Raw genomic sequence first — 57671 nt, 5'->3', positions numbered from 1 at the left:
ATCATGTCATTCATATAGGTTTGGTCTTGTTTCAATGCGAGTCTCTCACCATCATTTGGGTGTACCTCATAATAAATAGCATGATTTCTGGCAGACAAAATTACTTTTTGCACAAGATCTGTTGGTAAATAATGCTCTAATATTTTTTGATTATCGACATAGGTAATCATACCATTGGAACTAACAAATCCATCTAAATCTAAATCTTTTGGTGCGGTATCAAATATTTCATTATAAGAACGACCAGTGACAATAAATGCCCGAATGCCCATTTTTCTTATCTCTTGTATTTTATCCACTGTTTGTTCCGTTAATCGATTTTGATTGTTTAATAGGGTACCGTCCATATCTAAACAAATTGCTTTAGGTAAAAAAATCATTATAATTTCCCCCCCTCTCCATACTAACCGAACCTAGTATAGCACAGATAATTATCCGGTCACCATTAATTAGTATGCTTGCAGGGGGGATTGCTATTTATCTGTCTGAAGAGGCACTAAATTCAATTCGATTTCTTCTCTTCTGTTTTCTAAAAATGGAGGCAATGCGACCTTCTCACCAAGATGATCTGCATCTTCATCTGTAATAAACCCTGGTCCATCTGTTGCTAGTTCAAATAAAATTCCATTTGGTTCACGAAAATAAAGAGATTGAAAGTAATAACGGTCTACTAACCCTGAGTTAGCTAGCCTTTCCTTGTTAATTTTATCACGCCACTTTGCAAGTTCCTCAGTATCAGCAACACGAAAAGCTACATGGTGCACACTTCCTCGTCCTGGACGTTCCTTTGCCAAATCGTCGCGTTCTTCAATGTGAACCTCAGCACCCGTTCCACCTTCACCCGTTTGATATACTTGAATGTCTGGTTGTCCTTGTTGATTAGCAGGGTAGCTGCCAATTGAACGAAAACCCAACACATCAACTAAAATGCGTTCTGTTGGTGCTAACTCGGGCACGGTTAATCTTACTGGTCCTAAACCAGTTATGCCATATTCCTGTGGTACTGGGCTTTCGCTCCATGGAAGACCTGCCGCAACTCCTTCATTTGATTGATCCGATACCAGCATGATACGCTGACCCTCATGATCTTGAAAAGGCAATACTTTACGATGGAACGTTTCGGTTATGCCATGATGAACAACTTCATATTCATCCAATCGTTTTTCCCAATATTTTAGAGCATGATCACTTGTGACGCGTAAAGAAGTGAAGGAAATGCTGTTATTACCCTGATACGTGTTTCCCGCTCTTACTATTTCAAAAAAAGTGAAGTCTGTTCCAGGTCGTCCCTGTTCATCAGCGTAAAATAAATGATACATACTTGGATCATCCTGGTTCACCGTTTTTTTAACTAAGCGCATTCCTAATGTATTTGTATAAAAATCATAGTTATTTTTGGCATTTGCTGTGATTGCAGAAACATGATGAATTCCTTTTAGAATCATGCATATCCTCCTCCATTATAAAAAGCTGTTAAAACTATTATAGACGATATATTATCTTGAATTCAAAATAAATATCTTCTTGACTTTTTCTTTCCTTTTGTTAAAATTTTCTGTAAGTTCATAGGTGTAATCACTACTAGGGGGTGCCTATCAGTATAGGCTGAGAGAAAAGCGCGATAAAGCTTTTTAACTCTTAAGGACCTGATCTGGCTGATACCAGCGGAGGGAAGTAGCTAAACTAATTTAGATGGTATAGCCAGGTCCTTTTTTTGGAGGATCTGGCTTTTATTTTTCCTTCAGGTCATGATTACACTAACTAATAAGGAGGGAAAAAGTTGAATCGCACACTATTATTAACCACTATGGCTGTTTTTATTGCAATTGGAACACTTGGTTCACAATTTTTATGGTTCCCAACTGGTATCGCGAAAGCTATCCAGTCCAACATGCCGTAAATGTAATGGCCGCTGTCACATTGGTCCTATTCCTGCAGTTATCATTGCATTTATAATTGGCTTATTACGTAATTTATTGGGGTTAGGTACATTGCTAGCTTTTCCAGGCGGATGATTGGTGCACTTCTAGCAGGATATTTATATCGGTGGACAAAGAAGATGGTGTTTGCTGGTGTTGGGGGAAATAATTGGCACGGGGGGGATTATTGGTGCACTATTATCGGTTCCATATGCCAAACTGTTAATGGGCACTTCTGTTGGTGCACTTGCATTCTTGCCTGGTTTTCTTATCAGCAGTGTGGCAGGAGCTATAATCGGATTATTAATCTTATCGAGAGTAAAGAACACTTCTATCATGCGACAGCCTGCTTCACAACGATCATAATAAAGCAAAAGAAATTGGACCTTCCTATCTTGATTTATAGGTATCATCCTTTTAAAAAGTTCAAAATAATACTGATTATAACAAATGTAGAGCAAATAAACAGCGAAGGTGCCCGCTTTCACTCCTGCGGGATGTTTTTACTCGAAGATCCACTTTGGCTTGCCAAAGTTAGCTGAGAGGAAAACCCGCGGAAAGGGAAGTGGGCAGCCGGAGCGGCTGCTTAGCAGGTAAAACCATTTCAAAATTGTCACAAGAGTTATGTCGCATTATATTCTTGCTATGCAATCAAAAAAGCCGAACGATTACAAATTCTAATCGGAGAATTCGCATCATCGTTCAGCTACTACTTAAATCAAATCACTTTTATCTCAGTCTCTCTATTAATTATTGCCGAAGAATGCTTCTGCTTTTTCTAAATATACTTCCTGATCTGGTGTTAGATCATATTCTTCTTCGATCGCATCGACTGGGCAAACTGCTTTACACGCACCACAGTCAATACATATATCTGGATCTATATAAAATTGGTCTGGACCTTCTTCAATACAATCAACTGGACAAACGGTTGTACATTCGCCCGACTTCTCAGACTGACATGGTTCAAGAATTACAAAAGCCATCTCGAAATCCCCCTAGAAATTTTCTATCTCTACTATACGATAAAGCATTTCTGAGGGAGAATGCAAGTGTTTCAGCCTGATTTTTCACAGGCAAATCCTTCTGTAATTACTTTATCCATCTTGTATTATTCTGATAATGCGATTTTTATATGAGCCAGATGATGCTCTTCATGCCAAGCTAATTTTGCAACTTTCTTGGCAACTGTTATTTCACCTTCATTCTGGTGAATAAAAGCTCGACTTAATTGCTCTTCCGTTAAACTATTCCCTAAAGAAACGATCCGCTCATTTATACCTTCTAGCATTTTAATAGAACTTTCTACAGGAAGCTTTGTATCTGGTTGAATAGCCCACTTTTCTTGATCAAAACCTGGTACAGTTGGTTTCTCAGCTGTTAAAGCCAGCTTCAAACGTTGATACATGTTCAACTGAGAATCTGCGATGTGATGAACAAGTTGGCGAACTGTCCAGCTACCATCACGATATGTTCTGCTTAATTCCGCATCACTTAATGAGTCAACAGTATCTCTCAATCGAATGGTGTAAGTTTCGATTTCTTTTAGCCATTCTTGAATATTTTCTAATGTAACTTTTTCTGGAACTTGTAATTTTCCAATAGGATATCTTACGTCCATATTCCATCACCTTTTCCTTATCGTTTATTAAAAGCATCTGGATCTGGTCCGATTCGTTCTTCCTTGTTCATATTTGCAATTAACTTCATTTCTTCTTCTGTTAATTCAAAATCAAACACATCTGCATTATCTTGAATACGTTGCTTTTTAACTGACTTTGGAATCGTTATGATACCTTGTTGTAAGTCCCAACGTAAAATCACCTGGCTGTCGATTTTTCATGACGTTTTGCAATATCTGCTAACGTTTGATCTGTTAAAACTTGTCCCTGTTTTAGTGGAGACCATGCTTCAAGCTGAATATTATGCTGTTTGCAGAATTCATGTAAGTCTATTTGCTGAAGATGTGGATGATATTCAACTTGGTTAACTGTAGGAATTACTTCAGCATCTTTCATTAAATCTTCTAAGTGATGTTCTTTAAAGTTACTGACGCCAATCGCACGAATTTTACCATCTTTATATAACTTCTCCATTGCTTTCCATGCTTCTTTATATTTATTTTGCTCTGGCACTGGCCAGTGAATGAGATAGAGATCCAAGTAATCTAATCCCAATTTATCTAAGCTTGTCTCAAATGCTTGGATAGCATCCTCATAAGCTTGGTCTGCATTCCATAATTTAGATGTTATAAACAGTTCTTCTCGAGGAATTATTGAATCTTTAATAGCTTTTCCTACACCTTCTTCATTTTGATAAATAGCAGCAGTGTCAATACTTTTATAGCCATGTTCAAGAGCCCATTTCACTGAGTTATAAACTTCTTCGCCATCTTCTACTTGAAACACACCCAGGCCAAACCAAGGCATTTTCACCCCCCCATTATTTAACGTTGTAGTTGATTGTAGATTTTTCACCAAAGTAATTCCTCCTTTTTTTCTTTCACTGGGACAAAGAACTTGTCCTCTCGTCTCATTCCCTGAAAATTGCTTTTTTAATCATTGTTTACTAGTATTTGATGTATTTTGTAGTGTGTGTATTGTTTTTTTGGTATGGTTTGTATGAATCGACTTGGTTTGCCAATTGAAAATAAGGAAAGCTCATGCATGGCACGAGTACAGGCCGTATAGAATAAGTTGCGCTCTAAAGTATCCTGAAAGTTCTGATCAGAAGCATCGGCGATGATCACAGCATCAAATTCTATTCCTTTAGCAAGATAGGCAGGAATCACGACAATTCCTTTACCAAAAGTATGTGCTTCCTGTGTCATTAATTCTAGTTTCAGTCGGGATTGGAGTCGACGATAGATCGACCGGCATTCTTCCATTGTTTTTCCTATTAAAGCAATTGTTTCGTGTCCATTCTCTTGATATTGTTCTATTTGTTCTATAATTGTTCCGTCTGCCATTTCTTGCTGCTCCACTTCTAATAAGACAGGTAAGTTGCCTGCTCTTTCAAAAGGTTCTATTAAATCGCCATTAGTCATAAACGATTTCGTAAAATTTACAATTGGCTCTGTCGAACGATAGCTTCTGGTTAAGACAATTCTTTCATGTTTCTCTTGCCATTTCTCAGACAATAACGTTTCTTCCCGTAATGCATGGGCATAAATTGCCTGATTAATATCGCCCAATAGTGTCATTCTGCTTACCGGGAACATCTTCTTCATAAAGGCAAACTGAAATGGGGGGGTATAATCCTGTGCTTCATCGACAAAAAGATGCTGGATCGTTCTTTGGGCATCAAATCCTAAAATGTTTTTTTCATAATAAATATAGGCTGGAGCATCCTCCCATGTTAAATATTTGTTCTTTAAGTTTTCATCAGTAATCCGACAAATATCCTGCCATTGTGGTGGCAATTTATCCTCTTGATCATCGACCCATTCCATATCTGAAAATAATAAACGAAATGTTTTTAAAGGATCTACAAACGAAAGCTGTTGCACCTTTTTGCGGAGAGGACGCAGTTTCCATGCTACGATTCGCTTACGAAGCAACTCTTCCTCCCGATCATAGTCATCAAAGGTATCCTCCGAAAAACGATTCTCTTCCTGTAAGGTATCATGAACATCTACATAATCTGCTTTATCTAATAATTCACTTTCCTCTAAGACCCAGTCTTTTTCTCGTTCCATATGTTCTAATTTCTTAAATTGATATAGAATCCAGTTCGAAACCTTTTCTAAACGCTCAGGTATTGGTAAAGCCTGCTCTGTTTTATAAAAGTATTTTTCTAGTGTTTCTTTCGGAATGATTGTTTCTCCTCTAAATGTTATGTTCCGAAACACCAATCTATTATTAGCTAGCTTTGTTAAGAAATGATCGATTACTTCCTTATAAGCGAGACTAGCTTTATAGTGCATCGCTTCTACCCTTGCTTGATAGTTTTCATCTTTCTTTTGTAAAAAAAACTCCATTTGTTCAAATGGGGTTTCCAATCGAAAACTATCATCTAGCTGACGATGTAAATATTGATAAAATGTCATTTGTTGCATATTATCTTCACCAAGTTCAGGTAAAACGGTCGCCACATAGCTATTAAATAACGGATTAGGTGAAAAAAGTACAATCTGCTCTGACGTTAACGTTTCACGGTAACGGTACAATAAATAGGCGACACGCTGCAATGCTGCTGATGTCTTACCACTCCCAGCAACGCCTTGAACAATTAATACGTTTGACTTCTCATTACGAATAATTTGATTTTGCTCTCTCTGTATGGTCGAAACGATACTTTTCATTTTTGTATTTGCTTGATTACCTAATACGGATTGTAATAAATGATCTCCTATTGTTAAGCCTGTATCAAACATTCCCTTTAATTCACCATTTTGGATCATATATTGACGTTTTAATGTTATTTCCCCCGGAAATATTCCCTTCAATTGTGTCATAATTTGCAGGACCGGGCGGAAAATCATAATACATGCTCGAAATTGGAGCGCGCCAGTCATACACAAGGAAATTGTCATCATTTTCATCCATTACTGAAGCTAATCCAATATAAATCGGTTCTGTTGTGTCTTCGTTGTTTTCTTTAAAATCGATTCTTCCGAAATACGGTTTCTCCCTTAATCGATTCAATATGTCCAAACGCTCACTTACTTGGCCATGACTTCGCTCACGTTCTGAGAGAAATTCTGCCTGCTGTTTGATGCTGGCTTCCGTTTCTAATTTATCATCCATTTCTTCTATGTTAACTGTGACATCTTCCCAAAAATCACGTCTAATATCAATGACATCATCTTTTAAATGCTTCACTCGGGACTTTAAGCTTGATATTTTGTTCGTTATTTCTTTTACTACACGAAAGACACGCTGTTTCTCTTGTGGCCAATCTTTTTCTTTTTTTCCCTCTGTCACTAATTCCACCTCCATGCCGTATATCTGATTCTGTATGATAGTATATTCAAAACGTATAAAAACTATATGATCGATCACTTATTCCCTGCTTGTGTTGCCACAAGATTAGCATAAAAACCTTTTTCTTTCATCAATGACGAGTGATTACCTTTTTCAATTATTTTTCCTTCATCTAGAACAAGTATGATATCAGCCTTCTTTATCGTATTCAAGCGATGTGCAATCACAAAACTTGTCTTCCCCCCCTTCATAAGCGTTTCTAGTGCTTCGGTAATTTTAATTTCCGTTATGGTATCAATACTGCTGGTTGCTTCATCTAATATCAATATGGCTGGATTAGTAAGCATGGCTCTTGCTATTGCAATTAATTGGCGTTGTCCTTGACTAATGCTTGGCCATTCCCTTTTATCAATGTATCATATTGTTCAGGTAAATCTTCAATAAAAGAATGAGCATTCGCAAGTTTTGCGATTTCTTCCACTTCCTGATCGGTAGCATCTAATTTACCATATCGAATATTTTCCCTAATCGTCGTTTCAAACAAATAAGAATCCTGCAAGACCATTCCTAAGTGACTGCGAATACTGCTGCTGGATAATAAGTTCATCGACTGGCCATCTAATAAAATATCACCATCATCTTCCTTGAAAAAACGTGCAAGTAATGAAATAATGGTAGTCTTCCCTGCACCAGTTGGTCCAACGAGCGCAACAGATTGACCTGGTTTTACATGGAAAGATATATGATGTAAGACGTGCTCCTCTTCATTATATGAAAAAGAAACATTATTAAAAACAATATCTCCTTTCACTTGCTTGACGTTTCTTTTGCTTTTATCGACTTCCTCTTCTTCTTGATCCATAACTTCAAATGCCCGCTCTGCCCCAGCTACTGCTGACAGAATTGTATTAAATTGATTAGCCAAATCATTTAATGGTCTTGTGAATTGTCGTGAATAAGTAGTAAAAGCGACCAAAACACCTATAGTAATGGAAGTAGCATTCGTGGATAAGACGATCCATCCACCTACCCCCCCAACAATAATCGCAAAGCTAAAATTATTTAAACTGTTCATTAATTTAGGAATAAAACCCGAATAAACCTGAGCCCAATAGCCAACCTTCTTTAGTTGTTCATTATGTGTACGGTATTGTTCTATAACGCGGTGCTCCTGGTGAAAAAGCTTCACCATGGAATGGCTGATAGTGTTTCTTCCAGAATCCAGTCATTTTACCAAGCTCTCGCTGTTGCTCTTTAAAATAATGACCTGTTCTTTTGGTAATCCACTTCATACCAAAATACATTAAAGGTACGATCGTTACCGTCAGCAATGTCAGTACAGGACTTAACCAAATCATCACTACTACCGTTCCGATTAATGTTAATATACTTGTAGACAATTGAATGACAGCAGTATTAAGAGTACGACTAACATTTTCGATATCATTTGTGAGACGACTCATTAAATCCCCGCTTTGTGATTGTTGAAATCGAAGGACTGGCAGTTGTAAAACATGCTCAAATAAATCCTTTCTCATGGCATAAACCGTATGTTGCGAAACATTAATCATCCAATAATTTTGTAAGGCAAGCGTTATGGAGTGAAGAATAAATACCACACTTATCATAATTAAAATCGTCGTAAAAGAAAGGAAAAATTGTCTGCCTGTCATGACATCTACTGCTGCACCAATAAGATACGGTCCTAATAAAGATAACGCTGAACTAATGATCACCATTCCTAACACAATCCACAGCATTACCTTATCAGCCTGCAAATAACCCCATATTCGCAAAAGTGTTCCACGAAGATTTTTCACTTTTGGTTTTTTACCCACTGGTGAATGGTGTCTTGATGGTGGCTGAGGCACTTTTACTTCTGTTATGTTATCACGCATCAAGTATCACCTCTTCCTTTTGCTGCGATTGCCACATTTTTTGATAAAGTAGATTTGATCGCACCAATTGATCATGTTTGCCTATACCGACTATACGACCCTTTTCCAATACAATGATCTGATCCGCATCCAATACGGTACTTATTTTTTGGGACACAATAAAGGTGGTGCATTCCCTCCTGTTAATTGCTTCTAGCACACGCATTTCTGTTGTGGCATCAAGTGCACTGGTACTATCATCTAATAATAGGATTTTCGGATCATCCGCTAACGCTCTTGCAATCGATAATCGCTGTTTTTGTCCACCGGATAAATTGACTCCTCTTTGGCCAATTATGGTTTGATATTTATTCGGTAATGTCATAATAAATTCATGCAGTTGGGCCTCTTTCGCCACTTGCTCCGCTTGTTCGATTGATAGATGTTCATTCCCCCCCCATGTGATATTATCTTTGATCGTGCCAGAAAACAGGAATCCCTCTTGAGGAACCAGTGTTACATCACGTCGAATTTTATTACCTACTTCCTCTATTTTAGAGCCATCTATATAGATATTCCCTGCACTAGGATGATATAAATAGGGTATGAGATGTAACAGTGTCGTCTTTCCAGATCCTGTTTCACCTAAAATACCTATCTTTTCACCTGATTTCACTTGAAAATTTATATTCTCTAATACTTTGTGTTTTGTCTGAGGATAATGGAAAGAGACTTGTTTAAATTGGACATCACCTTTTACCATTCCCCCCCTATCTTGCTGGATGTCCACCTCGTCATCTACAGACTGTTCTAACACATCCTGAATTCGTTTCGCTGAAGCTCTGCCTCGCGAAAGACTCATTAATAAGAAGGAAAAAACGCCTAAAGAGGCTAACATTCTTGTCGCATAATTAATAATGGCAACAACTTCACCCGCTTGAGCGGTACCCGTTTCTAATTCAATAAAACCAAACCATAGTAACCCAATCAATGCTATATTCATGATCAGCATAACAACCGGCATTACCAACTCCATCACCCATAAAGCCTGTTTATTTTTATCCTTAAGACTAGTGTTAACGCGGGAGAATCGTTTGTTTTCAAATCGGATACGGTCAAAGGCTTTTACAAGTTTAATAGCTAATAGGTTTTCTCTAATCACTTTGTTGATCCGATCAATTCGTTCCTGAACTTGTCGAAATAACTTCATGCCTCTTATTAATAGCCAAAACATCACCACCATCAACACAGGAATGGTAGCTAACAGAATCATAGCTAACGAAACGTTTAAAGTAAACGACATAATAACGCCAAAGATAATAAATAGCGGAGCGCGCAACATAATCCGCATAAAGGCAAATAACAGATTTTGAACCTGAGTAACATCATTTGTCATCCTGGTCAGCAATGTCGAGGTTGCAAATTGTTGAATCTTCATTGCCGAAAACATTTGAATATTACGAAACATATCCTGACGCAAATCATGTCCAACTCCCTGGCTTACTTCTGCTGCAAAGAACGAGCTTACAATACCCGCCGCAAAGGCTAATATAGTAATACCTAAGAGAATCGCACCATACAAATAAATGATCGACATATCTTCTGCAATAATGCCGTCATCTATTAATTTAGCCATGATAACAGGCTGAATTATCTCCACTATTAGTTCCACGATCATTAACAATAAAGCAATCATCACTGATTTTCGATAGGTATCTGCATAGTTAATAATAATTCGCATTGTTTGCCTCCATCTTATCTTCATAGTTTCTATTATATCTAACTAAAAACGGTTACTCCATTTATCCGTATTAAGCTTATGTAAATTTTGTAAATGTAGTTATAAAATTGTATTATCTTGGTAAATTGTATGGATTTTTCTATCTATTCGATATATATTGACGTTGCAAGAGACAATCTATAGAACGATGAAAAGAGCCTGTTAGTATTGTTATCATTCTCATAGATTTTATTAATTGTTCGATAGATAATGAACTTGTATCACACAAAAATTTCCAAGGGGGAAAGATCGATGAAAAAACTAGTACTTTTAATGGTAACACTATTAAGCATGTTTGTTATTGCAGCTTGTGGTTCAAGCGAAGATACAAACGGAAGCGGCGAGGATACTGAAACAGATACAACAGAGAATACAAACGAGGAAGCAGAAAATACGAATGATGCAGAGGCGAATGAAGCAACTGACATGCCTGAGGAAATCATCATGGGGTTCGTTCCTTCCCAGGATTCTGACAAGATTGCAGATACAGTGAAACCTTTAGCTGATAAATTGTCAGAAGAATTAGGTGTTCCTGTCGAAGGTAAAGTAATGACAAACTATACTGCTTTAGTAGAAGCAATGGGAACAAATGAAGTACAAATTGGTTTTATTCCTGCCTTTGCATATGTATTGGCAAATGATAAGCATAATGTAGAAGTTCTTTTGAAATCTGAGCGCTTTGGAAGTGGTACATATGTAGCGCAATATATTGTTAGTGCCGATTCTGACTATCAGGAATTAGCAGATCTTGAAGGTGCTGTATGGGCATATGGTGATCCAACCTCAACAAGTGGTTATTTATTCCCTGCTGCACAAATCATGGATGAATTTGACGTAGAAAATCCAGAAACGGAATTCTTCTCAGAAGCATATCAAACTGGTGGTCACGATAACTCAGCGATTGAAGTATACGAAGGCAATGCAGATGTGGCAACAACCTTTGATGATGTACGTACTAGCTTAGAAGAAGATTATCCAGACATTATGGAGAAAACAAGAATCCTTGGCCACACCGAAGAAATTCCTAACGATACCATTTCTGTCACAGAAGAGTTAAGTGATGAACTTGTCCAAAGCATTAAGGACGCCTTCTTAAGCTTTAACGATGATGACGGAATGATCAAAATTATGAATGAGGTTTACAACTGGGATGCGATCATCGAAGCAGAAGATAGTGAATACGAAATTGTAAGAGAAACTTACAATAAATTTGGTGACAGCATCAGTCTAGACTAATTATTAAATAATGGTTAAACAGGAGAGAGCATGCTCTCTCCTATTTCCATATGACAGAAAGGGGGGGCCAGGAGTATTGATAGAATTTAGAGAGCTCTCACTTATATACCCAAACGGAACAGAAGGACTTAGAAATATAAATATAAAAATAAATGAAGGGGGGGAATTTGTTGTCATTGTCGGCTTATCCGGCGCTGGTAAATCCACCTTTATTCGAAGTATAAATCGTTTGGTTACACCTACCAATGGAGCATTATTAGTGGAAAATGAAGATATTCTTAAGTTAAAAGGAAAAGATTTAAGAAGACTACGAACTAAAATAGGAATGATCTTTCAAAGCTATAACTTAGTAAAACGTTCTACTGTTATAAAAAATGTCATCTCTGGAAGATTAGGTTACACGGGTACCTTTAAAAGCATTTTAAACATTTTTTCTAAAGAGGACAAACTGTTAGCATATGAGAATTTAAAACGTGTCAATATTGAAGAAAAGCTTTATAATCGTGCAGACGAATTAAGTGGTGGTCAACAGCAACGAGTCAGTATCGCACGTGTCTTGACCCAAAAACCAAAGTTAATATTAGCCGATGAACCTGTAGCAAGTTTAGATCCTCCAACCTCACATCAAGTCATGAAGTATTTAAAACAAATCAATCAGGAAGATAACATTACAACGATTGTTAACTTACACTTTATTGATATGGCGATGGAGTAGCGGACCGGATTATCGGTATGCGTGATGGAGAAGTTGTCTTTGATGGACCGGCAAGTGAAGTAACGGAGCAAACATTTGAAGAAATTTATGGCCGTTCTATCCGAGATGAGGATCGTCGAGGAGGCGAAGAAGTTGAATAAATCGTCTTCCTATGTACCAAAAGGCCTCTATCCTTTTAAAACGAAGCTGATCATCAGCCTGGCTCTCATTGTAGTTATTAGTTTTTATTTACTAAGTTCGATCAAAACCGAATCATTTATCATTGATTTTTTCATGAAGGTTCCTAATGTATTTGGGCTTGTTGGTGACTTCTTTCCACCTGATTGGAGCTATGTGAATCAAGTCTGGCCAAAGCTTTTCGAAACCATACATATGGCGATTATCGCCACTACTATTGCTGTTATTATTAGTATTCCTTTCTCATTACTGACAGCTAATAATGTAACAACCAATACATGGATTTATCAATTGATGCGTTTCCTGTTAAATATTGTGAGAACCGTTCCCGATATTATCTTAGCGGTTGTTTTTGTTGGACTATTTGGTATTGGTGCTTTTTCAGGGATTATGGCGCTTATTATATTTGCAGTAGGCATTCTAGTGAAATTAATGAGTGAAGTAATTGAGACAATTGATATGAATCCTACCGAGGCGATTCGGGCCTCAGGAGGGAATGGTCTGCAAACGATTAGTTTTGCAATTATCCCGCAAGTTCTGCCACAGTTTATTTCATTTAGTTTATATGTTTTTGAAATCAATATCCGTGCATCTTTGGTTCTTGGACTTGTTGGCGCAGGTGGTATTGGACAATTGTTAAATAAGGAAATTAATTTCATGAATTATCCCGCTGTCAGTACCATCATCATTATTGTTTTCATTGTTGTTGTCATTATTGATTATATAAGCGGAAAGTTAAGGGGGGGACTTATATAATGAGGAATCAACCTTTAACCCTTCCAGAGAAACCAAAAAGTAAAATGAAGTTAACAAAACGAATGATTGCCTTAGTCGCTATTTTACTCATCTATATTTGGACTTTTTCTAGCATCAGTATCAGATGGGAATCTGTTTTTAGTGTTCGTACTTTAGAAAATATCGACCGCATCATTCCTAAGTTCTTCCAACCTGCATTTGAAGAAACTGATACCATAGTCGAAATGATGATAGAAACTATCTTCATTGCTTACACTGGTTCTCTTGCAGCAGCGATTATTGCAGTGCCATTAGCATTCTTATGCGCCTCCAATATGGTGAAAAATAAATGGTTAAACAACGCGGGAATGTGGATTTTAGGTGCTGTACGTGCTTTTCCAGAGATTGTGCTGGCGATTATATTCGTGGCAGCTGTGGGGCCGAATCCTTTTGCTGGTGTATTGGCAATTGCTATTGGTTCGACTGGAATGCTTGGTAAGCTTTTTTCGGAAGTACTTGAATCGATCGATATGAATGTAGTGGAAGCCCTGGAATCCAGTGGTGCAAATAAATTGCAAATACTTTTTTTGGCATTATGCCACAGGTCTTGCCTGAATTTTTATCCTATGCGATCTATCGATTTGAAATTGATGTCCGTGCTTCTTCTGTACTCGGAATTGTAGGTGCAGGCGGGATTGGTACACTGATTACCTTTGCCTATATGAATCGAAATTGGGAAGAGGTTGGCATGATCTTACTTGTCATAATCATTGCCGTAACAATTATTGATCAAATTTCTGGATTTATCAGAAAACGTTTAGTATAACAAAAACCGTCGTCGTATTTACACGATGACGGTTTTTTGTGACATAAAATCTTTGCGGTTCTCAAAAAAACTAAACAGAGTAGACCCAAACTGCGAATTAGTGACAATTTTGAAAGTATGATGAATGTAAGCAAAAGCTCCGTCCATTTACTTCGCTTTAATAGGGTTCTACAACGTTAGTGACAGCTAGCACATGGATATCATTGCTTATTTCATCTTATTTGAACAGAGATCTATCCAAAGCGGAGGAAAAATGCGAGACTCCTGAGGGATCAGTGCGAGCTGAAGATCCACTTTGGAAAGTGACCTTCTTTCCGAAGTTAGCTGAAGCCGCACCCCTAGGAAAGGGAGTGTTTTTCCGCAGCGTTGGATTTACAGTTATCTAAATACTGTTGTCAAAGAAGTGCTTCGCAGTTTAGTTATATAGTGAATTGCTTTCTTGTATTTTTTAATTGAACAGCCCTTTTAGACTATTTGCGAGGTTTTGGAAGAAGTCTTTTACTCCTTGCCAGAAGCCTTCTGCATCTCCACCAGTTACTTCATCTATTTTTCCTTGAATATCCGATACAATAGTTTCTAATTGATCTGTTACCTGACCGAAGTCAATATTTAGATCCCGCATTCTTTCAAACAGATTAGTAAGCATTTCTCGATCCTCTGGGCTCAACTCAATGTTCAATTTTTCAAGTTGTTCACTTACGATACGTTCGACATCTTCTTTTGTTGCAGGATTTTGTTCAGCTATTTCTCGTTTAATCTCACTTAATAATTCACTTACTTTTTCTTGATCAATCCCGGCATCTTCTGCTAAATCTGTCGCAACATCTAATTCTTCATTAGCCACTTCCATGCGATCCTGGTCCAGTGATTCTCCATCGACATTAAAAGCTTTGTAAATACCTGTTAATGCTGAATGTCCCGTAACCTTTACAGGTGATGCTACTTCGATCAATGCGTTTTCCACACCTGCTGTTAATAAAGCATTTGCATACATTTCATTCGTTACTTGAGTAATATTCTCTGGATTAACAACTTGAACAACTACTCCATGTCCTTCATCTTTACGAGTAATCTTTGCAGAAGAATACATGCTAGAACTTGGATCTCCTCCAATATAATTAACCAGATCCTCTGCAGTTACAGTATATTCATCCACTTGTTCAGGATTTGTTGCGCTTAATAAGTCTCTTACTTTATCTTTATCAGAATCAGATAATGCTTCTCCGAGTACCAATTTCGGTTTGCCATTTTTTTCGTCAATTACATCTTCCTCACCATTACTTGCTAGAGCAACGGGAGTAATAGCTAGTCCAAGTAGTAAAACTGCGACAAGCATCCATGCTATTTTTTTCATAGGTTAACTCCTTTTTAAGATTATTCTTACTCTTATAGTATGATTGATTTTTTAAATTATGGGAAGAAATTTCTACACTTTTCTATACTTTTTCCTAATTTAATAATCAGTAAACCCTCCATAGACAACAAAAAACTCCCAGCCTCTCACAAGACTAGAAGTTTACTTACTTTATTTTTTTGCGATAACATCCATTTCTACCTTAACACCTTTAGGCAATTTACTAACTTCTACTGTTGCTCTTGCAGGATATGGTTCTTGCAAGAATGTTGCATAGACTTCATTGATGATGGAAAAATCATCCATATTAGTAATGTAAATCGTGAATTTTGCTACATTTGCAAACGTTAATCCTGCTTCACTAAGAATTGCTTCAAGATTTTTCATTACTTGCTTTGTTTGAGCCGCAATATCTCCTTCTACTACTTCCATTGTTTCAGGATTCAATGGGATTTGTCCTGAAACAAATATTAAATCTCCAACATCAATTGCTTGGGAATACGGGCCAATTGCTTGTGGTGCTTTATCTGTATGTATTACTTTTACCATTTTATCGCTCCCTTTCATTCATTATATCTACAGAAGATTTTAACATAGAAACGTTTTTTAGTAGAATATTTATAACAAATCTTTTTAAAAAGGATGATAAAAATGGAAAAGACATTTAACTTAAAAACCACACACCATGACCAGATGATTGATATTACTGCAGAGGTGACCAACTATTTACGTGAGGAAAATGTCAAAGATGGAATAGTAATTGTATCCTCCCTTCACACCACTGCAGGGATTACAGTGAATGAAAATGCCGATCTTGATGTAAAAACAGACTTCCTTCGCCGTCTGCAGGAAGTTTATCCGTGGGATCACTCCAAAGATTTACACATGGAAGGTAATACTGCCGCACACCTCAAAGTCAGCACGGTTGGTCATAACCAAACATTAGTAGTCTCAAATGGAAGTTTGGTGCTTGGAACATGGCAAGGTATCTATTTCTGTGAATTTGATGGGCCACGGCAGCGGAAATTCCATATCAAAGTAATTGGATGAAGAACAAAAAGAAGGTTGCTGGTATGAATAAGCAACCTTCTTTTTCTATATCCTTCTCCACTTAAAAATGCAGTTACTAAAAATCAAAATATTCTTTTGCATTATAATAAGAAATATCTTTCACAATCTTACCAAGTGTTTCTTCATCGTTAGGATATTCGCCATTTTCCACCCATTCACCAATTAAATTACACATGATACGGCGGAAATACTCGTGACGGGTGTAGGATAAGAAGCTTCGTGAATCAGTAAGCATTCCAATAAAACGACTAAATACACCGATATCTGCTAACGTCTCCATTTGATTGATCATACCCAGTTTTGTATCATTATACCACCATGCGGTACCTAATTGCATTTTACCTGGTACACCACCGCCTTGAAAACTTCCGATAATGGTTGCAATAGTGACATTATCTCGTGGATTTAAGGAATAAAGAATCGTTTTTGGTAATGCATCTGCTTTATCCAGAGAATCTAGTAATTTCACCAATGGTTGTGCTAACAAGGTATCATTCATCGAATCAAAGCCAGTGTCTGGCCCTAACTGATTAAACATTCGTGTATTATTATTTCGGTGGGCATTAATATGATATTGCATGGCCCATCCTTTTTCATGATATTTTTCCCCCCTAAAAAGGTAAGAGTAAATGACTTATATTTCTTTTCTTCTTCTAAAGAAACTTTTTCCCCATTCAATGCCTTGATGAAAATTTCCGCTACTTCTGCTTCAGTTGCTTCTTCATACATCATGTTGTCGAGTGCATGGTCTGAAACACGCCCGCCAATCTCATGGAAGAAATCAATACGATTAGCTAATGCTTCCAGAAGTGCATGATAAGAATCGATTTTTATACCAGAAGCTTCTGCTAGCTTAGTCACCCAATCCATGAATCCTTCACGATTGATTTCAAGCCCTTTATCAGGTCGGTAGCTTGGTAGAACTTTCACATTAAAATCAGTATCTGCTTTTATTTTTCCATGATATTCCAGTGAATCAACCGGATCATCTGTCGTACAGATTACTTCTACACCTGATTTGACAATGAAGTCACGAACATTCCATTCTCCACTGTTTAATCGTTTATTAACCTTTTCCCAAATAGCTGGTGCTGTATTCTCATTAAGGGGTTCTTCCACCCCCCCAAAATAACGTTTTAATTCCAAATGGGTCCAGTGGTAAAGCGGATTTCCAATTAATTGCGGTACTGTTTTTGCCCATGCGAAGAATTTATCATAATCACTGGCGTCACCGGTAACATATTTTTCTTCTACCCCCCATTTGCTCTCATTGCTCTCCACTTGTAATGATCACCATATAGCCATACTTTTGTAATATTCTCAAATTGTGTATTTTCATAAATTTCTTGCGGGCTTAAGTGACAATGGTAATCGATAATCGGTAAGTCTTTTGCATACTCGTGATACAGCTTTTCTGCCGTTTTATTATTCAGTACAAAGTTATCATCCATAAATGCCTTCATCTTATCCCCACTTTCTTGATATTTAAATAGTTTCACTGGAATTCCAGTGAAGCCAATCATATTTGCTTATACCTTTCATATCTGCCTCATGCTTTCAAGCAATTTAGGTACTCTATACTTATAATCCTAATAAATCCAGATGGCGACCGATGTGTTTAACCAGGGCGGATCTGTAGGCATTTTCGTTATTCATCAATGTCGTGAAGAATTCGGTACGGAATAAATCTGCACCTGATTCACTGCTTTTCGCCGTTAGTAAAATACCATAGGTAACATGGAACAGTTGACGAGATGCATCATGATCCATATATGTTGGCAAATCTGCATCAGATGTTTCATCAAGTGGTACCACACTATCCAAGTCAGGTGTCACATGGTAATATTTCAACGTTTCCTCAAAATGTTCTTGCGCGTATACATGCATGCGGCGATAAAGGTCTGGGTTTACTTGGGCAATTACCCGAATAGCTTCTAACCAGTTGGTACCAGCTGTTTTAATGTGGAGCAGACCTTCGGTGTATTTTCCGATAATAGGAAAAACACTGAATTTATCACTTCCAGAGTGAATACTTAGTTTATAACCAAAGTACTTAGCTATTTCTGCATGCTCATGCAATTCTTTTTCAAATTGGATGATATCGCCAATATAGTCAATCCCTTTTTGGAATTCACCACAGAATCTTGGTGCCAAGCTTTGCACTGTAACTCCTCTGCGTCGTAACTCTTCTGCAACAAAAAAGTGTGCTTCAGGAGCCGTAACCGTTTCTGTTTCATCAATTGAAATCTCAAAGTCAATTGCTTTATCTGCTTTCGCCAGATATTCGTTATATACATGCTCCATAAAATCAATTGCTTCCCCCATATACTAAAACATTTTTATGGAGACTTGCTTCATCGAATTTTACTGTTAACCCTTCAATTTCAAATGGTTTATTTAAGTAATGGTTTTCAAAATATTCTTTTCTATCTACTGGTAAATCTGCAAATTCCTTATGAATTTCATCCGTGGTTGCACCTTCGATATCATTACGAATTTGCTCTGAACAGTCTAATGTAAGAAAAGAAAAACCAAGATCTAATGCATACTCGATATCTTTTTCCAGCTTAATATGATCGGCATCTGCACCATATCCGTCTTTATAGCCTTCCTGAAAAACTGCGAAAGTTGCAGCATCCAAAACATCCGTCATTGTTCTATTCAATAATGTCAATTCACGAATACTTTGTTGTGCTAAAATCGGCTTAACCTTTCTGTTCTTTACCGTTTCAATGTGTCCTGGTGATGCTACCCCAAGACGATCCCCCCCAAGTCCCATCGTTGCTATTTCCGTACCAAATGCTTGTGGATTTGTGTAATCAAAGTATTTATTTAACACCTTACTGTTGTGATGGGTTAGCCCGCAAATTTTTCCTTGTCCAATGTTTTCTCCTTCTAACTCATTGAAAAGAGCACCTTCTCCTGCTGCGACAAGATACTTTTCAGTGCCTGATTTCACCATTACGATATGCGTACTGTCCACCTTCTCCAATGAACTCTCATAAACAGTGACACTGTCGGTTGTTTTAGGTATTTTTCCAGCTGCTAAATTGACTACTACTTCTTGAAACTGTTCCATTATTACTTCACTCCTTATTAAAATAGTTCGTTATTATTGTTAACGGTTACAGTCTTTACTCAAATTAATAACAACGTTGTTATTTTTATGATATACTATTTGAAAATAGAACACAACCATTATATAATTTTTTATGAAAGTATTAGGTGATGAATGATGAATGTAACGATTAAAGATATAGCAAAAGAAGCAAATGTTAGCTATTCCACTGTATCTAAGGCTTTAAATAATAGTCCTTTAGTAAAAGAAATAACAAAGCAAAAAATATTAAGAGTTGCGAAACAGATGGGCTATGAACCTAATTTGGCTGCAAAGCAATTAGTTCGCAAAAAAACAGAAGTAATTGGTTTACTTTGGCCGACGATTGAAAGACTTGTATTAGCAACTCTGGTGACCAATATTAGTAAGCTTTTGAAACCACGCCATATTCAATGATTCTGTCAGTAGATGAAGAAAATACTGCTATGGATACGTTTAAAAAATTTCAAGTAGATGGCATGATTGTTTTTGCTGAGTCCAGTCATACCATTTCCCAAGGTAACATTCCACTTGTCGCCTATGGTGTCTCGAGGAAAACGAATGTGAATTATCCAATTATTGATGCAAATCATGAGAAGTCGATGGAGATTGCTGTTACGCATCTCTATGATTTCGGACACCGGGATATTGCTTATGTGGGGTTATTAGACACTGAAGATGCCTTACAGATTGAAAAAGTAGAAGGTTACCAAAAAGCGATGAAGAAACTGAAGTTAAAGACAAGAACTTTTGATACGGGTGGGTTGAACTGGTTTGATGGTTATCGTGCAGTAGATAATTTGCTAAGTGATAATAAGCGGCCCACTGCGATTATTGGTGGAAGCTATGATATTAGTGGAGGGATCCTTCGTGCTTTGCAAGAGAAGAATATAGAGATTCCGAAAGATATTTCTTTAGTAAGTTATGATAATATCCCGCAAATGGAAACAATGGAAGTTCCGATGACTTGTATCGGAGTACCTGTCGACGAATTGGCGGAAGAGATTGTCGATGCTATTATTGAACGTATAGAAGTAGATGAAGAGATCGAATTAGTGAAAAAATTAACCCCATCTTTAACAGTGAGACAAAGTGCAGGGCCTTCGCCTAAGTAAAAAAATCGATATAGTTATTTAAAATAAAAACAAGGCAATAAAACATGCCTTGTTTTTATTTTAATATTCGCCAAACAGCTGCATAAACATCCTTCAAAGGAACCTGATGTGTTTCCGCTAATTGCTTACAATCTTCGTATTCCGGTGATGCTTTGATCACTATATCATTTTGCAAACCTTCTTTTACCGTAACATTACCGTACTCTGTCGTTACTACTCGTGTCCTTCTTTCCATTCGAAAAACAGTAATTGGATAATAACGAATGCCTAGTGTTGTCGTTTCGGTTAAAATAATGTGCTTTACATCCTCCAACCGCTGTTGACTGCATAATAATTGTAATTGTACCGCTGGTCTATTTTTTTTCATATAGATCGGCGTATAATAAACATCATTCGCCCCTGCTTCAAATAATTTTTCCATGACATAGCCTAGCCATTCACCAGGTGTATCATCTAAATTAACCTCTACTTTTAGCATGTTGTCATCGGTATGTTCCTGATCTGGTGGATGTGATCTCATAGCAATTACCTCTTTCTAGTCGTCGATTTCTTTTACTCTGCCTACTATACCATTTTCCAATTTCACTTTAATTCCATGTGGATGTGTGGCAGAATTTGTGAGTAATCGTGCAACAATGCCTTCTGTTAATTTTCCAGTGCGTTGATCCTGTTTTTGAACCACTCGCACTTTTGCACCTATTTTAATATTCTTTCTTTCTGTTCCTGTCATGATGGGACTCCTTCGCGTTTTTTACCATTATAACAGATTTTACACTCTCATTCCTCTATGCCATAATATTCAAACCAGTCAAAATCAGCATAATTATCACTTTCTTTTCCATTTCCGGAACAATACATACCTATGTATGTGCCAACAAACCCACCTGCCAGATCTGTACTTAAAATTCTCCCATCCACATTTAGCGCTAATATTCTCCAGTTAAATGGCTCCGTTGTATAGAAAAATGAATAATCTTGGCCAATTGCTTCTACTTTAAAATAGATTCGTTTATCACCATCTATTGTTTTTTCAGCAACGATCTGATCTCTTCCAGCTTCCCTTCTTACTAATCGTATCAGCGTCTGTTGATTATCTAATAAAATTTCAACACGAAACTGATAGTTATGATTTTGTAATAGAACTAATCCAGCTGTTTCATACGCTGTTTTAGGCTGAAATTCCATAACGGTTTGCGCAAAAAAGTTTATATGTTGCTGTCTTCTTCCGATAAAAGCTGGATTTTCTTCTTCCATTATAGTTTCTTTCTTGGCTTTTAAACGCAAATAGCCTTGTCTGTCTGATAACGACCAGAAATCCCCCCCTCTAGGTGTACGCAAAAAATTCCAGCTGTCGTCTAGCTTTTCCGATTCAAAGGAATCTGTATGTGGTAATGCTGGCCACTTATGCTCATCAAGATTAGGGAATTCCACTTCAGACTCGACCATGCCTTTTCCTTTATTCACAATCGGCCATCCATCTTCCCAAACAAATGGTACGAGAAATGTCTCTCGACCAAGATTACGATAATACCCTCCATAAGGACGAGATGCGAGACAGACCATCCACCAATCACCATTTTGTGTTTCAACAATATCGGCATGTCCGACGTTTACTATCGGGAAATCTTTGCCTAAATGCCGATGCGTTAGAATCGGATTTATCTCTGTCATTTCGTAAGGACCTGTTATCGTTTTACTTCGTGCGATCGTGACAGCATGCGTATGACCTGTTCCACCTTCAGCAATCATCAAATAATACCAGCCATTTATTTTATATAAGTGCGGCGCTTCCTGAGCATGGGCATACTTCAAAGCGCCATCCCATAAGCTATACGTTGGTCCAACTAATTGTTTTTTCTGCAGATCTAGTTCCTGCAGCCAAATTTCATTGTGTTTCAGATACTGCTGACCAGAAGGGGGGGGTTTGCGGTTACCGGTATAATAGACCTTACCATCGTCATCAAAAAAAAGAGAAGGATCAATTCCAGGCGCTCCCTCCAGCCAAATGAGATTAGACCATGGACCCGCAGGATCTTCTGCAGTAACATAAAAATTTTTTCTGGCGCCTTGTTTACTGACAACAAAAGTGGTAATCATATAAAATATTCCATTATGATAACGGATGGTCGGTGCGTATATACCACGTGAATTTGGTGTTTGATCTAAATTCAGTTGCTCAGGACGATCTAAGACATGACCTATTTGCCGCCAATGAACAAGGTCCTTGCTATGAAATATAGGCACACCAGGAAAGTACTCAAAGCTTGACGTTACCAAGTAATAATCTTCCCCCCCACTCTACATACGGAGGGATCCGGATAAAAACCTGGTATAATCGGATTTTTATACGTTTTCATCTTATTCACCTACTTCCATAAAATATAGGTTAGTTGACATCTAACAAATCTTCTCTTAAGGGCGTAAATATATCCAGTATCTGGCTATCCTCCAAGGCTGTCACACCATGAACAGCATTTGAAGGAATATGTAACGAATCTCCTTTCTTCATGACTACTTCCTTTCCACCTACATGAAAAGCTAATTTACCCGCTATACAGTAGGTGATTTGCTCATGTGGATGATTGTGAGCAGATCCCTTCGCACCTTTTTCAAAGGCTACTTCCATTACCATCATTTGCTTGCCAGGATCATGGATTTTTCTTTTTACTCCTGGTTCTGCTTGTTCCCATTGATTAATGGCCATCATACTTCCTCCTTCAATTTTGTAATAATAGGTAAGATAAATTGAATTAACATTGCTAACACAATCACGTATGCAACAGTGTTCGTATCTATCCCATTCGAAAAAAGCATAAATACTATAATCCCTAACCCCCCCCTGCCGATATTAATAATAGTTTCGCGCAATACAACGGACTCCACTCTGAATTCAGCTCCCAGAGGAATCCGATCTATCCATTGGAAATAGTAAGCCGCAAATGCATTTGCCTGTAATGGTTTAAATATATTAAGCGTCGCCATAAATAGAATGAAAGTGCCTATCGTTGCTATAAAGAACATCAAAAAGGCAATCGAAAAAACGAATGAATATCCTGCCAGTCCATTATACAGTGCAATAATATACCCTGCTAATGCTGGTGCGATTAAGTTAGCAGAACTCATCACCATTTGATTCCATCCTAAGTAGCGATGCCTGTTTTCATCCGAGGAAAATTCATGGACAATGGTGAAGTACACAACCCAATACAATCCTTGAGCAATGCCGCGAAGTAGAGCAAACAAATAAAAATAAGTGACAATTTCTTCTTGAACAATCACAATGAATAGATAAAATATAGCTGTCATAAAAATGCCATATCGATAGATCGTGGTTCTGCCCTTTTTCTTAGACATTTTGCCAATAGAAATGGTGGTAGCCGCTTGTGCTAAAATCGCAATTAAATTATACAAGCCATTAACCCACAAACTGTTTGTTAAACGCCATAAATATAAATTCACAAAAATTATCGACAACGAGCCGCCAAATTGGAAAATAGCATGGTTGATTAGAATATTCACGGCATGTGAAGAGAGTTGTTTTTCTTTTTTAAGTTTCATTTGTCGAATTAAACGAGACACTTCTTTCTATAAATCTCTATTATGTTTGCCAAGTCTGCCAAAATTGTTCGCTGCTTATTAATGGTTCGGGCTTTTCACTCCATAATTGGTGTAATTGTTTGCGGATTAGTGTCGCTTGAGTAGTAGCATTCATATCGCCTTCCACTAAACCTAAACCTAGTTCAACAGGATCTGGCATATCTGGATAATAGTCATCTTCTTTTATTTGGGCAACATTCGGCGCTGATGGTGAGCCATTTATTTCTCGCGAAAAGGCGCCATCCTTTCGTTTTAATTGTTTCAAATTTTGAATAGTTATAAAAGTAATCTCGTCTAATTCCTGTTCAGAAATTTCTATTTCCAAATAAGCCAATAAATCAATTGGGTTACGAATATAGCACATATCGACAGCTTCTTCTGTTCGTAAACTAAGTAAAATACTTTGATAGATTTTTTCCTGATTTGGCATAGGTATTTGATTCCTTCGATAAAAAGTATGCAATTTAAATGCTCCAGAAATTCTTACATATAATGATCCACTGCCCCCCCACAAGCCTGTTTCCTCGTCTTGTATACTTGCCAGAAATTCCTCCAACGCTTTCACGTATATACGTTGTTTCTCGAGCTCCATCTGATTAACATATACGAGCGAGGAAGCAAGCAAATCACAACCACGCCAACTATTTCTCAAATCAATACCTTTCCATTTTGCTTGATAGGCTGATAATGAATCCGTGTAGGCAGGTGCCTTTCTTTTTTCTAATGGCAACTTATATAGTGGTTCACCTCCAAGTCTTTTTAGAGAGCTTATTGCATAATGAAAGGCTCGATGAACCATCACTTCATCCTTTGGCATATTGGGATGATCATCAAAAAAGTAACCAGTATTCGGATCTTGTTTCGATTGAAAAAAATAAATCAGTTTATCTTTTAGTGCGGAAGGCATCCCTTCGAGCAATTGTTGTCTTAATAAAATATTTATTGCTTGTGCAGTTGACTCGATATCTGAATAGAAACGGTCATCTCTAACAGAGCTTTTGGCGTAGTAAAAGCCACCCATAATGGGATCAAATTGTTGCTGGAGCCAATAAAAAACACCATCATAAAGATTCTCAAGCTCATGTTTATGCCTGATCAATAGCTTTTCTTCCTCTCCTAATAGACTATTAACCTTTCACAGATCCTAACAGTGCACCTTTGGCAAAGTACTTTTGCAAAAATGGATATACAAGTAACACAGGTACTGTTGCTACTACAATCGTCGCCATTTTTACTGTTACCTCTGGAGGTGGAACATCGGTATATGCTTCAGCATCATAATTCATTCCACTTGCCAATACTACAATTTGTCTCAGCAAAACCTGCACAGGCCATTTATCAGCATCAGCTAAATAGAGAATGGCATGCATATAGGTATTCCAATAAGTCACCGCATAAAATAACGAAATGGTTGCAATTGCAGGTAACGAAATAGGAATCACGATGCGGAACAAGATACTGAAATCGTTGGCTCCGTCTATTTTTGCTGATTCCTCTAAGCCTGCAGGTATGTTCATAAAGAAACTGCGCAAGATAATCATATTAAACGCATTAATCGTAACTGGTATCACTAATGCCCATAAGGAATTTAACATTCCAGTTTGCTGAACCACTAAGAATGTCGGGATCATACCACCATTAAACAATAATGTGAAAACAATCATAAAGTTAATTACCCGTCGCCCGACGAGGTCTCTTCTCGATAATCCATACGCTGTTAAAGTCGAGAAAAACATGCTCCAAAGCGTTCCACCAATCGTTACAATCGCTGATACACCCAGAGCTCTAAAGATCGTATCTGTTGAGAAAATATATTCATATGCCTTTAATGAAAATTCAGTCGGAAACAGTAAAAATTTTGTTCTTGCTACTTCTGCACTTGTAGCAAACGAACTACCGAGGACATGGATAAACGGTAATATCGTAATTAAGGCTAACAGTGCCAGTAAAAAGTAATTAAAGAAATCAAACACTCTACTACCAGAAGAGATGCTTCGTTGTTTTGTCATCATTTTCACCTCGCCTATTGTTGTCGTTACTAGTAAATGCCTTCTTCATCAAATCGCTTAGCTAACCAGTTCGCAAATACTACCATTATTAATCCAACTATGCCTTTAAAGAAACCAACTGCCGTACTGTAACTAAACTGTCCCTGTTGCAAACCTGCAACATATACATATGTGTCAAAAATTTCTGCTACATTCCGGTTAGATGAATTGAGTAGTAAATAAACATGTTCAAACCCGAGTTCCAAAACATCCCCCAATTTTTAAGATTAATAACACAATGATAACGTTACGAATAGTAGGTATTGTGATGTGCCACATCTGACGGAATCGATTTGCGCCATCCATTCGTGCTGCTTCATACAATTGAGGGTCTACTGCTGTTATCGCTGCCAGGAATATAATAGTACCCCCCCAGCCAGCCTCACGCCAAATAACTTGTAAGACATACATGGGCCGGAACCAATCTTCATTTAGTAAAAAGTTTATTTTCTCAAATCCCAATGATTCTAATACAGCGTTTACAATTCCTCCATCAAGCGTTAACATCACATAGGAGATCGAAACAATGACAACCCAGGACATGAAGTGGGGGGGAATATAAATCAGCGTCTGAACGCCCTTTTTAAAAAAGCTGTGACGCACTTCATTCAACATTAATGAAATAATGATTGGTATTGGGAAAAATACGAATACTTGTAAGCCAAATAACACCAGTGTATTTTTAAATATCGACCAAAATTCACTACTTGTAAATAATCGTATGAAATGATCTAATCCTACCCATTCACTTCCTGAAATACCTTTATAGGGCTTATAATCCTGAAAGGAAATGATCAACCCATACATAGGTAAGTATTTGTAAATCAAAAAATAAATTAAACCAGGCAGAATCATCAGATAAATCAGTTTGTTGCGTTTTATTTTCCTCCATGTTTCCGATCGCTTTACCTTTTTGAATTGTTTTTCTTCTTCTTTTGCAGTAAGTGTCGCGGTTTCCATAAGCAGTATCCTTCCTAATTTTTTCTTTTTTTGTTGTGTTTACTTATGAAGATCTTACGCTTAAAGGGTATATAACGTAAATAATCATTATCTTACGAGTTACTTGGATTATTGATGTGGTGCGATTTAAGTAACTGACATAACATAGTGATCATCTCCTGCTTACAATTTTTTAGTTATGAGAAGGGCTCTGAAAATTCCCATTTTAAGAGCCCTAAACTTTAGTTGCTATTATTTTGACGCATTAAACTCTTCAATAATAGCGGCTCCGCCTTCTTTTTTCCATTTTTCAACCGCCTTATCAAAACCAGCTTCATCAATCTGGCCTAGAATATATTGATAGGTTGCATCTATCATACCTTCTTGTAAGATCGCACCATCATTCACATATGTTTCAGAATATAACGGCACAGTTGGATCTTCGATTAAATAATTTTCATTATCTTTAATCAACTCTTCTGCTTTTGCCTTGGCATCATATTCAAAAAAGCCTTCATATCTGCCATTCGTTTCTGGATCTCCAATTTCAAGTGCTTGGTATGGCTTAACTTCACGATCAAATAAAGCCTGATCATCTGTAGGAAGCGCACTGCCTTCTTTTACTTCATAATGTTCTCCTTCGATTCCCCAGAAAGCATAATTCGCGACTTCTGGTGTCATCATCTTATCGAGGAATCCTAAAATTTTTAACAAATCATCTTCAGATTCAACTGCACTTTTCGGAAACATGATTAAACTACCGTAACCTGGAATTGACCAAATTCCAAACTCACCATCAGGTCCTTCGATTTTATTTTGAACATCAAATTTGACATCATGATTAATAGCAACAGCATCACCATTTATGCTCACTACATCAGCCATTGAGCCAACATACATACCAGCTGTACCGTTTTTAAAGAATTCTTGTTGATCTGGTTTACTTGTTACAGGGAAATCTTGATTTATATATCCGTTCTCATGCATTTCTCTAAAGAAATCCATCGTTTGTTTATACTCATCAAACATAAATTCCGGTTGTAATTGGCCATCCTTTTCACCCCAATTATTTGGTGTGCCAAACCAGGATGAAACTGTTTTAAATGCACCATATACTAAATCACTTCGGTCAGTAACGCCGAACGTATCATCCTTACCATTTCCATCTGGATCATCTTCTGTAAAGCTCTTGCCATTTCCATAAACTCATCCGTATTTGTTGGTGCTTCTAAGCCAAGATTATCAGCCCAATCCTTACGATAAATCAAGCCTTGTCTTGATAAGGGGCGTCCTTGATATAAAGTATATAAATTTCCGTTTACTCTCGTATTATCAAGTACATTTTCTTTCAGCTTTGATAAATTCTCGAATTGATCCAAGTATTGCCCTACCTCCCAGAATTGTTCATCTTCCAACGCATCACGGAATTGAATAAACGTGGTCTGGTTTTTTAAGAAAACTGCTTCTGGTAAAGAGTTTGTTGCGAAGGCAGTATTTAGACGATCTTCATAGTTGTTATCAGGCACCCATTGAATCTCGATATCTGTATTCGTTTCTTCTTCAATCTTTTCTAAAACTTTCTCATTTGGAACTTCTGGTGTGTGTAAATTTGCCATCATAGTAAATGAATATGGCTCTCCAGCAGAACCACCTTCATCCCCCCCTGTCTCATCATTTGCACCACTATTATCACCTTCTGTAGCACTATCATTATTACACGCCACTAATGTTAGTAATAATAGTAACAACATGATTCCCATAGACTTTTTCCAATTACTCAAATGAACCACCCTCCGATATTTTTATTTGTACTATGACTTGCCGAGTACACTTTAAATACTAAAGATCTAATGATTAAATGTATATAATCACTTTTTCACAGGTGTTGAAACGCTTACTAACAAAGACAAAATTTTTAAAAAATAAATATGAAATAATCATTATTATACTTTAAAGATAATTATATTAAGAAATGATTATTTTGGGTCTGAATCAACTAAAATCTCTTTATAAATAAGGGTTTTTCGCCCCTTCAATCATGATTATTATTGAAAGCGCTTCATTAAATCTATTTACGGAAGGACTATAAAACGTTATTCTATATATAGATTAACATTTAATTTACAGAAATAGGTGGGGGGGTTAACATGGAGCTAACAGGTTTATGGGGGGGGAATTTTACCGAGTAAGTATTTGGATTACTCGTTTTGCTTGGCTAAATATACTATGGCTTATCTTCACATTATTAGGGTTAGTTCTATTCGGTATCATGCCAGCCAGTATAGCGATGTTTTCTATCGTGCGTAAGTGGGTCTTAAAAGATTTCAATGTACCGATATTTCAATCATTTCTTTTAGAATATAAACGTAATTTTTTTCGTGCAAATTTATTAGGAATTGTCCTTTACGTTATTGGTTATTTTCTATCTGTTTTCCTCAAGTATACAGGCATGATGAGTGAAAGTAATCTATACCCGGTATTACTGGGAACTTTTATATTAGCAGCCTTCTTTTACGTCTTGCTAATTCTTTATATTGCTCCCGTATTTGTTCATTATGAACTAAGCTTTTGGCAATACATTCGATATGCGATTTCTATAGGTGCCGTGAATCTACCTTATTCTGTATCAGCGCTAACCGTTTTGGCAGGAATTTATTATGTCTCCCTAAAATTTCCTGGTATTACGCTGTTTTTTAGTTTTAGTATTAGCGCCTACGTAACGATGTTTATCGTTCAAATTGGTTTTACTCAATTATTAAAAAAGCAACGGGAACAGTTAGAAGAAGCAACTATTTCAACTTCTTAACGTTATAGATATTACCTAAAATATTTCATTAAGAGGAAGTATGCTCATGAAAAAATTTTCAACCAAACATTATTTTCAACTTATTGCTTTTTTAATTATCCTAAGCACAGTTCCTGTAATTATTACTGGTGGTCTTTCATATTGGCAATCTTCTAAAGCAATTGTCGAGTATTCTAATCATGAAAAAAGGCAAAATATTTATCAAATTCAGACTAATGTTGAGCAGGTACTTCGTTACATTGATTTATCTACAACTTATTTTATACGATCTGCTCAAACTACGGAATTTATTAAAAAAGATATGAATGCAAGTTCCTTTAGCGATTTCCATAAACTGCGTAAGGATCTTATTCACTTACAAACAATAGAGACTGGTATTGAAGATATTGTATTGGTGAGTTTTGAAAAAAAATGGCTAATCAATAACAATGGACTTGTTCATCTTGATAAAAATGCATACGAGCAAATAAATACAGGATATTTGCAGTTGCCCGAAAAATCCAAATGGCTTTTGGAAGAGTCAGAGCAAATTAATTTACCTAACGCTACAAAAAATAGCTGCTCACAATATATTAACCTAGTGAAAAAACTACCGATTTTATCTTCCAGTCCTGATGGATTGATTTCTGTGCTTGTCCCTACTTGTGAATTGAATGATATTATGGCACAAAGTAATCAGAGTGAATCCTTTATTATTTTAGATGAACATAATAAAACGATTGCTCACAGCAATACCGAATATACAAGTGATGACGGATATATTCCAAATGCACTGTTTAATGAAATTGATCATGATGAATTAGAAGGTCAATTTCAATATCAGCTGAATGGTACTGATTTCCAGGTATCTTATCAAACCTCTAATTATAATAACTGGACATACCTGTCTTTAGTTAAAATAAGTGACTTGCATATGAAATCTAGTTCAATAGGTTGGCTGACATTAGCCATTGTATCTATTTTATTAATTATTTCATTGAGTATAGCATTCATAGGCAGTAAGATATTGTATAGCCCAATTAAGAAGTTAAAAAATATAATCTATTCTACCGAGGAAAAGCAGCGTTTACCATTAGAGACTATCAACGAATTTGACCTAATTGAAACACATATTGAAAACCTTCTGGATCAAAATCAATTATTAGAAAAACGCGTACAAAGCCAGGTAACACAATTAAAGCAATTATTTATGATTCGTTTACTACAAGGTAAAATTACAAAAAGCGAAATACCACTTAAGATGAAATCCTTTCATTTCAATCAAAGTTGGACTTGGATAACTGTTTTCTCTTTGAAAATAGATGATTTTGACCAAGGGAAGTTTAATAATAATGATCAGGATCTAATTTTATTTGCTATTAATAACTTAATAGAAGATTTAATACCACTTAATGAGAGATTTACCCCCGTCGTCATAAATGATACGCAGTCTACCATGATTATGACAGAATGCGACAAGGATACAAAATATACACATAATATCAATCAAAAGGTTAAGTTAATTCAATCTAAAGTAAAGGAGCTTTTTCATTTATCCGTCAGCATAGGAATCAGCAAGCGCTTTAATGCGTTGGAGGATGCAAATATTGCGTTCAAGGAAAGTAAGGAAGCATTGAAATACCGCCTGAAAATGGGTGAGGCTTCGATTATTTTTTATGAGAATTTAAATAGAAGTTATTCAAGTGTCGCACCATACCCTTCTGCGATTAAAAATAAAATTTTCGATGCGATTAAGTTAAGTGATAAGGGAAGTGCTTCAAAAGAGCTCTCCAAGTTTTTTGATTACCTGGATCGACATGACATTCATCATCAACAACTGGAAATTATTTTATCAAGATTTTTATATGAATTATATGAATTGAAGGAACTTCTTGGAGTACGTATTGAAGGTTTTCAATCAACTGAGATGATTACATATTATCAAAACTTGAGATCTATAGAAGCGATACATGATTGGGTAAATCATGATATTATTATCCCACTTATTGATAGTGTGGATGCCAGGGATGACTCCAAGAACAAAAAAATTTCTGATAAAATGATGCGATTTATTCACGAAAATTATAATAAAGATATTTCTTTAGATATACTTGCTGCTGAACTTCATTACAATCCCAATTACCTTAGTAGCATTTTCCAGAAGGAAACAGGTTTTTCATTCAGTGAGTATTTGCTGAGGTATCGTCTAAACATAGCCAAAGAGTGGTTAACAACTACTAGCATGTCTGTAAAGGAAATCGCTGAAAAATTAAAATATAATAATTCACAAAACTTCATTCGTTCTTTTAGAAAAATGGAAGGAATAACGCCAGGAAAATACAGAACACAACATAAATCAAAAGAAGCATAGCAAATCAAAACCACTCTTTCTTTAGTGAAAGAGTGGTGTTTTATAGAAATTATAGATTAAAGCATTCCCAAAGATTAGAAATACTTTACACTTATTTTATTAATATGAAATCGTTTGTATCATGCTCGAATTTTTTTAATTTCCTTCTCCCAGCATAATCCGAAGTACGTTCGGGTGAGTAGGAAATGTTTTTGTACCTGCTCCATAACCGATTTTATTTACTTTCATATTTGGAATTTCACCATATCTAGAAACTAACGTTTTAATAATAGCTGCACCTGTTGGTGTTGTCATTTCCCCCAACAACTTTAGTATTTTTTATGGGAATATCTTTTAGTATTTCCAATGTTGCTGGTGCTGGTACCGGATAGATACCATGATCAATATGGATATGTCCTGAGCCTACTGGTACTGGTGATGAAATAATTTGGTCGATTCCCAGGTGATCAATTAGAATCGCTACGCCTACAATATCGATAATAGAGTCAATGGCACCTACTTCATGAAAATGCACGTGATCTAAATCGATTCCATGTATTTTCGCTTCAGCCTCACCAATTACACGAAACATATCCAGTGCCATCGTTTTTACCGACTCATTTAATTCACTATTTTCAATCATTTGTACAATATCTTTATATGTACGATGGTGATGTGTATGATGATCCGTTTCATGCTTATGATCATGGTGATCTGATGCTTCCTCAAATATTACATCAAAATGATTACTGTTTATCCCGTTTTTAATTACTTTATTTAATTTTAATTCATACTTTTGTTCTACGTGAAGCTTGAGTAACTGGGATTCTAACCATTCTAGTGAGATGCCAGTATCTAATAACGCGGCTATTGTCATATCACCACTAATGCCCGAAAAACAATCAAAATATAATACTTTTCTCATAAGCCACCTCCAATAATCTCCTATAGCTTTATTTTAACTAAAAAATTCATTTATAAATAGAAAAAACCCTTCCTTAATTTATAAAGGAAGGGTTTTTTCACTTTTTTATTATTCACCAGTAGATGATTGAACAGTTTCCTGTGCTTCTTTTAATGCTTCTTCTGCTGTCTGTGCACCATCTCTTAATACACTATTTAATGTAGTTGTGTTAAGTTGAGTAATAACATCTGGTGTTTTCTTTGTAACATTTAATGGTGCGATATCTTCTTTAAGTGTTGATAATACTTCAAATATATTATCGCCAAAAAATTCAGTATACTTGTTTGGCTCACTCAATTCTGGAGCATCCCATACATCATGACGAGGTGGATCAAACCCAAGAATTGTCCATAGTTTAATATTTGATTCTTTCGTCAGCTTAGCGAAAGCTAAGAATTCTTTTGCCAGCTCAGGGTGTTCTGTTTGATTTGTTACTACCGTACCTGTACCACCCATACCCGCAGATCTATTGTCATCTTCATCAAATACAGGTAAAGGTCGAATGGTCATTTTACCTGTCAAATCTGGCATACTATCTGTAAAGCGTCCCATATACCAGATTGGCATAGCAACTGCTGCAGCGCCTGCATCATTCATGTAAGAATAGAACTCTTCGGCGTGTGGTGCAGCACCTGGTGCAACTTCAGCTATGCCAGCATCTTGCAAGTCCTTCATATACTGAAGTGCTTTTGCATTTTCTGGTGTATTAATGGTTAACTCTCCATTATCGTTTATGAAATCGGATTTTTGCTGTGAAACACGGATCCAATATGGAAGTAAATCACCAGGAAAAGAGTTGATCATTATTGCATCTGTATTATCGACTACTTTCTGACCTGCTGCTGTGAAATCATCCCATGTTTTAATAGCGTCAATGTCTACACCTGCTTGTTCCATTATTTCTGTATTATAATACATTACAGAAGCACCCACGTGTGTTGGCATTCCATAATATTGTCCATCTTTTGCATAGATTTCAAAACGAGCTTTAATGAAATTTTCTATTTCAGGTTCTACATATTCATTCATAGCTAAAAGTTGTGGTTCACCTTGTAGGTAGTTTGGAAATCTACCAATTTCAATATCAGCCAAATCTGGTGCACCTTTACCTGACTGCAATGCTAAGAGTAAGTTATTGTGTAGCTGATCATAAGGATATGTTTCTACAGTCAACGCAATGGGTCGATCTGAGTTCTCTTCATTCCAACGATTAGCTGCATCTTCATAGAAATCAGCATGCTGTCCGGCAAAGATCCACAACTTCAGATCTTCTGCATTTTCTAAATCAGCTCCAACAGTTTTTACTTCTTCTGCTTCTCCAGAACTTTCATCGCCACCCCCGCCACATGCTACAAGTAACATTGCAACAATACCAAACAAAATGGCTAATAAACTTTTTCTTTTCATCTTACTAACCCCCTGAATAATTTTATAAGAACTAAACCAGTAACCGCTTTCAACTATTTGAAAGGAATAAACGAAGAACATGCTTCAATACCTGATCTATTATGCAAAAATCAATAAACTTAGTCCTTCGTTTAAGTTACTATGTTATTAATTAAAAGATATCATTTTATATTTAATTTGTCAATAAGTTTTCTAAATAATGTATATAAGTTATTGATTAACTAATTTATTAAATATAGTATATCGTTTGATAGTACGTATATGTTTTATTAAGTGTCTGCATTATCTATTTTTTCAAACACACGCATGGTTAAGAATGCAACTGTTACAGCAATTAAACTAACTGTTCCAAACAACAATAGAGTTGGCAGCTCCAATGAGAAATAAATTATAACAAATATTGCAAAACCTATTGCAATAGTTATCGGCATTTTGGAAATACCAATAATAAAAGCATTCTTAAAATATTGCATAATTGTTGTTTGATAGTGACTTAATAAAGGAAAAATCCAGATGAGAATAATTCCATATAAAAAAATGACAAAGTAATAGGCAAAAACGACAATTATAGGTGTTTGATCTCCAAGTTGTAATAACGCATGATAATTTATGAACAAAATTACTGCTGTAAATAACAAAATGGCACCAATAATATTTGATTTGATAAATTCACCTTTATAAGTCTGCTTAAATAATTGGTAAATAGATTTTACTTCTTTTTTCTGGACCCATTTCCTTGCGACATTTATAGCTGCTGTAGTAGCAGGAAAAACCCCCCCCACTACTACGACACCTAATAAGCTAAATATTATCCAAAGAAAGTTTAACCATGCAACTTGTAATATTATTTTTAATAAACGATCTAGTGAACCTATAAATTGTTCTCCAAACATCTTTGGTCACATCCTATCAAAACACTATTAACCTTTTACTCCCCCCCCTGTTGTCAAACCAGCAACAAAATAACGCTGGAAGAAAATAAACAAGATAATGATCGGTACGATGGTCATTACCGACCCAGCAATTAACACATCATAGTTATTACCATAAGGAGTTAATAGCGTAGCCAAGCCAATTGGTAAAGTAAACATATCGTTGGAACGTAATACTATTAATGGCCAAAGGAAGTTATTCCAGCTGCCAAGACCTTGTAGGATTGCCATTGCACCAAGCGATGGCCCCCCCATTAATGGAAGCATTATTTTAAAATAGATTCCATATTCTGTTGCACCATCAATTCGTGCGGCATCCATTAATTGAACTGGTAATCCTAATGCATATTGTCTAAAGAAGAATACTGCAATTGGCGCTACCACCATCGGTAAAATGACACCAAGATAGGAATCCACCAGTGAAGCTGTGATCATCATTTGGAATAGTGGCAGCATTAGAATTTCAAATGGCACCATCAAAATAAATACTACAAAGGTGAAAAATAAATTTCTACCTTTAAAATCATATACTGCTAAGGCATATCCTACCATTGCTGAGAAAAATAAAGATAGGACAATAGTAACCGCGGAAATGACTAAACTGTTTGTATACCATGTCCAATAGCCGGCAGCCTGTGTAAAAATATAATTATAGTTGTCTATATTTAACGTGCTCCAATCAAATGCTAAACTTATACCTGTACGCATCAATTCTGAAGATGGTCTTAAAGATGAAATTAATAGCATAATCACCGGGAATAATGCTATCAAACATACGATTGCCATGCCTATATTAGCTACCCATGATAATGTCTTTCTTTTTTGTTTGTTTTTCATTACTCATCACCTCGCTTGAATGCACCTGTTAATATTAATTGGATAAAACTAATAACAAAAATTATAAGCATGAGAATGACACCAATTGCGGCACCAAACCCCCCCATATTGTTTTGCTGTATACCTTGCTGATAAATATATCCAACTACTGTTAACCCAATATTTCCTGGTGAGCCCGCTTCCCAGAAGACGAAACTTTCTTCAAACATTCTAAAACCATTAATTATAGATATAGTTACAACGAAAATGGTTACTGGTTTTAGAAATGGTAATGTTACATACCTGAACTTCTGCAACATCGACGCTCCATCAATGTCAGCTGCTTCATATAATTCATCTGGAACATTTTGCAGTGCTGCTAAGAAATAGAGAATATTAACTCCTAACCAGCGCCAAACACAAAGCATTACCATTAGAAACATTCCTGACCATGCATTAAATCGCCAGTCAACTGAATTCATCCCCCAGCCAGTTCAAAAATTGATTGGCTGCTGCAGTATCGGTCTCTCCAAACATCAAACGGAATATCATACCCGCTACAATTGTTGATGCTAAGGTTGGCATAAATAATGAAGCTCTAAACAGGGTTTTCAGTTTTACCAACTTTGAGTCCAATATTACCGCGAATAATATCGGTAATATTGTTAGTATTGTCACTGTTAATATTACATATATTGTTGTATTCATTAATGCCTTGTAAAAAACCGGATTAAAAACTCTCTCATAGTTTTGCAGTCCGATAAATTCAACTTGACCTGGCAAGACGCTTTGAAAACTCATAATTATACCACGAATTGCTGGGTATACTGTTAAAATTAAAAAAGAAATAATAAATGGCGATACAAAAACATAAGGTACAACTCTTTTTGAATTCATAAATTTCATAAATGGGCTTGGACCTTTATACGTATCGGCTTTTTGATTTGTTGCCACTGTTTGATTTGTTGCCAAGGTAATCCCTCCTTAAAAGTTTGAACAAACTGAATACGCTTTCAATTAATCTAAACTTCTTTACTTTAGTTTTGATCTCTTGTAGTTTGGTAACATATATCGTATCCATATTACCAAACGTACGTATAAGTATTAGTTGTTTCTATTATATATAACTGTATAAGTTTTTTCAATCATTTTCTCAAAAAAACCATTATTTTATTATCCTACAAGTTTACTAAACAATTTTTCAATAATAAACATCGCATTTTTGTTAAGTAAATATTCGCTACACTTGTATTTTTTAATTATATGCAACAAATCACTTTAATTATTCCCTTTTTCTAAACCTTTTCATAATGAAAGTCGATAAGAATATCTTATCGACTTTTATTTCTTGCCTTCTATTTTACCGAAAGTGCTACAACAGATTTTGAGGGTAATTTTATAGATAAAATAGTTTCATTTATTTGAAAATCTGTAAATTCGACTGGATGGACATTATCAGGGTTGTCGAACGTATTATGGGCATCGATTTCGTTTGCCGTTAGTACCCGACCTGTTACGTGATTTACTTCTATCCCTCGCAAATCCACATTAAAATCAGATGAATTTTCTCTGTCGACATTACACAATGTGATATTCAATGTTCCATCATTTGATTTTGATGCTGATCCTGTTACCTGTGGCATCTCTTTTTCTCCTGTTTTAAATTTATCGGATGATATATCCAGAGATACCTTTGTTGCGTCTTGATGAACCTTGTACATCTCGAATACATGATACGTTGGGGTTACTATCATTTTTTCCTTATCCGTTAAAATCATAGACTGTAAAACATTAATGGTTTGAGCAATATTAGTCATTTGAACTCGGTCATTATGTTCGTTAAAGATATTTAACGAAACCCCAGCAACCAATGCATCTCGAATCGTATTTTGCTGATATAAGAAACCTGGATTGGTGCCTTCTTCTACATCATACCATGTTCCCCCCCACTCATCAATAATTAATCCCACGCGTTTCTTCGGATCATATTTGTCCATAATTGCACTATGCTTTTCAATTAGCTCTTTAATGTAATAAGCCTTTTGCATTGTCACATCCCATTCCTCTTCCGGGAAATTCGTTGCGGAACCTTTTCCGGTCCAAAATTCCCCCCCCGGTACGGTGTAATAATGTAAGCTTAAGCCATCCATGAGTTTGCCTGCTTCTCTCATTAATACATCTGTCCAGTTATAATCGGCAACATTGGGACCACCAGCAATACGGTAAATTTTATTTTCTCCATAATTTCTTACGTAAGTTTGGAAACGTCGATAAAGATCTGCATAATATTGAGGCCGCATATTACCGCCACAACCCCCCCAGTTCTCGTTTCCGACGCCAAAGTACTTTAATGCCCATGGCTCTTGTTTACCATTTTCCTGACGCCAGTTAGCCATTGGTGATTCTCCATCAAATGTCATATATTCTACCCATTCGGACATTTCTTGTATAGACCCACTACCTACATTCCCACAGACATATGGTTCTGTTTCTAACAAATCACAAAGCATAAAAAACTCATGTGTTCCAAAATGATTATTTTCAATGACACCGCCCCAATGTGTATTGACCATACGCTTTCTATTTTCTCTCGGTCCAATGCCATCTTTCCAATGGTATTCATCTGCAAAACATCCACCTGGCCAGCGAAGTACAGGAATTTTAATATTTTTTAGAGCTTCCACAACATCATTTCTTATCCCATTTGTATTAGGAATATCAGAGTCTTCCCCAACCCAAAAACCTTCGTAAATACAACGGCCTAAGTGCTCAGCAAAGTGCCCATAAATATTTTTATTGATTACACCCTTTGTTACATCTGCATTAACAATTGCATTATTTGTCATACTTTCACCTCATTATAAATTTAAATTAGTACCTTTGTTACAATACTGAGTTTGAACATTCGATAATTTCAATAACTTGGATTGATGTGGTTTTAATTTGTAGGTAATTTCTTCAAATTGTGGTTCCAGATCTTTCTGTTTCCATAAGTCACGAACTTTTACCTGTGTATCTGTCAAACCTAAACTTTCGAGTGTTACTGCTACTTGTTCTTCATCATCAGCCAAATTAAACATTGCTACGTAAAGTGTTGCTTCATCACCACATGAACTCCACACTACTTTATCTTCGTCTCGATATACTTGCCGTGCACCAAATCCATTCCGATGCACTTCTAATACTTCTTTATTTGTTAATAATGACAATGTCCACTCATCATTATCTCGCATTTCTCCGCCAAACATTAATGGAGAACGGAATATCGACCATAACGTCATCATTGTTAGTTGTTCATCTTTAGTAAAGCGAGTAAAACGATCTGATGCTCCTCCATCAACTGACCGAATGCCTATATGACCTAATGGCAACATATCAGCATCTGGCCAGTAACCAGGACCGATGTTTTTACTCCATCGGTAACATTTCTCAAACATATCGTATAACAAATCCCAGATATCCCAAAAGTCATCGGTCATTCTCCACATATTTGCATTTTCTTCAAGCAAGCTCACACTATGTAAGGATGTGGGTCCTGGTGAAAGACTTAATACCATTGGGCGACCACAACGATCGATCGCTTTACGAATCATTTTAATTTCCTCAGCATGGATACCATACAACTTGGAATCAGCAATGTCGTCCACCTTAACAAAGTCCACTCCCCCATTCCGCATATAACTGAAACAAGGAATCATAATAAGCCTGAGCACCATCTTTATTCGAATCAATTCCATACATGTCTGTATTCCACGGACATATCGAATTTGGTTTAGCGATATCTCTTGCACGTTTATTTGTACCTGATATAGCAGTATTCTGATGTACAGCTTGTCTTGGTATACCTCTCATAATATGGATACCAAATTTTAGTCCCTTTTGATGGATATCATTTGCTAATGGTTTAAAACCTTGATTATCTTTAGACAATGGAAAACGATTGGATGCTGGAATTAAACGCGAAAACTCATCCATCTCAAGAGGTATAAAAGGGCGATAAGCTGATGAGACAGCACCTGCTTCCGACCATTGAATATCCACTACTATATATTCCCAACCAAATTGTTTAAGATGAGTTGCCATATATTCTGCATTGCCTTTTACTTCCTCTTCCGTAACGGTGGCTCCATAACAATCCCAACTATTCCACCCCCCCATTGGAGGCGTGATTGCATATTGATGGTGCTTCAAATGAAACAACTACCTTTCCTTTATATATAACTAAATAAAGATGGAGAAAGCATCAATCGATACCTTTCTTCAGTTTTTGCGGCTTCCTGTATAGTTTATTTCTTTTGAAGACGAATCATATTCCATGAGAATTTAGGGAAAATACCTACTAATTTACCATCCTCTACATATGATTCACCATTTGAATGCGGCTTAACATTTTCTTGCCCTGCAAGGTTTACAGCTTTCGCATCCTCGTTTTCAAGTACAACATGCTCCACGACATCGTAACCTTCAAATGCACGCACATCAATGTCAACTTCTAACGGTTTTTCCAGATGACGATTTGTTGCGAAAATCACGAGTTCCTCTTTTGCTTCATTGTATACAACCGCTGGATCTAAATATGGTACATCTGTAAAGTCCTGACTATCATATTTCGGCGAGCTTACTACTGGATTAAGTGCTACACCACGACCATAAACAGAAGTATAATAATAAGGATAGAAGATGGTTTGTTTCCAGGCAGCTCCGCCATTTTCTGTCATAATTGGAGCTATAACATTCACTAGCTGCGCCATACATGCAACTTTTACGCGGTCAGAGTGACGTAGCATGGTATGCAACATACTACCTACAAGCAGTGCATCTTCAAAAGTATAAACATCTTCTAATTGAGGAGGCGCTACTGTCCATGGCTCAATTTTTTTATCTTGTTCTTTAGAATGGAACCATACATTCCATTCGTCAAAGCTTAAATTCATTTTCTTTTTGCTTCGTTTTTTCGCTTTGATATAATCACAGGTTGCAATTACCGTTTCAATAAAGTTTTCCATATCCATGGACTTCGCTAAAAAGTTCGCTGTATCTTCAGCTTTATTCCCATAATATTGATGCAAAGAAATATAATCTGCCACTTCATACGTATGTTCTAACGTCTCTGCTTCCCATTGTAGAAATGTTGGCATTTGGGAATTTGAACTTCCGCAACTTACTAATTCAATCGTTGGATCTACCAAACGCATCGCTTTCGCAGTTTCCGCTGCGAGCCGTCCATATTCATATGCTGTTTTATGACCTATTTGCCACGGTCCATCCATTTCATTTCCTAAACACCATGTTTTAATGTTATGAGGGTCCTCATATCCATGTGATTTACGCAAGTCACTCCAGTAAGTACCTCCTGGGTGGTTACAATACTCTAATAGATTTCTCGCTGCATCAATACCTCTTGTGCCTAAGTTAACAGCCATCATCACATCTGCGTTTACCTTTTTTGCCCAATCAACAAATTCATTTGTTCCTACTTGGTTTGTTTCTGTGACTCGCCAAGCAAGCTCTAATCGTTTAGGACGTTCTTCTTTCGGCCCCCCCACACCGTCTTCCCAGTTATAGGCAGAAACCATATTTCCGCCAGGATAACGTACGATTGGTACTTGTAATTCTTTTACTAAATCAATAACATCTTGTCTAAAACCATTTTCGTCTGCTGTTGGATGATCTGGTTCAAATATACCACCATAAACTGCTCTTCCTAAGTGTTCAATAAAAGATCCATAAACTCTGGGATCAATCTCCGAAATTTGAAATTCCTTGTCTACTACCATCTTTGCATTTACTGTTTCTTTTACCATACATATCATCCTTTCTATGATTTAAAATTAAATAGCTGCACATTTTAAACGCTTACAATTTGCGATTCAAAAATACTTGATCGTACATCTTATAAGTATTTCCCTGTTTTCCTAAAATTGTACGTATATTAAGATTAAGAAATAATTTAGTGTTTGTCAAGATATTGAGAGAGTATTTTAAAAGTTTTCAAGTTTTCTTTAACTCAAAGAAAAACTATCCAATTATTTCAATATACTACTAAAACACATAAGGAAGATAATGGGACATAACTTCGATTTACTAAGTAGTCATTCTGAAATTTATATTAGGTGTAACAAGCCGGAGCGGATTGTTAAGCAGTAAGTCAAATCATAATTACCTCATCATTAGTGCGCATAATCTTCCTTTTATTCACTGGATTAGTTCTATTCCGATACTATTCTAATAAGAAAAGCAACGTATTTTTATACATTGCTTTTACTGCTTAAGAAACATTTGAATTTTTCTTTAATGTTATAGTCGATTGACGTTCTTTTATGTGTGGTTCGTACAACATAGATAACTCCTTGTTATCTATGTAAGTTCCCTTTTTATCTATCATCTTAATCATAGCCTTTGCTGCATCTAATCCAAGTTGACTTTTCGGATGTATAACAGATGTTAATTTTACTTCTGAAATTTCTGCAAGTAGCGAATCATCATATCCGATAAATGATATATCCTCTGGAATTCGAATGTCATTTTCCCTTAATACATCCATTAACTTTAATACTAGCTGGTCATTATAACAAACCATTCCTGTTGGACGTCCAGTCTTTGTATCAATAAGTTGTTGTAATGCGTCAAAAGGTTTAGATTGTTCATTTTCCGTACAATATGTAATTATATTATTAGGATTAATAGCTGCTTTATACTCACGGTGTGCTTTAATATAGCCCTTAAGTCTTTTTTGACCTTGAGCATCGTCTGTTTTATATATACAAGCTATCTCAGTATGACCCCCGCTCTAATAGATACTTCGTTTGTAAATAGCCACCTTTGACATCGTCCATCATAAAACTCACAGGTTCTAATTCTTCATAACTAGCATTGATCATAACATAAGGAATATGCTTTTTTTCTAAGTCGAGATAATATATTAAGTTAGGATTAGATGAAGCACTATTTGTAGGCTCAATAATGACTCCATCATATTTACCAGCAATGATGTTAGTTAATATCCTTTTTTCCTGTTTATATTTATTATTCGTATTAAATATACTAACATGATATCCCTGCTCACTTAGATATGACTCTGCACCACGAATAATTGAGGGAAAAATATACTCAGAAATATATGTTGTCACAATAGCAATACTTTTCGTTGGAAGTTCATATTGCTGATTTTGTTCTAAACTTGACCGGTCTGAGCAAAAAGTTCCCGCTCCTTGTTCTCTGTATAGCCAACCCTCATTAACTAATTCCCCCCCCAAAGCTAAACGAACAGTGTGACGACTCACACTAAATTGCTCCATTAATTCAGTTTCCGAACTGATTTTTTGATAGGGAACAATAAGTCCTTCGAGGATTTTTGATTTAATAGATTGTTTTATTTTTTTATATTTTGCTTCCACTCCGAACCCCCCCCTTTTTTAAATATTTTTTGTTTAATAATTAGTTTGTTCACAGAATAAAGTAAGCACTAATCATTTATTTTCCATGATAACGGTTTCATTTTAATAAGAAATTATCAAATCCATTTAACATTGGTACGTACTACTAGTATATCAAGTCTTTCCTTTTTTACAATACATTTCTTTGAAAATGGATGCGATTCATTAATAGGCGTAAATGCAAAAAAATCAGTTAGACAGTAGACATATCCATAAGAAAAGGCTATTACTTTGTCATGACTCAAAGTAATAGGCTCCTATGAATATTACATTTATTTAATTGATGCAGTTGAATTTCGAACAACAAGCTTTGGATCGAAACGTATATGATCTTTTTCCAGGTTGGTATGTTCCTTTTTATTAGATTTTGACTGCTTCACCTTGTCTAATATCACCTTTGCTGCTAATTGTCCCATTTCACTTTGAGGATGAGCTACTGTTGTTAGCTTAACTTCTGTCACCTCTGCCATAAAGGAATCATCAAATCCTATAATCGATATATCTTCAGGCACGCTTAATTTTGCTTCTCTTATTGCATCTAATAACTTTATCGCTAATTCATCATTATAACAAACAATAGCAGTAGATCTTTTCTCTTTTTGTTCCTTTAGTATTTTTCGTAACATTTCGACTGGCTTATTATTTTTTTCTTCTGTATTATATGTAATAATATTATTTGGAAAAATTTCAATTTGGTGTTTCCTGTGTGCCTTTAAATAACCTTTCATCCGTCTTGCACCCTGAATATCATCATTTTTAAAGAAACCGACAATATTACGATGTCCTAATTCTATTAAATGTTCGGTTTGAATAAAACCACCTTTCTCATCATCCATCACAATATGAAATGGTTCTAATTCATCATAGAAAGCATTGATCATAAGGTAGGGGATATTTTGGCGTTCTAAATTCAAATAGTAGTTAATATTAGGATTTGTCATCGCACTTTTTGTAGGCTCGATAATGACACCATCAAAATGTTGCGTTAAAATTTTTTCTAAGAACTTTCGTTCATTGTCATGGTCATTATTTGTACTAAAGAGACTTACTTGATAGCCCTTTTCGCTCAAGTAAGATTCAGCTCCACGAATAATCGATGGAAAGATATAATCAGAAATATAAGTTGTAATAATGGCTATATTTTTCTTTTGGATAAAGGAAGTTGCCTCTTCGTTTGAACGATCAGCGCAAAATGTTCCTGCTCCCTGTTCTCGGTATAACCAGCCCTGATTAACTAAATCTCCAATTGCTAAGCGCACGGTATGTCTGCTAACACCAAATTGTTTCATTAATTCGCTTTCAGAATTAATTTTTTGATGAGGCTGAAAAGTACCATCTAATATCTTTGATTTAATTGCTTGCTTTACTGTACCATATTTTGTTTGCATTTCTACACACCTCAATAATCCTACATTTTCGTCATTATTTTTATCACTTTCCTAATTTAAGCATATCGAATTAATAGTAACTGTCAAGACCTGCAGGTGTATCCTCTTATAAAAAGATAAAGGCAGAGGCCTATGACCAGCCTCTGCTATATTTCTTACCGATAAATTGCTTCATTCCACTTTAATTCATTACGAAATTGACGTAATTTCATATCTTCATCAATGACAACACATTCTATTTTTGCCATGTTAGCAAAATCATAAAGCTGTTCTGTAGTAACATCAAATGAGAAAACCGTATGGTGGGCTCCCCCCTGCATAAATCCAAGCTTCTGTTGCTTCACTTAATGAAGGCTGCGGTTTCCAAAGTACTTTTGCAACAGGAAGATTAGGCGTCTCCATTTTTGGCTGCTCTGCTTTCACTTCATTAATAACCAGACGGAAACGACCACCCATTTCTACAAGTGACGCATTCACCGCATCGCCACCTTGTCCATCAAACACAAGACGAGCAGGATCCTCTTTACCACCAATACCTAAAGGGTTTACCACTATTTTCGGTTTTGTAGCAGATACGGTTGGACATATTTCTAACATATGTGAACCTAATATCATTTCATTACCTTCTTCAAGGTGATACGTATAATCTTCCATGAATGATGTACCTTTATTATCAGAAATAATCTTCATAAAACGTGTTAATGCAGCTGTTCTCCAATCGCCTTCACCTGCAAATCCATATCCTTCTGCCATAAGACGCTGTGCTGCAAGACCTGGCAATTGCTTCATACCGTGCAAATCTTCGAAGTTGGTTGTAAAGGCTGTATAGCTTCCCTTTTTCAAGAAGGATTTTAAACCTAACTCGATCTTACCTTGATAAACAATAGAGTCACGAATAGGACCTGGCTCACTTGCTTCTGCAGGTAAATCATATAACTCCTGATATTCTGCATATAATGCATTTAGCTCTTCATCTGTTACTTTATCCATTTCTTCCACTAAATCACCGATACCATAGTAATCGACTACCCAGCCAAATTTAATTTGTGCTTCTACTTTATCTCCATCTGTTACAGCGACATTACGCATATTATCACCAAAACGGGCAACGCGGATATTATCCCCTTCTGCACTGCTACCGCTGTCTTCATCCAGTCAGAAACTTTTGCTGTAACATTTCTATTTTGCCAGTGTCCGACAACTACTTTACGGGAAACATCCATTCTTGTACCAATAAACCCGTACTCTCGATCACCATGTGCTGCTTGGTTTAAATTCATGAAGTCCATATCGATGCTTGCCCATGGAATATCACGATTAAACTGTGTATGTAAATGCAGCAATGGTTTTTGCAAGGTTTTTAATCCTGCAATCCACATCTTAGCTGGTGAGAAGGTGTGCATCCATGTTATCACACCGGCACAATTTTCATCAGCATTCGCTTGTTGCATCAGTCGATGAATATCTTGTGATGTTGTTAGTACTTCTTTAAATTCTACTCCAAAAGGTAGATTGCCTTCTTTGTTTAAACCTGAAACAACTTCTTTTGAGTTGTTTGCTACTTCTGTTAATGGTCCTTCACCATAAAGGTGCTGACTTCCTGTGACAAACCAAAATTGATATGGACGTATTTCTAACATCTGTATTCCTCCTATTATTAGCTCTTTTCGTTTTGATAATCTTAGTTCATATAAAAGTATGAGATAACTTATTTTTTATCCTGACCGTAATAAGCGTTAGCTCCATGTTTTCTTAGATAGTGTTTATCTAATAAAAATTGATCCATGTCTTCTGTATCAGGATTAATTTGATAGGTGTGCAATGCCATTTTAGCAACTTCCTCTAATACAACTGCATTATGAAGGGCTTCATGTGGATCTTTACCCCAATTGAATGGTGCGTGACTATGGACTAACACACTAGGTATTTGAAGGTGATCGATATCCTGAAACGTTTCTACAATGACATTACCTGTTTCCCATTCGTATTCACTTGTTACTTCTTCCTTAGTCATTCGTCGCGTACATGGAATTTTCCCGTAAAAATAGTCAGCTTGCGTCGTACCAAGCGCAGGTATTCCTTTACCAGCCTGTGCCCAGCTTGTAGCCCATGGCGAATGCGTATGAACAATACCACCAATACCAGGAAATTTTTGATAAAGCAAACGGTGTGTTGGTGTATCAGACGATGGTTTTAGATCCCCCCTCGACGATATTCCCTTCTAAATCCAAAACAACCAAATCATCTAATTTTAGCTCTTCATAGGCAACACCACTTGGTTTAATAACCATCAAACCTGAATCTTTATCGTAACCGCTTACATTACCCCAAGTAAATGTCACTAATCCATACTTAGGTAGATCAAGGTTTGCTTCTAATACTTGCTGTTTCAATTCTTCCAGCATGCTTCCTACCCCTTTCTATAACAAGTCTCTTTCCTTGTACGTATGTGTAAAAGTATTTAATTTTATAATAATACAATTCGTACGTACATTCAATATATATGCAAAAATTCCATAAATTTTTTATACAAATCCCTTAAAAAAATGTAATGTTTTAAATTTCTAGGTCTACTTCCGTTATTGGTATTAGATTTACAGAATCAATCTGAGCTATTTCATTATGGACAATTTCTTCTCTTGCCGCCATGGAAGAATCACTATTTACTTTTACCCCTTCTTTAAGTGGTGTGATATATAAATATAATCCATAAGCAATAATCCTATTTTCAAACCTTTTTAAACCTATCTCCCATATATCACCATTCGCAAAGTTATCATGAATCAACTCGCCATTAATAAAAGCATGACCAATATCTCCTTGGTACGTTACTTTCAATAGTAATTCTTTTACACCATCAAATGCACTAGCCGGAATTTGGATGACAACCTTATTAGCCTGTATTCGCTTCCAATCAAATGTTACACTTTTTGATGATTTAGGAAGTGCGTATTCAGTAAATAGTCCATTCTGATGAGAGGCTAATCTCTTGCCTTTAGCTTGTAAATTACCGAGTGCTGGAAATGCTTTTAAAGTTGGATTAGCTAACGATTCGTCTTCTAAACGTATTGTTTCATTCGCTATTAACAAATTAGTATCTGTTAAAATCATATACTTTTGTTCTTTTATGTTAGCTTGCCATAAAGTTAGACTTTCCTGACTGGTCATCGTACATATCGATAATGTTTGATTTGTTTTCGTTTTTAATTTAATCATACTTTGTTCATGATCCACCTTTATAATTGTTTTGTCTTGCACATAAGTAATGTCGCCTTTATCTATACTGATACTTAAAATTTCCTGAGCAGGAAAGCAATATTCACCATTCAAGCCCTTTGGCATATAAAAAAAATAGTATCTTTCATTCTCATATTCTAAATCTGTTATTAGCTGTGTCGTAGCATATTGAAGCGTAATTCCCTCCATCGAAAAATAAAAAGGTAAAATAGCATTTTCATTTTCGTTGATGGATAGACTCCCCCCGTCTCCGGTATGCGTAACTTATGGTTATCCCATTTTAATGTAATGGAAAAATCATTTTGTTTCTGTGTTTTTACATGATCCTGAAAGTTATTAATAAATAGAAAACCTGATTGATGATGTTCACGTATTGCAAAACGTAAGGTTTCTACATCTTCCGGATGAAAGGTTTCTGGCTCATGAGCAAGTATAGTCCTCATTTTAGAAAGTCGATCCTGATACCTTTGATAAAATAAGTGCTGTCTTTTTAAGCGGTGATAAGAGGCTCTTGTCTGGCCAAATTCCCCCCCAATCGGAGCTTGATAATCATACGATATCTTTGGTGTAACATTCTCATTTAAATATGGGATCTGTTTCCCTTTAGGATTCGATCCCCCCCCATGATAGACATAGTACCCAACAAAGTTGCAGCCTCCTGCTACTTTGATCAGGCTTAGGGCATCGACACTTTCATAAGGGAGTTTAAATCGATATGGGTAAAAAACAGTCATGCCTCCCCCCATTTCTGCACATGAAAAGGGAATGTCCTCTGGTTGATATACAGGCTCAAAATCAAAGGTTGAGGATCGATTATTATTGTGATAATCACGAAAAGTAAAGCTCGGAGTGGCAGGATGTTCTGTAACATCTCCATAAAATATCCATGGCCAGTAGGCATAACCGCCCCATAAGGCAGAACTTCATCGGTGGGCGCAACTGCTCCTCCCCCCCAGGCTGTAGCCGTGTAAATTGGCGTCTGAATACCTGCTTTTACAGCCATTTTTTTTAATATTTTTATATGTGCTTCACCACCTTGTCCACTTGGTAACCATTCATTTGTAGTGCCTGTTGTTAATTCCCATGGCGAACCTGCATGCTGAAATTCATTTTCTAACTGTGTAGCAATAATTGGACCGTTATCTGCAAATAATAAATCAGAAATCTCTTGAGCAATTTGTTGATAGAAGCGATTAACGTATTCTAAATAATCTTTATCATTTGATCGAATGTTAAATGGTCTTCCATATAACCAATCAGGCATCCCACCATTTCTCACTTCACCGTGAGCGAATGGGCCAATCCGTAAAATAACATATAAACCATGTTTACTGCACAACTGAATAAACTTTCTAATATTTTTATTTTCTTTCCAATCAAAACTTCCTTCTATTTCTTCATGATGATTCCAAAACACATAAGTGGAGATAATATTAATACCTCCCATTTTCATCTTTATTAATTCATCTTCCCACCGATCATGTGAATATCTGCTAAAATGAAATTCCCCACAGATCGCAAAGAATGGTTTTTTGTTCATTTCCATATAATAATTAGTAAAACTGATTTGATCCCCCTGTCTACTGGCGCCACCTAAGTGTGCTAAGGCTGGAAATATTTTTTTCGCACCATCCGCTATGGTTAACTGATAATTTCTCACAGGCATACCCTCCCATTCATTATCTCGAAAAATACATAAAAAGACTAACATGCTGGCATTTCTATGCTTTCATGTTAGTCTTTCGTTATTTTCATGTCAACTATTTCCATGGACTTCATATATCAATCAAAAATTTTACATCTTCATGCTGATAAACGATTTCAAATTCTTCGTTTTCAATTAACTGATGGTAGAGATCTTCAGGTGAAAACCATAAATGATCGTTTTCAAATGTATAGTCAGCACCAAAATGATAGCAAATCCATATCAATTTCGAGCAGTATATTTTATCCCAAGGATCGTCTAACTTTTGTGAGAGATTAAATGAAAAGGATGGCTTCGTTAAACCTTGTTTTAAATTTTCCTTATATTCCCCAATATACTCCTGTGCATATTGGGCAGCTTTAGTTCCTAGTTTCTCTTCTTTCGGACGAAACTGTGCATGTATCGGATGCTTGTCAATAAACTGTTGAATTGGCTCTTGGACAATAGCAGGTTCACTTCCTGGGGGGGATTCAATTAATTCATTCTCATTAACAATCAGCGCGCTATGCCCCATATAACCAGTTAATTCTGATTTCACATTATCACTTGCGACCAGAATGTCTCCTGCCTGAAAAGTACGTTGTCTGTTTGCATAGTAGCTTCTAAACGAGTATTGTTCCCTAGCCAATATATCTTGGTGATAATATTCAATGATAATAGTTGTGGAAGGTGTTGGATGGTGTAGGGGGGGGATTAAACTAGACTGTGCATCTGCTCTGCTTGTAACCAGTGTATTATTTTCATAGACTTTATAATAAATTACTTTGATCATTGGTTTAATATAAAGAGTATTTTTATTTTTCCATACTTGGAAATAGTCGTTCATACAAATCACCTCATACTATCTTATGAGGGATCTGCCTAAAATGAAACACTTCTTCTATCTTCATTATTAAATCAAGAATATAATTGTATCTTCTTCACGGGATATGTTACTGGCTTCACGGGAATTAACGGTAATTCCCGTGAAGCCAGCATTTTTCATAAAAAGCTAGCATGCTATGTATGAAACAGAAGAAATTTTTAAAAAATATCCAATCATTTGAAGTATAGATTAATACTTACTAAAATACGATGGTTTTGTTCCCATAGACGATAATACGATCTTCCAGGTGCCATTTTACCGCTCGTGCTAAAACATTTCGTTCAACAGATTGACCAATTTTTTTCATTGCTTCAACATTGTCACGGTGATCAACCCGACTGATATCCTGCTCGATGATTGGACCTTCATCAAGGTCATTTGTCACATAGTGTGAGGTCGCGCCAATAAGTTTCACACCGCGGTGATAAGCTCTTTCATATGGTTTTGCTCCAATAAATGCAGGCAAAAAGGAATGATGTATATTAATAATTTTATTTTTAAATGTTTCGACAAAGTTAGGGGTAAGTATTTGCATATAGCGTGCAAGTACAATGACATCCACATCATGTTCCTGTAAAACTTTAATTTGTTGTTCTTCTGCCTGTTTGCGAATGTCTTTACTTACAGGAATATAGTAATAAGGTATTCCTAATAGTTCAACAAATTCTCTTGAAGTTTCGTGGTTACTAACTACAAGACTTATATCCGCCATTAAGTCGCCACTTTGCCACTCCCAGAGTAATTCTAATAAACAATGAGGCTCTTTCGAAACAAAAATTGCTACCTTTTTTATCTGATCAACAAACTTAAAAGTGGCCTCCATTTGAAATTGAGCTTTTATTTCCTGAAAATCTGCTTCTAACTGCTCAGCCTTTTCCTTCAAATTATTGATCTCAAACTCAATACGAATAAAAAACTCGCCCCCCGTGTGGGTCTGTTGAGTATTGATTCGATTCAAGAATATTCGCATCATGCTCATATAAAAACTGCGAGACAGCTGCAACTATACCAGGCTGATCCGAACAGCTAATTAAAAGACGCGCACGATTTTTGTTCAGTTTCTTAAATGTTTCTAACTTTTCTACTATATAACTTTTCATCTTGATCCCTCTTTACTTTTGTTGTTCTCTAATACTTTATCATGTTATTGAGGTTGGTCAAGTATATTACCAAAGTCTAGTTAAACAATTTATTCATGATATCAATAAAATGGTCCACTTCTGCTTTTGTTGTGGTTAGTGGTGGTAATACACGAACAATTTGTGTGCCTGCTACAATGAACAACATTGATGATCCATTCTTGCCTTATTCACATAATCTATCGCATTCCCATCAACTTCAAGACCGATTAGTAATCCTTTTCCTCGGATTGCTTTTATTTGATCTTTATCCGCAACTAATTGTTGAAGTTTTCCCCATATATATTCCACTATGGTATTTGCTTCTTCCAATACAGTTGATTCGGTAAGATGTTTCACTGTAGCCAATCCCGCAGTCGAGACAAGCGGATTGCCTCCAAAGGTACTTCCATGTGTACCGGGGGGAAAATACCTTAGCAACATGTTCTTTCGCAATAATAGCACCGATTGGAAATCCAGATCCCAACCCCCCCTTGGCAAGACTGATTACATCAGGTTCAATCCCGTAATGCTGATAACAAAACAGCGTACCTGTTCTGCCCATACCTGTTTGAATTTCATCGACCATCAGTAGGATGTTCTGCTCTTTACAAATCGATTCAAGTTGCTTGACCCATTCAGAATCTGCCGGAATTACGCCACCTTCTCCTTGTACTAATTCAAGAAGAACGGCAACTGGTTTCTTTTCTTTTAATTGTTCCAAAGCTTTTTTATCGTTAAAAGGTAAGTAGTCAAAGCCTGGCATTAATGGCGTGAATCCCTTTTGAATCTTCTGTTGACCTGTTGCCGATAACGTCGCCATCGTTCTGCCATGAAAAGAGTTTTTAAAAGTAACAATCAATGGTGAGTCTTGCTCTAACACATCATGACCATATTTTTTGGCTATTTTAATCGCTGCTTCGTTTGCCTCTGCTCCACTATTACAGAAAAAAACCTGATCGCCACAGCTGTTTTCTGTTAACACCTGAGCCAGTTTTTCCTGATTTGGAATATGATATAAATTAGAGCAATGCCAAAGCTTCGAAAGTTGTTCTTGTACGGCCTTCTCGACCACTTCTGGGACATGGCCTAAATTACATGTAGCGATACCTGATGAATAATCGAGATACTTTTTACCTTGATCATCCCAAACATAACTCCCCCCCTTGCCTTCTACTAATGTAATGGGGGAAACGTCCATATGTGTTCATAACAGGCTCGATAGTTTGATTAGACATAGGGCACCTCCTTCGTTAAGGATATTCTCGTTCCAATTTCCTTTCCTTGCATAAATTCTGCTAATCCGTGTTCTTTTGTTCCATCTACAATAGAGACTTCTAACACATCTTGATGCAATGCTTCTAGCGCTGATTGAACTTTTGGTATCATGCCATCTTTTATAACGTCTTGATTAATTAGTTCCTCTATTTTACTTTCATTTAATTGATGAAAAACGTGTTTTTCTCCATCAATTTCATGATAAATACCAGGAATATCACTGATATAACATAATTTCGCTCCTAAAGCTTGAGCGACTGCTGACGCTGCCATATCAGCATTAATATTGTATCGTTGCCCGTTAGCATCCATACCAATTGGTGAGATAACCGGAATTAAGTCTTGTTTTCCGAAGGCATCAATTAAACTGGTATTCACCTTTGTCACTTCTCCGACAAAACCAAGTGCAGTATTTTCACTGAAAGGTTTTGTTTCTAATAAGTTTCCATCGATTCCACTGATACCAATTGCTTTACCATTTGCTTCCGCAAGCTTACGGACAATGCCTTTATTCATCGCCCCCCCACTTAACGCCATTTCTACGACATCTAACACTTCATCTGTTGTGACACGTAATCCATCTATAAAACTAGTTTTTACACCAGTTTGTGCTAGTAATTGGGAGATTAATGGGCCTCCGCCATGCACAATAATTGGTTGCCATTCCCCTTGCTCCTGTATCGCAACGATATCCTGATAGAAAGAAGGTGTCAGCTGTTCAAAGACACTACCACCACATTTTATCACTACATAGTTCATTTGATTACCTCCTTATGTCCGATAAGAAGCATTGATTCTGACATATTCATACGATAAATCACAGCCCCATGCTGTTGCTTTACCATTGGCATCTCCTAATTTCGCCAATATTTTTACTTCATCTTCTAATAACTGCTCTTTCGCTGCGTCTTCATCGAATGGATGTGGCACACCATTTTCCACAACTAAGACATCACCTAAATAGATACTGACTTTATCTGGATCTAATGATTCCCCACTATATCCGATTGCGGTTATAATTCGACCCCCCAATTAGCATCCGCTCCATGGATCGCTGTTTTTACTAGATTAGAAGAGATAATTGATTTTGCAATCGTGCTGGCTGACTCATCCGTAAATGCACCGTCAACCTGTACTTCCACTAACCGCGTTGCACCTTCTCCATCTCTGGCAATCTCTTTTGCCAAATACTCACAGACAAATTTCAAACCTTGATAAAATGTTTCCCATTCTTTATGCTCAGGTGTTAACGCTTCGTTTTCTGCTTTACCATTTGCTAATACTAACACCATATCATTTGTACTCGTATCCCCCATCAACCGTGATCATATTAAAAGACTTATTAGTAATCGCTCGTAGAGTATCTGATAAATATTCAGCAGAAACATTCGCATCCGTTGTAACAAAACCTAGCATTGTTGCCATATTTGGATGAATCATACCTGACCCCTTCGCAGCTCCGCCAATTGTCACTGTCTGACCGTCAATTTCCAGTTCGATTGCAATTCCTTTTCCTTTTGTGTCCGTAGTAAGTATGGCTGTTTCAAATTTTTCTGCGCCCACATGTGCTTGATCATGCACTTGATTAATTCCATTTTGCAATGTATCCATCGGCAATAACTCGCCAATTAAGCCTGTTGATGCAACAGCTGCCAGGTGTTCTTCAATTCCCATTGTTTCAGCAAAAAGTTTACGCATATCGTAAGCATCCTGTAACCCTTGTTCACCTGTACAAGCATTCGCAATCGCCGAGTTGACAATGACTGCTTGTATTTTGTTTTCCTTTGCTATACTTTCCTGTGTTACTTTAAGCGGTGCCGCCTGAAAAGCATTTGTTGTGTACACACCTGCTGCTTGTGCTGGCACTTCGGAATAAACCCAGCCCAAATCTAATTTTTTCTTTCTTAGTCCACAATGCAAACCGCCTGCATGGTACCCCTTTGCTGAGGCGATATTACCATTTTTAATAATTGTAAAATATTCTTGTTGATCTCCCATGTCTGTTTTCACTCCTTAAGGATAAATAGGTAACTGATTAAGACCAGTTGTTTCGTCCCATCCGCACATAATATTCATATTTTGAATCGCCTGACCCGAGGCACCTTTTACTAAATTATCAATAACAGATACAATAATAAGCTTGCCGGTCCTCTGATCTGCGTATAAACCTATATCACAATAATTGCTTCCATACACTTCTCTTGTTGACGGAATAATTCCCTCTTTACGAATACGGACAAATGGATCATTTTTGTAGTAATCTTCATACATTGCAATCAATTGTCCGGTAGACTGACTATCTTTCAAATCTACATACATCGTACTCATTATTCCCCTTGTCATTGGTACGATATGAGGGGGGGTAAAGGTTACTTGGATATCCTCATTCGCGCGTGCAGTTAACACTTGTTCAATTTCCGGAATATGCTTATGAACTCCAAGTTGATATGCTTTAAAGTTCTCATTCATTTCAGAAAAATGGACGTTTAAGGATAACCCCCCCCTGCCAGCTCCAGAGGTGCCTGTCTTTGCATCGATAATAATGGACTTCCGCTCGACCAGATCTTTCTCTAAAACTGGTATTAAGCCCAACGTGGTAGCCGTTGGAAAACAGCCCGGATTTGCTAGAATACTAGCTTGTTTAATTTGTTCTTTATTCAATTCTGGTAATCCGTAGACTGCTTGATTAATATAAGACTGAGAAACCATTTCTTCCCCCCCATAATAAGCTTGATATTTTTCACCATCTCGCAATCTGAAGTCCCCCCCTGATAAGTCGATACAACGAACTCCTTGATCCACTAAAGCTGGGATATAATGTTTACTCACATTGGATGGTGTCGCAAAGAAGACTAATTCTACTTCCTTTGCAAGATCACCAATATCTAAAGCGATCATTTCAAGATCGATAATATCTACTAAATGCGGATAAACCTCTGCTAAGTCTGTGCCACTATTTGAATGAGATATAATTTTAGTTACGTGAACATGTGGATGGTTATGCAAAAATCGTATTAACTCAACCGCTCCATAACCTGTTCCACCTATAATTGCTACATCCACAACAGTTCCTCCTAATCTCCGTGTATGATTAGTTTATAATTATACTCTGTTTTGTATTTTCATGCAATATTGTTTATTGAAAAATATAAATTAAGAAGGTAATAATGTAGATAGAATGCTTGTTTTTTATCAGTGCAAAAAAACAAGCATATACAAAAAATATAAAGTGAGACCATGATCAGTGGGGGGCCTGACAGACGGTTAGCACCGTGATAAATCATTATTTCGCTATTACTTTATTTTCTAATTTCCCTATTTTATCAATTTCCAATGTAACCAGGTCATCTGCCTCGAGGAACTTCGGTGGATTCATTGCCATTCCAACTCCACCAGGTGTACCTGTTAGTATAATGTCTCCTGGATCAAGTGTCATTAAGTTGGAGATGAACTCTATTAAATACTGAACATCAAATATTAACTGTTTCGTGTTGGAGGATTGTCTAGGTTCTCCATTTACATACGATTTAATCGATAAATTACCTGGGTCATTAATTTCGGAAGTGGTGACAATCCAAGGACCTATTGGTGTCGTATGGTCTAATGACTTACCTTGCAGCCATTGAGGTGTGCGTTTTTGCAAATCCCTTGCTGAGATATCATTACCAATGGTATATCCAGCAATGTAATCCAAGGCATCTTCTTTCTTTACTTTTGAGGCCTTTGCTCCAATAACCACGGCAAGTTCCACTTCATAATCCAGCTTCTCCGTTGCATCTGACTTATAAATTTCATCTTCTGGACCGATTAATGCATTATTGAATTTAGAGAATAACACGGGGGTATTCTGGTATTTCGCTCCCCCCCATTTCAGCAACATGATCCGCATAATTAGTTCCAATACAAATAATCTTTGATGGATGTGATACTGGTTTCTCTAGCACAACATCTTTTCGGTCAAAACTATATTCAGAATAAC

Annotated in this window: 43 protein-coding genes, 16 pseudogenes and 1 riboswitch (2 of these 60 cut by a window edge); of the genes and pseudogenes, 10 read left to right on the top strand and 49 right to left on the bottom strand. The window is 36.5% G+C overall.

Translation table 11 applies throughout. From position 1 onward, the window contains the following. Together JCM21714_RS04430 and JCM21714_RS04425 are read right to left on the bottom strand one after the other, a co-directional pair. A protein-coding gene (locus JCM21714_RS04430) for a Cof-type HAD-IIB family hydrolase (RefSeq protein ID WP_035722146.1) crosses the window boundary here: on the bottom strand, positions 1–380 show its 5' end (the start). It extends 478 nt beyond the left edge of the window; only the first 380 of its 858 coding nucleotides appear in the window; it begins with the start codon at positions 378–380; its stop codon lies beyond the left edge, outside the window. A 93-nt stretch (positions 381–473) separates the two neighbouring features. Continuing rightward, the gene (locus JCM21714_RS04425; protein WP_035722143.1) at positions 474–1445 is read right to left on the bottom strand and encodes a ring-cleaving dioxygenase; all 972 of its coding nucleotides are present in this window, start codon (positions 1443–1445) and stop codon (positions 474–476) included. 128 nt (positions 1446–1573) lie between these two features. Then, positions 1574–1690: riboswitch (TPP riboswitch) on the top strand. Between the two features lie 286 nt (positions 1691–1976). On the opposite strand from JCM21714_RS04425, the pseudogene JCM21714_RS23735 reads away from it, so the two are divergent. Continuing rightward, positions 1977–2285 (top strand): annotated as a pseudogene (locus tag JCM21714_RS23735) (energy coupling factor transporter S component ThiW). 380 nt (positions 2286–2665) lie between these two features. Here the strand turns inward: JCM21714_RS23735 and JCM21714_RS04415 are convergent. The 7 genes and pseudogenes from JCM21714_RS04415 to JCM21714_RS04390 all read right to left on the bottom strand — a co-directional run bounded on the left by JCM21714_RS04415 (position 2666) and on the right by JCM21714_RS04390 (position 10462). Next, complete coding sequence (locus JCM21714_RS04415) at positions 2666–2905, bottom strand: ferredoxin family protein (protein ID WP_035722141.1); 240 nt, start codon at positions 2903–2905, stop codon at positions 2666–2668. 125 nt (positions 2906–3030) lie between these two features. Further along, positions 3031–3540 carry a YfiT family bacillithiol transferase gene (locus JCM21714_RS04410; protein ID WP_035722138.1) on the bottom strand — a complete coding sequence of 170 codons (510 nt, stop codon included), beginning with the start codon at positions 3538–3540 and terminating at the stop codon, positions 3031–3033. Between the two features lie 17 nt (positions 3541–3557). Beyond that, positions 3558–4348: pseudogene (locus JCM21714_RS04405) on the bottom strand (aldo/keto reductase). 125 nt (positions 4349–4473) lie between these two features. Next, positions 4474–6375 (bottom strand): RNA polymerase recycling motor HelD, encoded by a 1902-nt coding sequence (gene helD / locus JCM21714_RS04400; RefSeq protein ID WP_369403461.1) that lies wholly within the window; start codon positions 6373–6375, stop codon positions 4474–4476. Then, positions 6305–6844, bottom strand: a complete 540-nt coding sequence (locus JCM21714_RS23730; RefSeq protein ID WP_369403460.1) for a helicase domain-containing protein — start codon at positions 6842–6844, stop codon at positions 6305–6307. Before JCM21714_RS23730 ends, helD begins: the two co-directional genes overlap by 71 nt. Positions 6845–6918: 74 nt before the next feature. After that, positions 6919–8745: pseudogene (locus JCM21714_RS04395) on the bottom strand (ABC transporter ATP-binding protein). Continuing rightward, positions 8735–10462: an ABC transporter ATP-binding protein gene (locus JCM21714_RS04390; RefSeq protein WP_035722136.1), complete on the bottom strand. Its 1728-nt coding sequence runs from the start codon at positions 10460–10462 to the stop codon at positions 8735–8737. Before JCM21714_RS04390 ends, JCM21714_RS04395 begins: the two are co-directional and overlap by 11 nt. Positions 10463–10753: 291 nt before the next feature. On the opposite strand from JCM21714_RS04390, the gene JCM21714_RS04385 reads away from it, so the two are divergent. The 4 genes and pseudogenes from JCM21714_RS04385 (at position 10754) to phnE (JCM21714_RS04370) (ending at position 14190) form a co-directional block, all read left to right on the top strand. Continuing rightward, positions 10754–11737, top strand: coding sequence for a phosphate/phosphite/phosphonate ABC transporter substrate-binding protein (locus JCM21714_RS04385; RefSeq protein WP_035722133.1), 984 nt, complete (start codon positions 10754–10756; stop codon positions 11735–11737). 76 nt (positions 11738–11813) lie between these two features. Next, positions 11814–12592: pseudogene (gene phnC, locus JCM21714_RS04380) on the top strand (phosphonate ABC transporter ATP-binding protein). Then, entirely contained in the window at positions 12585–13385 is an 801-nt protein-coding gene (phnE, locus tag JCM21714_RS04375; protein ID WP_035722130.1) for a phosphonate ABC transporter, permease protein PhnE, read from the top strand. The pseudogene phnC and the gene phnE (JCM21714_RS04375) overlap by 8 nt, the downstream one beginning before the upstream one ends. Next, positions 13385–14190, top strand: a pseudogene (phnE, locus tag JCM21714_RS04370) (phosphonate ABC transporter, permease protein PhnE). The gene phnE (JCM21714_RS04375) and the pseudogene phnE (JCM21714_RS04370) overlap by 1 nt, the downstream one beginning before the upstream one ends. Positions 14191–14638: 448 nt before the next feature. On the opposite strand, the gene JCM21714_RS04360 reads toward phnE (JCM21714_RS04370), so the two are convergent. Together JCM21714_RS04360 and JCM21714_RS04355 are read right to left on the bottom strand one after the other, a co-directional pair. Then, a complete protein-coding gene (locus tag JCM21714_RS04360; protein ID WP_035722125.1) occupies positions 14639–15544 on the bottom strand; it encodes a DUF1002 domain-containing protein in 906 nt (301 codons plus the stop codon). Between the two features lie 171 nt (positions 15545–15715). Beyond that, complete coding sequence (locus tag JCM21714_RS04355) at positions 15716–16093, bottom strand: RidA family protein (RefSeq protein WP_035722121.1); 378 nt, start codon at positions 16091–16093, stop codon at positions 15716–15718. Between the two features lie 102 nt (positions 16094–16195). Between JCM21714_RS04355 and JCM21714_RS04350 the strand changes: the two genes are divergently transcribed. Then, positions 16196–16594: a secondary thiamine-phosphate synthase enzyme YjbQ gene (locus tag JCM21714_RS04350; RefSeq protein WP_035722119.1), complete on the top strand. Its 399-nt coding sequence runs from the start codon at positions 16196–16198 to the stop codon at positions 16592–16594. A gap of 76 nt (positions 16595–16670) precedes the next feature. Here JCM21714_RS04350 and uxaC read toward each other — a convergent pair. From uxaC to JCM21714_RS23720, 3 genes and pseudogenes are all read right to left on the bottom strand, one after another. Next, a pseudogene (uxaC, locus tag JCM21714_RS04345) lies at positions 16671–18078 on the bottom strand (glucuronate isomerase). 118 nt (positions 18079–18196) lie between these two features. After that, positions 18197–18940 carry a tagaturonate epimerase family protein gene (locus JCM21714_RS23725; protein WP_369403459.1) on the bottom strand — a complete coding sequence of 248 codons (744 nt, stop codon included), beginning with the start codon at positions 18938–18940 and terminating at the stop codon, positions 18197–18199. After that, on the bottom strand, positions 18924–19694 hold the full coding sequence (locus JCM21714_RS23720; protein WP_369403458.1) for a tagaturonate epimerase family protein: 771 nt from the start codon (positions 19692–19694) through the stop codon (positions 18924–18926). Before JCM21714_RS23720 ends, JCM21714_RS23725 begins: the two co-directional genes overlap by 17 nt. 156 nt (positions 19695–19850) lie before the next feature. Between JCM21714_RS23720 and JCM21714_RS20900 the strand changes: the two genes are divergently transcribed. Continuing rightward, a complete protein-coding gene (locus JCM21714_RS20900; protein WP_235182604.1) occupies positions 19851–20129 on the top strand; it encodes a LacI family DNA-binding transcriptional regulator in 279 nt (92 codons plus the stop codon). Continuing rightward, positions 20126–20827 carry a substrate-binding domain-containing protein gene (locus JCM21714_RS04335; RefSeq protein WP_235182603.1) on the top strand — a complete coding sequence of 234 codons (702 nt, stop codon included), beginning with the start codon at positions 20126–20128 and terminating at the stop codon, positions 20825–20827. The genes JCM21714_RS20900 and JCM21714_RS04335 overlap by 4 nt, the downstream gene beginning before the upstream one ends. Before the next feature lie 55 nt (positions 20828–20882). Here JCM21714_RS04335 and larC2 read toward each other — a convergent pair whose 3' ends face one another. The 9 genes and pseudogenes from larC2 to JCM21714_RS04290 form a co-directional block, all read right to left on the bottom strand. Further along, on the bottom strand, positions 20883–21347 hold the full coding sequence (gene larC2, locus JCM21714_RS04330) for a nickel pincer cofactor biosynthesis protein LarC2 (protein WP_035722117.1): 465 nt from the start codon (positions 21345–21347) through the stop codon (positions 20883–20885). A 15-nt stretch (positions 21348–21362) separates the two neighbouring features. Next, on the bottom strand, positions 21363–21557 hold the full coding sequence (locus tag JCM21714_RS04325) for a YwbE family protein (RefSeq protein ID WP_035722114.1): 195 nt from the start codon (positions 21555–21557) through the stop codon (positions 21363–21365). Between the two features lie 47 nt (positions 21558–21604). Beyond that, positions 21605–23184, bottom strand: a pseudogene (locus tag JCM21714_RS04320) (glycoside hydrolase family 43 protein). Positions 23185–23213: 29 nt separating this feature from the next. Next, complete coding sequence (locus JCM21714_RS04315; RefSeq protein ID WP_035722112.1) at positions 23214–23534, bottom strand: cupin domain-containing protein; 321 nt, start codon at positions 23532–23534, stop codon at positions 23214–23216. Then, positions 23531–24385 (bottom strand): MFS transporter, encoded by an 855-nt coding sequence (locus JCM21714_RS04310; protein WP_035722109.1) that lies wholly within the window; start codon positions 24383–24385, stop codon positions 23531–23533. The genes JCM21714_RS04315 and JCM21714_RS04310 overlap by 4 nt, the downstream gene beginning before the upstream one ends. 40 nt (positions 24386–24425) lie before the next feature. Further along, a complete protein-coding gene (locus JCM21714_RS04305; protein WP_035722106.1) occupies positions 24426–25523 on the bottom strand; it encodes a hypothetical protein in 1098 nt (365 codons plus the stop codon). Between the two features lie 28 nt (positions 25524–25551). Beyond that, positions 25552–26433, bottom strand: coding sequence for a carbohydrate ABC transporter permease (locus JCM21714_RS04300; protein WP_035722103.1), 882 nt, complete (start codon positions 26431–26433; stop codon positions 25552–25554). Between the two features lie 29 nt (positions 26434–26462). After that, positions 26463–27432: pseudogene (locus tag JCM21714_RS04295) on the bottom strand (ABC transporter permease). A 231-nt stretch (positions 27433–27663) separates the two neighbouring features. Next, positions 27664–29192, bottom strand: a pseudogene (locus JCM21714_RS04290) (extracellular solute-binding protein). Positions 29193–29575: 383 nt separating this feature from the next. Here JCM21714_RS04290 and JCM21714_RS04285 point away from each other — a divergent pair. After that, positions 29576–30217 carry a YesL family protein gene (locus JCM21714_RS04285; protein WP_035722101.1) on the top strand — a complete coding sequence of 214 codons (642 nt, stop codon included), beginning with the start codon at positions 29576–29578 and terminating at the stop codon, positions 30215–30217. Between the two features lie 46 nt (positions 30218–30263). Beyond that, the gene (locus tag JCM21714_RS04280; protein ID WP_035722099.1) at positions 30264–32567 is read left to right on the top strand and encodes an AraC family transcriptional regulator; all 2304 of its coding nucleotides are present in this window, start codon (positions 30264–30266) and stop codon (positions 32565–32567) included. Between the two features lie 135 nt (positions 32568–32702). Here the strand turns inward: JCM21714_RS04280 and larC (JCM21714_RS23715) are convergent, their stop codons facing one another. The 26 genes and pseudogenes from larC (JCM21714_RS23715) to JCM21714_RS23695 form a co-directional block, all read right to left on the bottom strand. Next, positions 32703–32861: a nickel insertion protein gene (gene larC, locus JCM21714_RS23715; RefSeq protein ID WP_369403457.1), complete on the bottom strand. Its 159-nt coding sequence runs from the start codon at positions 32859–32861 to the stop codon at positions 32703–32705. After that, positions 32830–33471, bottom strand: a complete 642-nt coding sequence (gene larC / locus JCM21714_RS04275) for a nickel pincer cofactor biosynthesis protein LarC (protein ID WP_369403456.1) — start codon at positions 33469–33471, stop codon at positions 32830–32832. Before larC (JCM21714_RS04275) ends, larC (JCM21714_RS23715) begins: the two co-directional genes overlap by 32 nt. A 108-nt stretch (positions 33472–33579) precedes the next feature. Beyond that, positions 33580–34917, bottom strand: a complete 1338-nt coding sequence (locus tag JCM21714_RS04270; protein ID WP_035722096.1) for an ABC transporter substrate-binding protein — start codon at positions 34915–34917, stop codon at positions 33580–33582. A 269-nt stretch (positions 34918–35186) separates the two neighbouring features. Then, positions 35187–35810 (bottom strand): YesL family protein, encoded by a 624-nt coding sequence (locus JCM21714_RS04265; protein WP_035722093.1) that lies wholly within the window; start codon positions 35808–35810, stop codon positions 35187–35189. Between the two features lie 27 nt (positions 35811–35837). Further along, on the bottom strand, positions 35838–36686 hold the full coding sequence (locus tag JCM21714_RS04260; protein ID WP_035722090.1) for a carbohydrate ABC transporter permease: 849 nt from the start codon (positions 36684–36686) through the stop codon (positions 35838–35840). Continuing rightward, positions 36686–37571: pseudogene (locus tag JCM21714_RS04255) on the bottom strand (carbohydrate ABC transporter permease). The gene JCM21714_RS04260 and the pseudogene JCM21714_RS04255 overlap by 1 nt, the downstream one beginning before the upstream one ends. 449 nt (positions 37572–38020) lie before the next feature. Further along, entirely contained in the window at positions 38021–39511 is a 1491-nt protein-coding gene (locus tag JCM21714_RS04250) for an alpha-N-arabinofuranosidase (RefSeq protein ID WP_035722087.1), read from the bottom strand. A 12-nt stretch (positions 39512–39523) separates the two neighbouring features. After that, positions 39524–40856: pseudogene (locus tag JCM21714_RS04245) on the bottom strand (glycoside hydrolase family 27 protein). A gap of 95 nt (positions 40857–40951) precedes the next feature. Then, a complete protein-coding gene (arfA, locus tag JCM21714_RS04240) occupies positions 40952–42469 on the bottom strand; it encodes an arabinosylfuranosidase ArfA (RefSeq protein WP_035722085.1) in 1518 nt (505 codons plus the stop codon). Positions 42470–42933: 464 nt separating this feature from the next. After that, positions 42934–43428, bottom strand: a complete 495-nt coding sequence (locus JCM21714_RS23710; RefSeq protein WP_369403466.1) for a substrate-binding domain-containing protein — start codon at positions 43426–43428, stop codon at positions 42934–42936. 10 nt (positions 43429–43438) lie between these two features. Then, complete coding sequence (locus JCM21714_RS23705) at positions 43439–44062, bottom strand: GntR family transcriptional regulator (RefSeq protein ID WP_369403455.1); 624 nt, start codon at positions 44060–44062, stop codon at positions 43439–43441. A gap of 116 nt (positions 44063–44178) precedes the next feature. Then, positions 44179–44346: a hypothetical protein gene (locus tag JCM21714_RS20890; RefSeq protein WP_235182602.1), complete on the bottom strand. Its 168-nt coding sequence runs from the start codon at positions 44344–44346 to the stop codon at positions 44179–44181. 27 nt (positions 44347–44373) lie between these two features. Continuing rightward, positions 44374–45489 (bottom strand): GntR family transcriptional regulator, encoded by a 1116-nt coding sequence (locus JCM21714_RS04230; RefSeq protein ID WP_035722083.1) that lies wholly within the window; start codon positions 45487–45489, stop codon positions 44374–44376. Between the two features lie 155 nt (positions 45490–45644). Beyond that, a pseudogene (araA, locus tag JCM21714_RS04225) lies at positions 45645–47129 on the bottom strand (L-arabinose isomerase). Between the two features lie 68 nt (positions 47130–47197). Next, positions 47198–47894 (bottom strand): annotated as a pseudogene (araD, locus tag JCM21714_RS04220) (L-ribulose-5-phosphate 4-epimerase). A gap of 151 nt (positions 47895–48045) precedes the next feature. Continuing rightward, positions 48046–48915, bottom strand: a complete 870-nt coding sequence (locus JCM21714_RS20885) for a hypothetical protein (RefSeq protein WP_235182601.1) — start codon at positions 48913–48915, stop codon at positions 48046–48048. Further along, positions 48876–49460, bottom strand: coding sequence for a hypothetical protein (locus JCM21714_RS20880; RefSeq protein ID WP_052000384.1), 585 nt, complete (start codon positions 49458–49460; stop codon positions 48876–48878). Before JCM21714_RS20880 ends, JCM21714_RS20885 begins: the two co-directional genes overlap by 40 nt. After that, entirely contained in the window at positions 49457–50386 is a 930-nt protein-coding gene (locus JCM21714_RS23700) for a beta-galactosidase (RefSeq protein WP_052000383.1), read from the bottom strand. Before JCM21714_RS23700 ends, JCM21714_RS20880 begins: the two co-directional genes overlap by 4 nt. 115 nt (positions 50387–50501) lie before the next feature. Beyond that, complete coding sequence (locus JCM21714_RS04210; RefSeq protein WP_052000382.1) at positions 50502–51257, bottom strand: C40 family peptidase; 756 nt, start codon at positions 51255–51257, stop codon at positions 50502–50504. A 238-nt stretch (positions 51258–51495) separates the two neighbouring features. Continuing rightward, positions 51496–52396, bottom strand: a pseudogene (purU, locus tag JCM21714_RS04205) (formyltetrahydrofolate deformylase). Positions 52397–52472: 76 nt separating this feature from the next. Next, positions 52473–53652, bottom strand: a pseudogene (locus tag JCM21714_RS04200) (aspartate aminotransferase family protein). Beyond that, entirely contained in the window at positions 53645–54451 is an 807-nt protein-coding gene (argB, locus tag JCM21714_RS04195) for an acetylglutamate kinase (protein WP_035722080.1), read from the bottom strand. The pseudogene JCM21714_RS04200 and the gene argB overlap by 8 nt, the downstream one beginning before the upstream one ends. Before the next feature lie 12 nt (positions 54452–54463). Beyond that, positions 54464–55690: pseudogene (gene argJ, locus JCM21714_RS04190) on the bottom strand (bifunctional ornithine acetyltransferase/N-acetylglutamate synthase). Between the two features lie 15 nt (positions 55691–55705). Beyond that, positions 55706–56755, bottom strand: a complete 1050-nt coding sequence (gene argC, locus JCM21714_RS04185; RefSeq protein WP_035722076.1) for an N-acetyl-gamma-glutamyl-phosphate reductase — start codon at positions 56753–56755, stop codon at positions 55706–55708. A gap of 220 nt (positions 56756–56975) precedes the next feature. Continuing rightward, complete coding sequence (locus JCM21714_RS04180; protein ID WP_369403454.1) at positions 56976–57593, bottom strand: fumarylacetoacetate hydrolase family protein; 618 nt, start codon at positions 57591–57593, stop codon at positions 56976–56978. Beyond that, positions 57517–57671 carry the 3' portion of a hypothetical protein gene (locus JCM21714_RS23695; RefSeq protein ID WP_369403453.1) on the bottom strand. It continues 223 nt past the right edge of the window, so only the last 155 of its 378 coding nucleotides appear in the window; its start codon lies beyond the right edge, outside the window — the gene reads right to left on this strand; the stop codon is at positions 57517–57519. Before JCM21714_RS23695 ends, JCM21714_RS04180 begins: the two co-directional genes overlap by 77 nt.

Origin of the sequence: Gracilibacillus boraciitolerans JCM 21714 (assembly GCF_000521485.1) — a bacterium.
In the GTDB taxonomy this organism is placed as follows: Bacteria; Bacillota; Bacilli; order Bacillales; family Amphibacillaceae; genus Gracilibacillus; species Gracilibacillus boraciitolerans.
This window is presented reverse-complemented; position numbering and strand designations above follow the sequence as displayed.

Coding starts and splice junctions, on each gene's coding strand:
- JCM21714_RS04425 (WP_035722143.1), bottom strand. CDS start 1,445: ATGATTCTAAAAGGAATTCATCATGTTTCTGCAATCACAGCAAATGCC.
- JCM21714_RS04415 (WP_035722141.1), bottom strand. CDS start 2,905: ATGGCTTTTGTAATTCTTGAACCATGTCAGTCTGAGAAGTCGGGCGAA.
- JCM21714_RS04410 (WP_035722138.1), bottom strand. CDS start 3,540: ATGGACGTAAGATATCCTATTGGAAAATTACAAGTTCCAGAAAAAGTT.
- helD (WP_369403461.1), bottom strand. CDS start 6,375: ATGACACAATTGAAGGGAATATTTCCGGGGGAAATAACATTAAAACGT.
- JCM21714_RS04390 (WP_035722136.1), bottom strand. CDS start 10,462: ATGCGAATTATTATTAACTATGCAGATACCTATCGAAAATCAGTGATG.
- JCM21714_RS04385 (WP_035722133.1), top strand. CDS start 10,754: ATGAAAAAACTAGTACTTTTAATGGTAACACTATTAAGCATGTTTGTT.
- JCM21714_RS04360 (WP_035722125.1), bottom strand. CDS start 15,544: ATGAAAAAAATAGCATGGATGCTTGTCGCAGTTTTACTACTTGGACTA.
- JCM21714_RS04355 (WP_035722121.1), bottom strand. CDS start 16,093: ATGGTAAAAGTAATACATACAGATAAAGCACCACAAGCAATTGGCCCG.
- JCM21714_RS04350 (WP_035722119.1), top strand. CDS start 16,196: ATGGAAAAGACATTTAACTTAAAAACCACACACCATGACCAGATGATT.
- JCM21714_RS23725 (WP_369403459.1), bottom strand. CDS start 18,940: ATGGGGGAAGCAATTGATTTTATGGAGCATGTATATAACGAATATCTG.
- JCM21714_RS23720 (WP_369403458.1), bottom strand. CDS start 19,694: ATGGAACAGTTTCAAGAAGTAGTAGTCAATTTAGCAGCTGGAAAAATA.
- JCM21714_RS20900 (WP_235182604.1), top strand. CDS start 19,851: ATGAATGTAACGATTAAAGATATAGCAAAAGAAGCAAATGTTAGCTAT.
- JCM21714_RS04335 (WP_235182603.1), top strand. CDS start 20,126: ATGATTCTGTCAGTAGATGAAGAAAATACTGCTATGGATACGTTTAAA.
- larC2 (WP_035722117.1), bottom strand. CDS start 21,347: ATGAGATCACATCCACCAGATCAGGAACATACCGATGACAACATGCTA.
- JCM21714_RS04325 (WP_035722114.1), bottom strand. CDS start 21,557: ATGACAGGAACAGAAAGAAAGAATATTAAAATAGGTGCAAAAGTGCGA.
- JCM21714_RS04315 (WP_035722112.1), bottom strand. CDS start 23,534: ATGATGGCCATTAATCAATGGGAACAAGCAGAACCAGGAGTAAAAAGA.
- JCM21714_RS04310 (WP_035722109.1), bottom strand. CDS start 24,385: ATGAAACTTAAAAAAGAAAAACAACTCTCTTCACATGCCGTGAATATT.
- JCM21714_RS04300 (WP_035722103.1), bottom strand. CDS start 26,433: ATGACAAAACAACGAAGCATCTCTTCTGGTAGTAGAGTGTTTGATTTC.
- JCM21714_RS04285 (WP_035722101.1), top strand. CDS start 29,576: ATGGGGGGGGAATTTTACCGAGTAAGTATTTGGATTACTCGTTTTGCT.
- JCM21714_RS04280 (WP_035722099.1), top strand. CDS start 30,264: ATGAAAAAATTTTCAACCAAACATTATTTTCAACTTATTGCTTTTTTA.
- larC (WP_369403457.1), bottom strand. CDS start 32,861: ATGACAACACCAACAGGTGCAGCTATTATTAAAACGTTAGTTTCTAGA.
- larC (WP_369403456.1), bottom strand. CDS start 33,471: ATGAGAAAAGTATTATATTTTGATTGTTTTTCGGGCATTAGTGGTGAT.
- JCM21714_RS04270 (WP_035722096.1), bottom strand. CDS start 34,917: ATGAAAAGAAAAAGTTTATTAGCCATTTTGTTTGGTATTGTTGCAATG.
- JCM21714_RS04265 (WP_035722093.1), bottom strand. CDS start 35,810: ATGTTTGGAGAACAATTTATAGGTTCACTAGATCGTTTATTAAAAATA.
- JCM21714_RS04260 (WP_035722090.1), bottom strand. CDS start 36,686: ATGAAAAACAAACAAAAAAGAAAGACATTATCATGGGTAGCTAATATA.
- JCM21714_RS04250 (WP_035722087.1), bottom strand. CDS start 39,511: ATGACAAATAATGCAATTGTTAATGCAGATGTAACAAAGGGTGTAATC.
- arfA (WP_035722085.1), bottom strand. CDS start 42,469: ATGGTAAAAGAAACAGTAAATGCAAAGATGGTAGTAGACAAGGAATTT.
- JCM21714_RS04230 (WP_035722083.1), bottom strand. CDS start 45,489: ATGCAAACAAAATATGGTACAGTAAAGCAAGCAATTAAATCAAAGATA.
- JCM21714_RS20885 (WP_235182601.1), bottom strand. CDS start 48,915: ATGGAGGGAATTACGCTTCAATATGCTACGACACAGCTAATAACAGAT.
- JCM21714_RS20880 (WP_052000384.1), bottom strand. CDS start 49,460: ATGACTGTTTTTTACCCATATCGATTTAAACTCCCTTATGAAAGTGTC.
- JCM21714_RS04210 (WP_052000382.1), bottom strand. CDS start 51,257: ATGAACGACTATTTCCAAGTATGGAAAAATAAAAATACTCTTTATATT.
- argB (WP_035722080.1), bottom strand. CDS start 54,451: ATGAACTATGTAGTGATAAAATGTGGTGGTAGTGTCTTTGAACAGCTG.